Origin of the sequence: Richelia sinica FACHB-800, from assembly GCF_014698825.1 — a bacterium.
Lineage (GTDB): Bacteria > Cyanobacteriota > Cyanobacteriia > Cyanobacteriales > Nostocaceae > FACHB-800.
This window is the reverse complement of the sequence record NZ_JACJTT010000004.1, coordinates 173,015-223,042: the sequence shown is the minus strand read 5'-3', so window position 1 is coordinate 223,042 and position 50,028 is coordinate 173,015. Positions and strand designations below refer to the sequence as shown.

General features: G+C 39.6%; 42 protein-coding genes and 1 pseudogene (1 of these 43 running past the window's edge). 25 read left to right on the top strand and 18 right to left on the bottom strand.

Annotated elements, in window-relative coordinates:
• Nucleotides 1–106: 106 nt before the first annotated feature.
• Nucleotides 107–448, bottom strand: a pseudogene (locus H6G73_RS05840) (sigma-70 family RNA polymerase sigma factor); the annotation flags it as partial.
• Nucleotides 449–891: 443 nt separating this feature from the next.
• Between H6G73_RS05840 and H6G73_RS05835 the strand changes: the two are divergent.
• Together H6G73_RS05835 and prfB are read left to right on the top strand one after the other, a co-directional pair.
• Nucleotides 892–1,620, top strand: a complete 729-nt coding sequence (locus tag H6G73_RS05835) for a Bax inhibitor-1/YccA family protein (RefSeq protein WP_190602171.1) — start codon at nt 892–894, stop codon at nt 1,618–1,620.
• A gap of 302 nt (nt 1,621–1,922) precedes the next feature.
• A protein-coding gene (prfB, locus tag H6G73_RS05830; protein WP_190602168.1) for a peptide chain release factor 2 occupies nt 1,923–3,045 on the top strand; the annotation gives its coding sequence in 2 pieces (ribosomal slippage) (nt 1,923–1,994 and nt 1,996–3,045; 1,122 coding nt in all).
• On the opposite strand, the gene H6G73_RS05825 is transcribed toward prfB, so the two are convergent.
• On the bottom strand, nt 3,042–4,334 hold the full coding sequence (locus tag H6G73_RS05825; protein WP_190602166.1) for a recombinase family protein: 1,293 nt from the start codon (nt 4,332–4,334) through the stop codon (nt 3,042–3,044). The genes prfB and H6G73_RS05825 overlap by 4 nt on opposite strands.
• A gap of 286 nt (nt 4,335–4,620) precedes the next feature.
• The gene (locus H6G73_RS05820) at nt 4,621–4,815 is read right to left on the bottom strand and encodes a hypothetical protein (RefSeq protein ID WP_190602164.1); all 195 of its coding nucleotides are present in this window, start codon (nt 4,813–4,815) and stop codon (nt 4,621–4,623) included.
• Between the two features lie 169 nt (nt 4,816–4,984).
• On the opposite strand from H6G73_RS05820, the gene H6G73_RS05815 reads away from it, so the two are divergent.
• The gene (locus H6G73_RS05815) at nt 4,985–8,485 is read left to right on the top strand and encodes a HEAT repeat domain-containing protein (RefSeq protein ID WP_190602161.1); all 3,501 of its coding nucleotides are present in this window, start codon (nt 4,985–4,987) and stop codon (nt 8,483–8,485) included.
• 35 nt (nt 8,486–8,520) lie between these two features.
• Nucleotides 8,521–9,372, top strand: a complete 852-nt coding sequence (blaOXA, locus tag H6G73_RS05810) for a class D beta-lactamase (protein WP_190602159.1) — start codon at nt 8,521–8,523, stop codon at nt 9,370–9,372.
• Here the strand turns inward: blaOXA and H6G73_RS05805 are convergent.
• On the bottom strand, nt 9,355–9,903 hold the full coding sequence (locus H6G73_RS05805) for a PadR family transcriptional regulator (protein ID WP_190602157.1): 549 nt from the start codon (nt 9,901–9,903) through the stop codon (nt 9,355–9,357). The two genes, blaOXA and H6G73_RS05805, sit on opposite strands and share 18 nt — an antisense overlap.
• A 126-nt stretch (nt 9,904–10,029) precedes the next feature.
• On the opposite strand from H6G73_RS05805, the gene H6G73_RS05800 reads away from it, so the two are divergent.
• The 5 genes from H6G73_RS05800 (at nt 10,030) to H6G73_RS05780 (ending at nt 14,275) form a co-directional block, all read left to right on the top strand.
• Nucleotides 10,030–11,229, top strand: coding sequence for an ABC exporter membrane fusion protein (locus H6G73_RS05800; RefSeq protein ID WP_190602155.1), 1,200 nt, complete (start codon nt 10,030–10,032; stop codon nt 11,227–11,229).
• 24 nt (nt 11,230–11,253) lie between these two features.
• Nucleotides 11,254–12,414 (top strand): ABC transporter permease DevC, encoded by a 1,161-nt coding sequence (gene devC / locus H6G73_RS05795; RefSeq protein WP_190602153.1) that lies wholly within the window; start codon nt 11,254–11,256, stop codon nt 12,412–12,414.
• 3 nt (nt 12,415–12,417) lie between these two features.
• Nucleotides 12,418–13,101: a DevA family ABC transporter ATP-binding protein gene (locus H6G73_RS05790; RefSeq protein WP_190602151.1), complete on the top strand. Its 684-nt coding sequence runs from the start codon at nt 12,418–12,420 to the stop codon at nt 13,099–13,101.
• Between the two features lie 157 nt (nt 13,102–13,258).
• A complete protein-coding gene (locus H6G73_RS05785; protein WP_190602148.1) occupies nt 13,259–13,582 on the top strand; it encodes a phasin family protein in 324 nt (107 codons plus the stop codon).
• 168 nt (nt 13,583–13,750) lie between these two features.
• On the top strand, nt 13,751–14,275 hold the full coding sequence (locus H6G73_RS05780) for an FKBP-type peptidyl-prolyl cis-trans isomerase (RefSeq protein WP_190602147.1): 525 nt from the start codon (nt 13,751–13,753) through the stop codon (nt 14,273–14,275).
• 59 nt (nt 14,276–14,334) lie between these two features.
• On the opposite strand, the gene H6G73_RS05775 is transcribed toward H6G73_RS05780, so the two are convergent.
• The 4 genes from H6G73_RS05775 to gloB all read right to left on the bottom strand — a co-directional run bounded on the left by H6G73_RS05775 (nt 14,335) and on the right by gloB (nt 19,376).
• Nucleotides 14,335–14,724 carry an HNH endonuclease gene (locus tag H6G73_RS05775; protein WP_190602145.1) on the bottom strand — a complete coding sequence of 130 codons (390 nt, stop codon included), beginning with the start codon at nt 14,722–14,724 and terminating at the stop codon, nt 14,335–14,337.
• 269 nt (nt 14,725–14,993) lie between these two features.
• The gene (dnaB, locus tag H6G73_RS05770; protein ID WP_190602143.1) at nt 14,994–17,831 is read right to left on the bottom strand and encodes a replicative DNA helicase; all 2,838 of its coding nucleotides are present in this window, start codon (nt 17,829–17,831) and stop codon (nt 14,994–14,996) included.
• Between the two features lie 127 nt (nt 17,832–17,958).
• Nucleotides 17,959–18,417, bottom strand: coding sequence for a 50S ribosomal protein L9 (rplI, locus tag H6G73_RS05765; protein WP_190602141.1), 459 nt, complete (start codon nt 18,415–18,417; stop codon nt 17,959–17,961).
• Nucleotides 18,418–18,602: 185 nt separating this feature from the next.
• A complete protein-coding gene (gene gloB / locus H6G73_RS05760; RefSeq protein ID WP_190602139.1) occupies nt 18,603–19,376 on the bottom strand; it encodes a hydroxyacylglutathione hydrolase in 774 nt (257 codons plus the stop codon).
• A gap of 313 nt (nt 19,377–19,689) precedes the next feature.
• Between gloB and H6G73_RS05755 the strand changes: the two genes are divergently transcribed.
• The 8 genes from H6G73_RS05755 to H6G73_RS05720 all read left to right on the top strand — a co-directional run bounded on the left by H6G73_RS05755 (nt 19,690) and on the right by H6G73_RS05720 (nt 30,317).
• On the top strand, nt 19,690–20,889 hold the full coding sequence (locus tag H6G73_RS05755) for a glycosyltransferase family 4 protein (protein WP_190602137.1): 1,200 nt from the start codon (nt 19,690–19,692) through the stop codon (nt 20,887–20,889).
• Nucleotides 20,890–20,987: 98 nt separating this feature from the next.
• Nucleotides 20,988–23,228, top strand: coding sequence for an ATP-binding cassette domain-containing protein (locus tag H6G73_RS05750; RefSeq protein WP_190602135.1), 2,241 nt, complete (start codon nt 20,988–20,990; stop codon nt 23,226–23,228).
• 29 nt (nt 23,229–23,257) lie between these two features.
• Entirely contained in the window at nt 23,258–24,475 is a 1,218-nt protein-coding gene (locus H6G73_RS05745) for a glycosyltransferase family 4 protein (protein WP_190602133.1), read from the top strand.
• Between the two features lie 41 nt (nt 24,476–24,516).
• Nucleotides 24,517–25,479 carry a glycosyltransferase family 10 domain-containing protein gene (locus H6G73_RS05740; protein WP_242034123.1) on the top strand — a complete coding sequence of 321 codons (963 nt, stop codon included), beginning with the start codon at nt 24,517–24,519 and terminating at the stop codon, nt 25,477–25,479.
• A 55-nt stretch (nt 25,480–25,534) separates the two neighbouring features.
• Nucleotides 25,535–26,539, top strand: coding sequence for an Npun_R2821/Npun_R2822 family protein (locus tag H6G73_RS05735; protein ID WP_190602131.1), 1,005 nt, complete (start codon nt 25,535–25,537; stop codon nt 26,537–26,539).
• Nucleotides 26,540–26,551: 12 nt separating this feature from the next.
• Nucleotides 26,552–27,484 (top strand): Npun_R2821/Npun_R2822 family protein, encoded by a 933-nt coding sequence (locus H6G73_RS05730; RefSeq protein ID WP_190602129.1) that lies wholly within the window; start codon nt 26,552–26,554, stop codon nt 27,482–27,484.
• Between the two features lie 665 nt (nt 27,485–28,149).
• Complete coding sequence (locus H6G73_RS05725; protein WP_199317618.1) at nt 28,150–29,919, top strand: ABC1 kinase family protein; 1,770 nt, start codon at nt 28,150–28,152, stop codon at nt 29,917–29,919.
• A 23-nt stretch (nt 29,920–29,942) separates the two neighbouring features.
• Nucleotides 29,943–30,317: a hypothetical protein gene (locus H6G73_RS05720; RefSeq protein WP_190602127.1), complete on the top strand. Its 375-nt coding sequence runs from the start codon at nt 29,943–29,945 to the stop codon at nt 30,315–30,317.
• Nucleotides 30,318–30,429: 112 nt separating this feature from the next.
• Here the strand turns inward: H6G73_RS05720 and H6G73_RS05715 are convergent, their stop codons facing one another.
• The 4 genes from H6G73_RS05715 to fabI form a co-directional block, all read right to left on the bottom strand.
• Nucleotides 30,430–31,878: a polysaccharide biosynthesis/export family protein gene (locus H6G73_RS05715; RefSeq protein WP_190602125.1), complete on the bottom strand. Its 1,449-nt coding sequence runs from the start codon at nt 31,876–31,878 to the stop codon at nt 30,430–30,432.
• A gap of 188 nt (nt 31,879–32,066) precedes the next feature.
• On the bottom strand, nt 32,067–33,050 hold the full coding sequence (locus H6G73_RS05710) for an ABC transporter ATP-binding protein (protein ID WP_190602123.1): 984 nt from the start codon (nt 33,048–33,050) through the stop codon (nt 32,067–32,069).
• Between the two features lie 178 nt (nt 33,051–33,228).
• Nucleotides 33,229–33,855 (bottom strand): imidazoleglycerol-phosphate dehydratase HisB, encoded by a 627-nt coding sequence (gene hisB / locus H6G73_RS05705; protein ID WP_190602188.1) that lies wholly within the window; start codon nt 33,853–33,855, stop codon nt 33,229–33,231.
• A gap of 124 nt (nt 33,856–33,979) precedes the next feature.
• Nucleotides 33,980–34,756 (bottom strand): enoyl-ACP reductase FabI, encoded by a 777-nt coding sequence (fabI, locus tag H6G73_RS05700; protein WP_190602186.1) that lies wholly within the window; start codon nt 34,754–34,756, stop codon nt 33,980–33,982.
• 377 nt (nt 34,757–35,133) lie between these two features.
• On the opposite strand from fabI, the gene ntcA reads away from it, so the two are divergent.
• The 4 genes from ntcA to H6G73_RS05680 are packed head-to-tail and all read left to right on the top strand — an operon-like array spanning nt 35,134 to nt 37,935.
• Nucleotides 35,134–35,805, top strand: a complete 672-nt coding sequence (ntcA, locus tag H6G73_RS05695; RefSeq protein WP_015214649.1) for a global nitrogen regulator NtcA — start codon at nt 35,134–35,136, stop codon at nt 35,803–35,805.
• A gap of 19 nt (nt 35,806–35,824) precedes the next feature.
• Nucleotides 35,825–35,989, top strand: coding sequence for a hypothetical protein (locus H6G73_RS05690; RefSeq protein ID WP_190602121.1), 165 nt, complete (start codon nt 35,825–35,827; stop codon nt 35,987–35,989).
• Nucleotides 35,990–35,995: 6 nt separating this feature from the next.
• Nucleotides 35,996–37,486, top strand: coding sequence for a DUF3084 domain-containing protein (locus tag H6G73_RS05685; RefSeq protein WP_190602119.1), 1,491 nt, complete (start codon nt 35,996–35,998; stop codon nt 37,484–37,486).
• Nucleotides 37,483–37,935 carry a pre-16S rRNA-processing nuclease YqgF gene (locus tag H6G73_RS05680; RefSeq protein WP_190602117.1) on the top strand — a complete coding sequence of 151 codons (453 nt, stop codon included), beginning with the start codon at nt 37,483–37,485 and terminating at the stop codon, nt 37,933–37,935. The genes H6G73_RS05685 and H6G73_RS05680 overlap by 4 nt, the downstream gene beginning before the upstream one ends.
• Nucleotides 37,936–37,990: 55 nt before the next feature.
• On the opposite strand, the gene H6G73_RS05675 is transcribed toward H6G73_RS05680, so the two are convergent.
• Complete coding sequence (locus H6G73_RS05675) at nt 37,991–38,254, bottom strand: DUF3146 family protein (RefSeq protein WP_190602115.1); 264 nt, start codon at nt 38,252–38,254, stop codon at nt 37,991–37,993.
• Between the two features lie 218 nt (nt 38,255–38,472).
• Between H6G73_RS05675 and H6G73_RS05670 the strand changes: the two genes are divergently transcribed.
• The 4 genes from H6G73_RS05670 (at nt 38,473) to lysS (ending at nt 42,713) form a co-directional block, all read left to right on the top strand.
• Entirely contained in the window at nt 38,473–39,444 is a 972-nt protein-coding gene (locus H6G73_RS05670; protein WP_190602113.1) for an alpha/beta hydrolase, read from the top strand.
• Nucleotides 39,445–39,483: 39 nt separating this feature from the next.
• Nucleotides 39,484–40,080, top strand: a complete 597-nt coding sequence (locus H6G73_RS05665; RefSeq protein ID WP_190602111.1) for an L-threonylcarbamoyladenylate synthase — start codon at nt 39,484–39,486, stop codon at nt 40,078–40,080.
• Between the two features lie 17 nt (nt 40,081–40,097).
• Nucleotides 40,098–40,967 (top strand): sensor histidine kinase, encoded by an 870-nt coding sequence (locus H6G73_RS05660; protein WP_190602109.1) that lies wholly within the window; start codon nt 40,098–40,100, stop codon nt 40,965–40,967.
• Nucleotides 40,968–41,123: 156 nt separating this feature from the next.
• Nucleotides 41,124–42,713 (top strand): lysine--tRNA ligase, encoded by a 1,590-nt coding sequence (lysS, locus tag H6G73_RS05655; protein WP_190602107.1) that lies wholly within the window; start codon nt 41,124–41,126, stop codon nt 42,711–42,713.
• A 213-nt stretch (nt 42,714–42,926) separates the two neighbouring features.
• Here lysS and H6G73_RS05650 read toward each other — a convergent pair whose 3' ends face one another.
• The 5 genes from H6G73_RS05650 to H6G73_RS05630 all read right to left on the bottom strand — a co-directional run.
• Nucleotides 42,927–44,492: an HlyD family efflux transporter periplasmic adaptor subunit gene (locus H6G73_RS05650; protein ID WP_190602105.1), complete on the bottom strand. Its 1,566-nt coding sequence runs from the start codon at nt 44,490–44,492 to the stop codon at nt 42,927–42,929.
• Between the two features lie 106 nt (nt 44,493–44,598).
• Nucleotides 44,599–47,628 (bottom strand): peptidase domain-containing ABC transporter, encoded by a 3,030-nt coding sequence (locus H6G73_RS05645; protein ID WP_190602103.1) that lies wholly within the window; start codon nt 47,626–47,628, stop codon nt 44,599–44,601.
• 38 nt (nt 47,629–47,666) lie between these two features.
• Nucleotides 47,667–48,416 carry a peptidylprolyl isomerase gene (locus H6G73_RS05640; RefSeq protein WP_190602184.1) on the bottom strand — a complete coding sequence of 250 codons (750 nt, stop codon included), beginning with the start codon at nt 48,414–48,416 and terminating at the stop codon, nt 47,667–47,669.
• 624 nt (nt 48,417–49,040) lie between these two features.
• A complete protein-coding gene (hpnK, locus tag H6G73_RS05635) occupies nt 49,041–49,892 on the bottom strand; it encodes a hopanoid biosynthesis-associated protein HpnK (RefSeq protein WP_190602101.1) in 852 nt (283 codons plus the stop codon).
• Nucleotides 49,893–49,900: 8 nt separating this feature from the next.
• Nucleotides 49,901–50,028 carry the 3' portion of a transglycosylase domain-containing protein gene (locus H6G73_RS05630; RefSeq protein ID WP_190602099.1) on the bottom strand. Its footprint extends 2,143 nt past the window's final position, so 128 of the gene's 2,271 nt are visible here — the last part of the coding sequence; its start codon lies off the right edge, out of view — the gene reads right to left on this strand; its stop codon occupies nt 49,901–49,903.

The following is a 50,028-nucleotide window of genomic DNA, read 5'->3' as shown; positions in this document are numbered from 1 at the left end:
TGATACTTATTTTCATTAACTCTCTTAGGACTTAAATAAGCTTTAGTTCTTGTGTACTATTTTGGTGGCTTTTTTTGATGTGTGACAGTTAGGGTGCGGAAGGTGGGTTGTATAGTTCCTGCCAGCGACGGGGTATTTTAACTAAAGTAGAGCGATCGCGCAAAAAATGCAGCATCTCTCCACGAATATAAGGAACAGCAAAGGAACTGAAAGCGTATCCCTGATTAGGGTCAAAACGCTCAATTGCCCTAATTAAACCCAAATAGCCAATTTGTACCAAATCTTCGTAAGGTTCGCTACATTGATGGCTAAATTTATGGGCCATCTTTCTGACTAAACCCTTATGTAATTCTACAAGTTGGTTACGCAGTTTGATAGTAGGGTTTTGATGGTATAAGTTTAATAGCTCTAATCCATTGACTCTCCCTGAGGACTCACTTCCATTCATATAATTTCCCTTTGTTTTAACCTTTTTTCGCGCAGCAGCAAGTTGCGTATATATTCTTTCAGACTGTCATTATTCTCCTCAGTCCAGCCTGAATAAGCTATAGTTGTTTTACTGAACTTAGCAACTAAGTAAGCACGGAATGTCGTATTTTTACTGAAGATTTTCGATTCTCTGATGTTGCAGATAATGTTGCCAAATTAGATATCAAATATGTGGGAAATACCAATTATTTTCCTTGTTACTAAAACTTGGCCCAATTAAGTAAAATTGCTGTTTACATGCGGAAATACGGCTAATTCTCTGATTGAGCATCAGCACAGAGACTGGTAGCATCAAAAAATCAAGCAAAACCCAATCTCTAGATTTTCTCCCTAGTTAACCAGTACAGCCATAGGTAAAAATGGTAGTGAGTAGGAAATTGTCTCAAAAATGAGTTTTTAAAGATGAGCAATACCAGCAATTTTCGTGCAGCTTTCCGTGAGGCTCAAAATCAAACCCTCGTTGGCCCTAACGTGATTGCCAACGCCCTACCCTATGTTGGTGGAGGACTTGTACTCACAGCATTGGGAACCTATGGTGGGTTGGGAATTATTCGGAATAACCCTGAACTATTCTTCCCCACCTTCATTGGTGCGGTGATTCTGGAATTAATACTTTTCTTTGTTGCTCAAAATGTAGCTGAAAAAGGCAAAAAGAGTATAGCTCTACCATTATTAGGAATTTACAGCCTCTTATCTGGATATACTCTTAGTGGCTTAGTATTCGTTGCCTTGAGAACCCCCAATGTCGGCATTCAAGGTATTGGTATTGCCGCTTTAGGTTGCGGTATTACTTTTATATTTGCCCGTCAAATTGGTTCTAATCTTTCTGAAGCCGATGGTATGGCTTTAAGTAAAACTATCTATCTAGGGGTAATTGCCTTAGTGGTGGTTTGCCTGATCCAATTTGTCTTTGCTTTATTTGGTGTTTACACACCCACTTGGTTAGAAATTGGTATTTCTGGGTTAGGAGTATTTCTGTTTGCTGGGGCTGCGGTGGTTGATTTTTATATTCTGCCCCGCACATACCGCAATGACCAGTATCTACCTGCGGCTTTGTCGATGTACTTGACCTACATCAATCTTTTCGTTTTCATCTTACGTCTACTCATTGCGCTGAATGGTAGAGATTAAGGTCTGACATAACAAAATATCAATGATTGATTGAGATGTAGGGTGTGTTGTCGCTATGATAATGCACCCTACTTGTTGAGAATAATCAAACATCTAGAGACGTTTCGGTGGAAACTCTCTACAAGGTTTCTAAAATACACAAATGAGAAATTCGGGCTTTTTCTGTAATATGACGGTGGTCAAATCAGATTTTTGAGTTTATTGCTAGTAATTATCTGTTATTACCAGCTAAAATCAGAAAAGTAAATAAAATAGATAGTCATATCTGCAAATCCACAAGGCTCTAAATTTGAGCAACTCCTATGGAAGTCTTAGAACTGAAACGCGAAATCGAATTGTTGTCTGGTCGCCTGGGTAAAACCCAGGACTATCTTTGACGTACCTGCATTACAAGCCAAAATTCACGACCTGGAACAAATATCAGCCCAGCCAGAATTTTGGGATGACCAAAACCAGGCCCAAAAAACCTTACAAGAACTTAATGACCTCAAAGCTCATTTAGAGCAGTATGATCAGTGGCAAAGTCATCTGGAAGACACCAAAGCTGTAGTTGAGCTATTGGAGTTAGAAACAGACGAAAGTTTGTTGCAAGAAGCAGAAGCTACTATTAATAAACTCAATCGAGAACTTGACCAATGGGAGCTAGAGCAGTTACTTTCCGGCCCCTATGATGTGGAAGGTGCAGTGTTAACCATTAATGCTGGTGCAGGTGGGACTGATGCTCAAGACTGGGCGTTTATGCTCCTACGTATGTATACCCGATGGGCAGAAGCTCATGGCTATAAAGTGGCTTTGGCGGAAGAGTCAGAGGGTGATGAAGCGGGGATTAAATCAGCTACGTTGGAAATTACCGGACGCTATGCCTATGGTTATTTGCGCTCGGAAACCGGTACCCATCGCTTAGTACGCATTTCTCCCTTTAATGCCAATGGTAAACGGCAAACCAGCTTTGCAGGGGTGGAGGTAATGCCACAAATTGATAACTCTGTACAGTTGGATATTCCCGAAAAAGATTTGGAAATTACTACTTCCAGGTCAGGTGGTAAGGGAGGACAAAACGTCAACAAGGTGGAAACTGCGGTAAGAATTGTCCACCTACCTACAGGTTTGGCGGTTCGCTGTACAGAAGAACGTTCTCAACTGCAAAATAAGGAAAAAGCTCTAGCTCGTTTAAAAGCCAAGCTATTAATTATTGCCCAAGAACAACGCGCTCAAGAAATTGCGGAAATTCGCGGCGATATGGTAGAGGCTTCTTGGGGAAATCAAATTCGTAACTATGTGTTCCACCCTTACCAAATGGTGAAAGATTTGCGTACTAATGTGGAAACAACTAGTATTAACGATGTGATGAATGGCGACCTAGATTTGTTTATTCAAGCTTATTTGCGGCAAGAGAATCAATTAGTAGATAGCGATGCCAATTAAAAAATGAAGATGATTTCTAGGTTCCATTCTTGACCTTGTCTGTGAATTTGAATTTGGCTGATGAATTCTCGCAGGTAAAATCTGCGTTCTACTTCTGATAAGTCTCGCCAAAATTGGGGGATGGAGACAGCTTGAGCAACGGAAATGAGGTTGACAGGGGGGAGGGTTGCTAACTTTCCTTGGAGTGCAGAAATCTCTGTACGGAGTTTGTAAGCTCTTAACTTAGCGGTTTCTGCATCCAAAATCCCTGTTTCTACTAAGTCTGGTAACTGCTGGAGAATTTGTTGCTGACGAGCGATCGCATCCCCTACACTATTTTTAATGCCATCTAATTGAGGAAAGTTCAGCCCAGCAATGGCTGAGGGTAAGTCACGACAAACGATTTCGATGGTTTGATCTAAAACTGCTTGGTAAGGGATAGCCCGGCATTTTGGTTGATAACGGCATTTAATAGGACGTAAATATAAATATTCTTTATCTTGGTAACGTTGGGTAACGCGAGTCACCGTCATGGGGGACTGACATTCACCACAAACCACCAACCCAGCTAAAGACCGAGGTGCGCTAGCAGTGCGAGATGGTAAACGACTGTTGCGTCGTAAAAGCCTGTCAACTTGGGCGGCTTCTTCTCTGGAAATTATGCCAGGATGGGTATCAGCGACAATCTCTCCATTTTGATAGGCGGTATCACCACGATAAACGGGATTGGTCAGCCAACGCTTACCTGTGGTGACAGAAATTTTCTTCCCGTATTTCTTCCCTAGATAGCGCACAGAACCCCGTAGGGAACCGTAGAGTAGAAAGTGTTCAAAGAAGTCTTTGACCACGGGTGAAGTGGCTCTGTCAATGGTATATTTGCCTTTACCGCGACGATAACCATAGGGTGCTTTCCCTGGTGGTGGAGCAAGTTCTAAACGACTCCGCGCGTGTCCTTGACGAATACGACGGCTACGTTGCTGACGTTGGATTTCTTGTAATAATTTTAATAATTCGATGCGGAGATGGGCAGTATGGGAGGTGTATGGTTGCTCTGTGGCAATAACTATCACTCCCCAAGCTTCTAATTGATTGAGGCGATCGCTTACTTCTTCTAGTTTATCCCCTAATTCCTCCAAACGGCGAATCAGTAGATAATTAATAGACTCTGCTGCACAGTCCGACAGTAGTTTTTGTAATTCTGTTCTTTTTCCCAAATCTTGATAAACCCTATCCACCTCCCAACCCCATATAGATTGATCAGGGGGTGATTCTAAAAGTGGATCTGTGTATATATAAGCAATTATTTTCATTAGTTTTCAGTATTGTTTTTATCTTATAGAGATTTTTATTTTATGAGGTTAATATAGATGTGCATTTGCAGATAAAGCTGTATGAAATTAATAATTGAGCACAGATAAACACAGATAATCATGACAATTAATAGATATTTAGTGGTCATTAAATTTGTATGCTTTGAAATCCTTGTAGAGACGTTCCACTGGAACGTCCCTACATTCTTTTTCATCAAATATCTAAGGTGTTCTTGTAGTTCATTGACCTGACGCAAAGATTTTTTCAGCCAAGTTTATTTATCTCCTATTTCACCTTTTTTTCGTCATCCTCCAAAGTTTTCACCCGTTGCAGCACAGGGAAATATTGGTTTATTAACCAAATCATCACCTCAATCGTTGAGTCTCCTTGCTGAATGCGGTTTTTAGCTTGGACACCTAACAGTAGAGTTTGCAGAACTAGCAGCAAAGCGATAATTTTACGGGTTAAGGTAGAGTACATTGCTTTCACCTTGTTTAGTGGTTACAAGGTGAATTGTTTTTTTGGGTATTTCCCCAGACACGTTCCCCAAGCATAATCTATAATGCTTGTATCACCAAGGTTTGCCGCTTGGGGAGGCTTGTTTCCTTGGGCAAAACAAATTTCTTAAGATAGTTTTCATATTTAACCAATGCCAAGGAATATTCGCTGGGATAAATCGCTTCTAGACAATGTGCTAAATTTGGTGGAAGCTTTGCTGCAACTATCAGAACAGCAATCGGACATATTACAACCAAAGCCCCGGCTTTATGTTCAGTGGGATAGTGATAAACTCAGAGTTACAGGCTACGAAACCAAACAGACAAGAGCGCAAATCAGCCGCACAATTGAAGTAGGCACAAAAAAAGAACATTTACTACAGTTAGTTAAAAAAAATTTAAACCTCCCTCAACGTCAAAACGTTTATGTTCCCTTGGGGTTAGTGGAACGTAAACAACAGCAACGCCGACAGTTAGATGAATGTCGAGATAGGGAGCAAGTTTATGAGTTAACCCAAGAAGTCATAGTTAAAACCTATGAACATGACTTATTTTTGCAGGAAGTAATTGCACAAAAGCCAAGGGGAAATAATAAACATATTGCCATCATCGGTGAACCAGGAGCAGGTAAGACCACTTTATTAAGTACCATTGCTTCTTTTATCCAAGACAAAACTCAAGACTTACCTATTTGTATTTCTCTTGCTAATTTACAGAGGAAAAACATTGAGGAATATTTAATTAAGCAATGGCTGACTGAAGCAATGAAATTAGTTAAATCGGATGTTGCCGTCACGCCAGAAATTGAAAGTCAATTACTTGAGTGTTTTGGTAAAAAGAGAGTTTGGCTACTATTAGATGGTGTGGATGAAATGGGTGAAAATTCACCTGTAGAAGCTTTAGCCAAAATTAACCAAGAACTAACAGCATTTTTGAGACAGGCACGAGTGGTGTTAACTTGTCGTTTAAATGTTTGGGATGCAAAAGTTAATAATACACTTACAGGATTTGATACTTATAAAACGCAAGAATTTAAATCAGTACAAATTAATGACTTTATTCAAAAGTGGTTTAAGTTTGCTGGCCAGTCATCGAAAGGGGAAATTCTACAAGCAAGATTAAAACAACCTAAACACGAAAATATTCGTAAATTGGTGACAAATCCTCTGCGGTTATCGCTGTTGTGTCAGACATTTTATTTGGATAAGCAGGGAGAACTACCAGAAACAAAAGCCGCACTTTATCAGAGATTTACTCGTTATTTTTATGAATGGAAATTAGAGTTATTTCCTGAGTTGTGTAACTCTGAGGATGTAAAGGATGAATTGCACCAAACTTTAAGCAAATTAGCTTTTGCAGGGGTTAACAGTAATGCGCGATTTCGCTTGCGGCGGAGTTTAGCACGTCAAGTAATGGGTGAGAGATTATTTAAATTAGCTTGTGATGTCGGCTGGTTGAATTTAGTAGATAGATTAGCTGAAACAGATGAAGAAGTTTATGCTTTCTTGCATCCGAATTTTCAAGAATATTTTGCAGCTTTAAAGGTGAATGATTGGCATGAATTTCTTGATCATGTTCCTGATAATCCAACACAAGGAACTTACCGCATATTTGAGTCGCAGTGGAGAGAGGTAATTTTGCTGTGGTTAGGAAGGAGAGAAGAAACCTTAAAACAGCAGCAGCAAGAGTTTATTCAGGCTTTGGTCAATTTTCAAGATGGCTGTGGTGAGTGGAACAGAAAAGATGTAGACAAAGGTTTTTATGAGTATCAAGCTTACTTTTTAGCGGCTGTGGGAATTGTCGAGTTTAAAGATTGTTCTCAAGCAGATGCAATAGTAAAGCAAATTGTTAAATGGGGTTTTGGTTATTCATCAGAAAAACAAAAGTGGATACAATTTCCGAGCACAATTAGAGATGAAGCTAGATCAACACTGGAACGGACAGAACAAACAAAAGCAATTGCTGCATTGGTACAACTGCTGCAATCACCTGATGTGGATTACTCCACCCGTATCGAGGCAGCAGAAAGTTTAGGGAAAATCGGTACAGGCAATCCAGATGCGATCACGGCTTTAGTGCAACTGCTGCAATCATTTGATGTGGATAACTACACCCGTTGGCAGGCAGCAGAAAGTTTAGAGAAAATCCACTCAGGAAATCTAGATGCGATTACAGCTTTGGTACGACTGCTGCAATCATCTGATGTGGATTACTTGGCAGCAGAAAGTTTAGGGAAAATCGGTACAGGCAATCCAGATACGATCACAGCTTTAGTGCAACTGCTGCAATCATCTGATGTAGATAACTACACCCGTTGGCAGGCAGCAGCAAGTTTAGAGAAAATCGGCACAGGCAATCCAGATGCGATCACGGCTTTAGTGCAACTGCTGCAATCATCTGATGTAGATAACTACACCCGTTGGCTGGCAGCAGTAAGCTTAGAGAAAATCGACCCAGGCAATCCAGATGCGATCACGGCTTTAGTGCAACTGCTGCCATCAAAGGAGGTGTATGACTCCACCCGTATCCAGGCAGCAGTAAGCTTAAAAAAAATCGACCCAGGCAATCCAGATGCGATCACGGCTTTAGTGCAACTGCTGCCATCAAAGGAGGTGTATGACTCCATCCGTATCCAGGCAGCAGTAAGCTTAGAAAAAATCGACCCAGGCAATCCAGATGCGATCACGGCTTTAGTACAACTGCTGCAATCATCTACTGTGGATTACTCCACCCGTATCCAGGCAGCAGAAAGCTTAGGGGAAATCGGCATAGGCAATCCAGATGCGATCACGGCTTTAGTGCAACTGCTGCAATCATCTGCTGTGGATAAGGACACCCGCAGAAAGGCAGCAGAAAGCTTAGAGGAAATCGGCATAGGCAATCCAGATGCGATCACGGCTTTAGTGCAACTGCTGCAATCATCTGCTGTGGATAAGGACACCCGCAGAAAGGCAGCAGAAAGCTTAGGGAAAATCGGCACAGGCAATTCAGATGCGATCACTGCATTGGTGCAACTGCTGCAATCATCTACTGTGGATTACTCCACCCGTATCCAGGCAGCAGAAAGCTTAGGGAAAATTAACCCAGGAAATCCAAATGCGATCACTGCATTGGTGCAACTGCTGCAATCATCTACTGTGGATTACTCCACCCGTATCCAGGCAGCAGAAAGCTTAGGGAAAATTAACCCAGGAAATCCAAATGCGATCACTGCATTGGTGCAACTGCTGCAATCATCTACTGTGGATTACTCCACCCGTATCCAGGCAGCAGAAAGCTTAGGGAAAATTAACCCAGGAAATCCAAATGCGATCACTGCATTGGTGCAACTGTTGCAATCATCTGATGTGGATAAGGACACCCGCAGACAGGCAGCAAAAAGCTTAGGGAAAATTAACCCAGGAAATCCAAATGCGATCACTGCATTGGTGCAACTGCTGCAATCATCTGCTGTGGATAAGGACACCCGCAGACAGGTAGCAGAAAGATTAGATAAAAATTCACAAAATAATAATCATCAGCATTTAGGTTTAACAGGTTTAAAAGATTATTTTCAATTTCGTAATGACTACAATCACATCTGGGAATACTCTCAAAATATGCCTTACCCCGATTTCTATCTAGCTTGGCATCTAGACAACGCTAAAAGCTAATATCACTTAATATCTGTATTGTGGGGAAAAGATTTATGGCTCAAAATCGGCGAATGGCATTAGTAGTGACACTTGCCCTTGGTACAATTGTATTTTTAACTACCACTATTTTCCGTACCATACCTGCCAATGCCCAGGAAGTTGAAAAACCAACTGTAAGTGAGAAAGTTGACTTTGACCGTATCTTTAATCAATTGGGTATCGATGGTTCTATTTTAATTTGCGATCGCAACCACAAAAAATGCTACGAACATAACCCCACTCGCAACTCACAATCATTTTTACCTGCTTCTACTTTTAAAATTTTCAACTCCCTGGTTGCCTTGGAAACTGGTGTCATTGCCAATGATGTGGCGGTTTTAACTTGGGATGGTATTCAGCGTCAATTTCCTTCCTGGAACCAGGATACCAACATTCGCCAAGCTTTCAAAAATTCAACGGTCTGGTTCTATCAGGTGCTAGCACGCAAGATAGGTCACGAACGGATGGCAAAATTCATCCAACAAGCTGGCTATGGTAATCGTCAAATCAGTACACCTGAGCAAATTGACAAATTTTGGTTAGAAGGGCCAATAAAAATTACACCCAGACAACAAATTGAGTTTTTACAACGTCTTGAACGCAGAGATTTACCCTTCTCGCCACGCACTTTGGATTTAGTGCAAGATATCATGGTTTATGAGCGCACCCCCGACTATGTGCTGCGAGGGAAAACAGGTTGGGCTACCAGTGTTACCCCTAATATTGGTTGGTTTGTGGGATATTTGGAACAAAAAAATAATGTCTATTTCTTTGCTACCAATATTGATGTCCGCAAGAATGAAGATTTAGCTGCTCGCATTGAAGTTACTCGTCGCAGTTTACAAGCTTTAGGATTGTTCTTCTGATTCCTTTAAGGTGGCTAAGGCTTCATCACACCAAGCTATCCACTCAGATTCATAACGAATCCCCGCATGTAAAACTAAGCGTCTTAATTTCTCTGTACTGCTGAGTCTGTCTGCATAGGGACATTTTTCTTGTTCAATTTCTCGATATTTAGCTAATTTCTCTACATGGATTCTGCGGTGACGTTCCACATCATCTACTAACACATCCACCGGCACTAATCCACCAGCAAATATCTTCACTAATAAATCTTCTCTGACTATATCCGGTTCACTGGGTTGGAGCATCCAGCCGATTAAATGCTGTTTCCCAGCATCGGTGATGGAGTAAATTTTTTTATCTAGACGACCTTCACGGGGAATAATTTCTGCCTCAATCAAACCCCGTGACTCTAATTTACCAAGCTCTCTATAGATTTGCTGTTGGGAAGCGTTCCAAAAATAGCCAACGGATTCGCTAAAGATTTTGGACAGGTCATAACCACTATGGGGAGCATCAATTAAACAGGTAAGAATCGCTTGCGCTAAAGCCATAAACAGCACTTGACAGATATTTATTTAAGAGTACACTATATATTGTATTCAACAAGTTGAGTAAAAATAGTTTAATTAACTAGTTGTCTACAGCAAATTTAGCTGCAAAAATCAGGTGGTGAGTCCATGCAAAATCTTCACCCAAACCAGTCAAGAGTTTTCAAACTGCCTAATAGAGTCGTAATTTTCAGTACCTTGGCTTTAGGACTAACCAGTATTGCAGGTTCTTTTTACTTCCTGGGGACTGAACCAACGCAAAAAGCAACCTCTCTACCAGTTGATAGTCGTCCTGCAATTACAGCGGTGACAGCTTTAGGAAGAATTGAACCCCAAGGAGAAGTGATTCAACTATCGGTGTCACAGAATGGGGGAAGTAACCGAGTAGCACAACTTTTCGTTAAACAAGGCGATCGCCTCAAACAAGGTCAAGTGATTGGGATTTTGGATAGTTATCAACCTCGGTTAGCTGCACTCAACCGCGCTAAACAACAGGTGAAAGTAGCAGAATCTCAATTAGCACAGGTGCTAGCTGGTGCGAAACAAGGGGAAATAGAGGCACAAAAGGCGACTATTGGGGAAATAAAAGCCGCATTACGACAAGAAACAGCTGCTAGAGTCGCTACAGTCAAGCGTTTAGAAGCAGAAGTGAAAAATGCGGAACTAGAATACCAACGTTATCAATCTCTGCAAGCTGATGGTGCGGTATCTACATCTACTCGCGATAGCAAAAAGTTGATTTTGGAAACAGCACAAGCAAGTTTACGAGAAGCGATCGCTAATCGTTCCCAAACATCAGAAACCCTACAAGAAAAACTCCGACAAGCCCAAGCTACCTTAACCAGAATTGCAGAGGTACGTCCCACCGATGTGCAAGCAGCAGCAGCAGCGGTAGAAAGTGCCAAAGCCGCAGTTCAGGAAGCACAAGCACAACTAGACCTAGCAATGGTGAAGTCTCCCAAAGTTGGACAAATACTCAAAATTCATACTTGGCCTGGGGAAATTATTAGTGATAAAGGCATAGTGGAAATTGGTCAGACTCAGCAAATGTACGTAGTTGCTGAAGTGTATGAAACGGATATCAATCTTGTTAAGCCAGGACAAACTGCCACTGTTACTCAACTCAATTTACCAGGAGAACTCACTGGTAAAGTTGAACAAATTGGCTTACTCATCGCCAAAAAAGACGTACTGAATACCGATCCAGCCGCAGATATTGATGCGCGAGTGGTAGAAGTGAGAATTCGCTTGAATCCTGAATCAAGTCAACGTGTAGCGGGATTGACTAACTCAAAAGTCAAAATAGCGATCGCCTTGCAGCAAAACTAAGTTTGTAATTTTTCATACTTGCATATGTGGAAACGCAAAATACCCGTCGCTTGGTTACAGTTGTCCAGAGAAAAAGCCAGAATGCTAGTAGCGATCGCTGGTATCGCTTTTGCAGACGTACTCATGTTCATGCAGTTAGGAATTAGAGACGCTTTATTTGATAGTGCTATTCAATTTCACAACAGTTTAGAAGGAGAAATTGTTCTCGTTAGTAATCGCTACAAATCCTTATTTTCTCAACAACGTTTCTCCCAAAGAAGACTCTATCAAGCACAAGGTTTTACAGGGGTACAATCTGTCAGTTCTATTTATGTAGATCCCCTCCCCTGGAAAAACCCTGAAAATAACGAAACCTGGAATATTTATGCCATTGCATTTAACCCAGAAGAAAAAGTAGTTAACTTATCGGGAGTACAAGAAAATCTAAGTAAGCTAAGAGAACCGGATACAGTTTTATTCGATTTAGGTTCTCGACAAGAATTCGGTAATATTGTCAATCAATTTAAAACCAATAATATTATCACCACCGAAATAAATAACCGTAAAATTAATGTTGTCGGGCTATTTAAACTCGGCACATCCTTTGGCATTAACGGTAATATTATTACCAGTGACGTTAACTTTCTGCGTTTATTTGGAGAAAGACGAAAAGAAGGATTAATTGATATCGGCTTGATTAAATTACAGCCAGGAACTAATGTCAACGCAGTTATTAATAATTTAAAAGCCAAATTACCTGATGATGTGAAAGTTATCTCCAAACAAGAATTTGCAGAAACCGAGAAAAGTTATTGGAATAAAAGTACGCCTGTAGGATTTGTTTTTACATTAGGTGCCATCATCGGTTTTGTAGTTGGTGCAGTGATAGTTTATCAAATTCTCTATAGCGATGTTTCTGACCATTTATCAGAATATGCCACACTAAAAGCCATTGGCTTTAAAAACAGCTATTTACTAATGATTGTCTTTCAAGAAGCATTGATTCTCGCAGCTATAGGTTTTGTGCCTAGTTTTGCTATTGCTCAAGGTTTATATTTAATTACCAATCAAGCCACACTCCTCCCCATTATGATGCACACACAAAGAGCAGTTATAGTATTTATCTTAACTGCCTTAATGTGTTCTATTTCTGCCACTATTGCTATGCAGAAATTACAATCTGCTGACCCTGCGGAAATCTTTTAAAATATGAATACACTACCTGCTATTGCTATTTCCCAGCTAAACTACTATTACGGTGAAGGTACATTAAAAAAGCAGATTTTATTTGATATAAATCTGGAAATTCAACCAGGTGAAATAGTCATCATGACTGGCCCTTCTGGTTCCGGTAAAACAACTCTCCTCACCTTAATTGGCAGTTTACGTTCCGTGCAAACAGGCAGCTTAAAAATTTTAGGGCAAGAATTATCTGGTGCTAGTAAAAGTGAAATGGTCAAAGTCCGTCGTCATATCGGCTATATTTTTCAAGCACACAACTTATTGAGTTTTCTAACTGCTCAACAAAATGTGCAAATGCCCTTTGAAAACGATGATACCATTTCCTTTACTGAGGCACAGGCTAAAGCCGCAGCCATGTTAACAACAGTTGGTTTAGGGACAAGACTCAATTACTACCCCGATAACTTATCAGGGGGACAAAAACAAAGAGTAGCCATAGCACGTGCTTTAGTCCACCATCCTAAATTAGTTTTAGCAGACGAACCCACAGCTGCATTAGATAGTAAATCAGGACGAGACGTAGTGAATTTAATGCAGCAACTGGCGAAAGAGCAAGGCTGTACTATTTTATTAGTAACTCATGATCATCGGATTTTAGATATTGCCGACCGGATTGTTACCATGGAAGATGGCAACTTGGTTGTCTCCTGATGGTATAGGCTGGCATCAGCCATACTTCTTAATTCTGTTGTATTTTCCTAAATTTGCCAAAATAGAACTGTAGGCTAGAATAACTACGCTTCCAGCATGGCCTGGGTAGGTAAATTCAGAAAGGCTGGCTGGTTATATTAAATCACAGGAAGGGAGTATGGACAGCAACAACTGGTTGCAGCAGCTAATGATGCTGGGTATTGGCACAACTTCTTTGGTAGCAGACAAACTAAAACAAGTCAGTGATGAACTAGTGAAGGATGGGAAGCTAAATCCTGAGCAAGCTAAAGCTGTTATGGACGATATTGTACAGCAGTTAAAGTCTGAACAGGGAACCTGGGAAACGCAAATGCAGCGACAGATGCGGAATATGATGCAAGATTTAGGAGTTGCACGTCAGTCAGAGGTGGACGAACTACGGGGTAGAATTGACCGTTTAGAGCGTCAAGTGCGTGATTTAGAAAACAAGCTTTGGCGTTAGAATGTAATTTCTGATTTAAACTGTTTTGTGTCTTGTCGCTAATTCTGACGGGTCACACTGCTAGTGCTGGAAGAAATCACCCTCTGGGTTTATAAGACATAGAAACTGATTTTTAATAGTTAGTTGATTTTCTCTGGCTAGATGTAACTTAAGTAGGGAGGGTTTATTTTGAAAGGAATTTTACTCAGTGTAGGTTTAATGCTGGTATGTGTTGTAGTTTTAGTATTGGCGCAAATGGGCGGCAATAATGAAACTGCTTTAGCTGCTAAAGCCTCTCAACCATCACCAGTAACTACTACTGTAACTCAAGAAAAAAATACTGTAATAGCGAGCAACACTATGTCTGATGCAAATACCATTACCACTCCCTCTGGCTTGAAATATGTTGAAGTTCAAGAGGGAACTGGTGACACTCCTAAACCAGGACAAACAGTTGTGGTTCACTACACTGGTACATTAGAAGATGGTACTAAGTTTGATAGCTCACGCGATCGCAAACAGCCTTTCAGTTTTAAAATTGGCATTGGCCAAGTGATCAAAGGCTGGGATGAAGGACTTAGCACTATGAAAGTAGGGGGTCGTCGGACATTAATTATCCCCTCAGAGTTAGGTTATGGTGCAAGAGGCGCAGGAAATGTCATTCCTCCCTATTCCACCTTAATTTTTGATGTAGAATTGTTGGAAGTAAAATAATTTACCTATGTTTCAATCTCCCCATATAGTCTAAAAATGGCTGGTTGGGAGATTGAAGACTATAGATGAGGAATACGATTATAATTTGATTCTGTTTTTCCTAACACTTCTAGAATCATTTGCCATCTTTGTGGCGAGTAGAAAGATTGTGATTTATACCAAATTTTCGGGTCTAAATTTCTTTTTTTAGTATTGCAACTATCACAGGCGGGAATGAAGTTAACTAAGCAATCTGGCCCACCTTTAGAAACAGGAATAAAATGGTCTAAGCCTACAGATTCCTTAGAACCACAATAAGCGCAACCATAAGAAAATTTGCTTTTTAATCTCTCTATTGGCTGCAATGAATAATAAGCAGAATCATTGATTACAGATTGAGCATTAGTAGTAGCTGATTTGGCTCGTTTAATAACTTTTTTCCCTTGAAGAAACCGATGAATTTTAACCATATCCTTACCTGAGTTAGACTTTTCATTTATTTCATGCACGACCATATAAAACTTTACATCTCTCACAATAAATCTTGTGAAAAATTGTTAAGCCAATATACTGTGTTATTTGGGACTTAGTTTCAGTAACTTGGAAGTATCATATCATTTCTGCTACAGATTTTAGAGACTGTAAAAGCGAAAAAGGGTACTTTTACGAACTTTTTACATATATAAATTTAATAATAAATTTGTAAGAAAAAATCTATATTTCTATGTATCTACTGAGACTAGTAATTGCCAGAACGTGCTAAGTTCTTAAATTTTGTAAATTGTGGATCAAATAACAGCTTGACAGTACCTGTAGGCCCATTACGATGTTTGGCAATAATTACCTCTGCTATGCCCCGGTCTGGACTATCTGGGTTATAGTAGTCGTCCCGGTAAAGCATGATGACTAAATCCGCATCTTGTTCAATTGAATTGTGAACTACAATATTATTCGCTACAAAATTATGGAAATGAGGAACTGTTAAGTCAAATACTTCTTGCTCTCCATCAGATATAATTTCAACAATTTCATCCCAATACACATCACTGTTGGCAAGCGTAATTAACTCACTTGATTTCACTAATAATCCAACCGCAGCATAAGACATAGTTTTTTTACCAGAACCAGGTAGATATCTTGGTAAGCAAATATGTTGTTTAATGCTTAATTCATCAAGTCTTTTCCAACCATTAATTGTTAAAAATTTGTGATTACCTGTGGCGCTAATTGTACGCCCTAAGCGAGTTTTCAGCGAAAATACTGGTTTCACACCTGTAGAAAAAGCATTGCTGACAATTGCTCTTTCTAACTTCCTTGTGCTTTCATTCAATCCCCAAACTGCAAAACCAGATTTACCTACTAAATCTTTAATGGGTACTGCTAATCCTGTATCTGCCAATGTAACTAGACTATTACCAGTTAAACAACCAGACTCACGTAAATCTGATAACATGGGGCGTTTGTTCGTGCGTGATTCCACACCACGACTTAACTGGGATAAAGCAATTACAGGTACAGATAATTCACGGGCTAAACTTTTCAGAGAACGGGTGATTCTAGACAATTCTTGAACGCGATTATCACCGGCTCCTTCCATGAGTTGCAAATAATCAATTAAAATTAATCCTAATTCTGTATTTTGTTCTGCCTGTAATCTTCGCGCCTGACTACGCATTTCTGTAATTGTAATATTGGGCGTGTCATCAATGAAAATTGGCATGTCGGACAGAATATCAATGGCATGGGTTAGTTGTTCCCATTGATTTTGACTAATACGTCCACTACGTAAATAACTACTTTCTATTTGTGCTTCGCTAGCTAATAAACGCTGTGCTAATTGTTCTCTAGACATTTCCAAACTGAATATAGCTGTGGGTAGTCTTAAACTACTAGCTATGTAGTGCGCTATATTCATGGAAAAGCTTGTGTTATGAACACAGATATCATTGGCGATAAAATTATGAGTAATGGGAATAGTTAAGTCGTAAACTTGTTTATTCCCCATTGGCTCAATTGATATGATTTCATCCCAATAGATATGATTTATTGCTTTTCTAGTAATGTGATTTCCTGATTTCTGATGACTATACTCATATATAGATGAATTACCGTGATTTCTATTCCCAGCCAAAGCTAAAGCATTTTCTTGAAGGTAATCTGCTTTTTGCAGCAAATTTTGAACAGTAATAAATTCAGCATTACTTTTTGTTACTAGTGCTGATTCAAGATTAGTAAATGTTTCTGGCTGACTAAATTTACCAATTTCCTTCACGAAGTTTATTAGGGAATCGGTGTGATTAATATATAAATGCCAATTGGATTTTTGATTATCTTTAATTTCAAGAGATTTTTCTTGTAACGTAGCCAGAATTCCCAAGCGCAGCAGTAAATGTTGCACTTGTCTAGCTATTTTTTCATTTAAGTTACTATAACCTAACTGGAATTGACTATTTTTTAATACTTTTGCCCAGCCATGACTGGTAAATAAATAAGCTAGAAATTGCCCTATCTGCGAACGAGTTAATTTAAAAATAATTCCAGAAATAGCGTCAGTCTTATCTATAACATCAGCTAATAATTTCAGTTGGAATTTGGGAATATTTTCTTGACCAAAGATATTTAGTTGATTCGGTACAGCAATTTTATCTCCTACTTTCAATTCAGATAGTGGACACCAACCGTTAACTGTTAAATAGGGGTGGGTGATGGTAGTTTCTACGGTTCTTCCTAAGCGGGTAGTGACTCGAAATACTGGTTTGATACCATCATCTATATATGCTGATGGTTGAGTGATACTAAGCTGGTAATCTGGTGTGAGGGTGAGTAACTTTGTTGATTGATGATGATATATTTCTGCGATGGTGGCAATTGAACCATCGGCTTGGAGTATTTCCGTGTCAAAGGCAACACATTTACCCATAGCGGGACGACCAGCGATGATAATCAGGTCAGAACGCTGAAAGCCACCGTTAACCATGCCATCGAGGTCATAAAAGCCAGAGGAAATACCTGGTAGGGCAATACCTTGATTTCGTTCTTCAATGTCTTGGAAGTTGTTAACTAGCGCGTCACCAATGTGAACTAATCCTGATTGGGGTTTTTCTTGAGTGACACTAAAAACTTTCTGTTCTGCTTTGTCAAGGACTAAGGGTAATTCTGTTTCGGTTTCATAACCTAGTTGGACAACTTCGTTTCCAGCTTTGATTAATTTCCGTCGCAGGTGTTTTTCTACGACTAAGGCTGCTAACGCATCAATATTGACTGCGGAAACGGTGCGGTCTACAAGGGTAGCCAGTTTATTTCTACCACCAATTTTGTTGAGTAAGTCGTGGTCAGCTAACCAACTGGTGACTGCAAGTAGGTCTGTGGGTTTTCCTTGTTGGTGCAGCCGGAGTGCAGCTTGATAGATTTCTTTATGGGCGCTGATGTAAAATGCTTCTGGTTTGAGGCGATCGCTCACTCGGCCAATTGCTTCTGGATCTAGTAAAATACCCCCCAAAACCGCTTCTTCTGCTTCAATATTTTGGGGCGGTAGGCGATCGCTACCATCGCCTTGGAAACTTAATGCTTCAGCCATAAGTGTTTAAGATTTGCGATTTTGGAGTGGGGATGTATATACCTTATATCCAAAATCGACGATAGCCTGATTGACAAATCATCAAAACCACAGATAACTCATCTGTGGTCAATAACCAATTCAGTAGTTAGCTAGCAACTACTTGGATATCAATTTGCGCGGTCACTTCAGAGTGCAGTTTAACTTCGGCTTTGTAAGTACCTAGTTTACCAATATCGGGAATGGTGATACCACGACGATCTACTTCCAGGCTAGCTGCTGCTTGAATTGCATCTGCTACATCTTGGCTGGTGACTGTACCGAAAATGGCATCATTTTCACCAACTTGCTTGGCAATGCTCAAGCTACCAACTTTTTCTAAAGCCGCTTTTTGTTCTAAAGCTTGTTGCTTGAGTTCTAATTGGCGTTGACGTTCTAGTTCTCGACGGCGTTCTACTTGCTTCAAAATACCAGGAGTAGCATGGGTAGCTAAACTCTGAGGAATCAGATAATTACGAGCATAGCCGGGAGCTACTTCTACTAAGTCGCCGGATTTTCCCAGCTTGCTAACATCCTTGGTTAACACTAACTGCACACGTTTCGCCATTTTTTCTCGCTGTTCCTGTAAAATTTCATGATTTTGGGTGTCAGCAGGATAGCTTACAGGAGTGTAGCTATATTCCCAGCGACTTTGTATTTACCCCAAAGCCTACAGATCGTAGCGGAATATAGGGGGCGATCGCAACTCTTAATTGCCAAAATCTTCGCTGACGAATGTCAGTTAACCAATAATTAAAATTTATCTTTCATGCCGCGAATCTTAGCAAAGGTTTCTACTCCATCTTGACTGTGAGAGGCAGCTTGTAATGCAGGCTGATCCCAACGTAAAAAGGGATTAGTAAGTTTCTCTACACCCAGGAGTGAGGGGACGGTGGGTTCTGAGCGATCGCGAAACGCCTTCACTTCCTGATAACGTTGTTGTAAATCGAGGTTATCTCCATCTACGGTCAACGCAAACCGCAAATTGCCTAAAGTGTATTCATGGGCGCACCAAACACGGGTATGATCAGGTAAATTGCGAAGTTTACTTAAAGAATTTACCATTTGGGCTGGTGTACCTTCAAATAAGCGACCGCAACCACCGGCAAATAAAGTGTCACCGCAGAATAACTCTCCTGGTTCCTCTGGTGAGGTAGGAGGAAAATAGTAAGCAATGTGAGCGCGGGTATGTCCAGGTACAAAGAACACTTCCCCGGTACGGTCAGCAAAAGTAACGCGATCGCCTTCTATTAAAAATACCTGCTGTCCTGGTATTCTTCCTTTATCTTCAGCCCCACCATACACAATTAATCCAGGGTATTCCTGTTGCAATCTCTGATTAGCACCCACATGATCATTGTGATGGTGCGTATTAAAAATAGCAACTAATTCAGCATTTAGTTCTTTCAGTTGCTGTAATACAGGTTGTGCTTCTGCCGGATCTACTACCGCAGCCCTATTGTGTGTAGAATCATACAATAGGAAAATATAGTTGTCTGAAAGTGCAGCCAGACGAATTACCTGCATAATCCCTCATCTCCTGATAACCCTATGTTTGGTATTATTTACCAATTCTCTCTTGGTAAAGTATACATATCTTCACATATAAATTTCCTGAATTAATTGAAACTATAAATTCCACTTTATACAAGTATGTTAGGATAACAACTAATGAAATCCTGGTAATATTTATACCACTTAGCATCTATATATGGACAACAGACTTTTTTCTAAAATTCGGAAACCTTGTAATAGTTTTATCGATTTTACATAAACTTCCCACATTTTGTGAGTAATTATTGACCAATTGCAGATTGACCAACTAAAATTCTTTTCAATTGTGAATTTACTAACTCAGAAATCTCAGTTAAAAATTTCCATACTCGTTAGTGATTTATCAACATCTGGTGCAGGTAGATGGGGAGGGGAATCTGTACGTTCTTTTTTACTTGCTCAAGCACTAATTAGATTAGGACACAAAGTAGAAATTGTAGGGTTTGTCTTTGGTCAAGAAAGTAATATAACCTCAAAAGCAGATATTGTAGTTACTCAAGTTACGGGCTATAACTATCCTAAGTTTTTCAAATCTGCAACTCAAGTTTTGCGAAACCTGGATAGCGATATTATTTATGCTATGCGACCAAAATCTACGACATTTGGTCTAGCCATTCTCAAACGACTTAGAACTAAGATACCAATAATTTTAGATATAGATGATTGGGAGCTAAGTTGGTATGGCGGAGAAACATGGCAATATCGCCCCTCCTTAAAACAACTGTATCGAGATATTTTTAAACCAGATGGTGCCCTCAGATATCCCGATCATCCATTTTATATAAATATCCTCGAAAGCATAACTAATAAAGCAAATGCCATTACGATTCATACTAAATTTTTGCAAGAAAAATTTGGAGGAATTTATGTACCCAATGGTAAAGACACCGAATTATTTAACCCTGATAAATATGATCCAGCAGCCTGTAGAAACTATTTTGGGTGGTCTGATTACCGCATATTAATGTTTCCAGGAGCGCCAAGACCATATAAAGGCGTTGAAGATGTATTAACAGCTTTAGATATATTAAATCAGCCAGATTTAAAACTAGTAATTGTTGGTGGTAGCCCCTATGATGACTATGATGCCCAACTCATGGAAAAATGGGGACGCTGGATTATTAAACTACCCAAGTCTCCAGCTACAGAAATGCCAAAAATAGTTGCAGCTGCACATGTTGTTGTAGTTCCCCAAAGAAATACACCCGCAGCTTTAGCTCAGTTTCCCCTCAAGTTAACCGACGGTATGGCCATGGCTAAACCCATATTGGCAACTAAAGTAGGAGACATTCCAGAAATTGTTGGTGAAACAGCTTATCTTGTTGATTCTGGTGATTCAGAAGCAATAGCCACAAATATTCAACTCATATTTGATGATCTTAGTTTAGCTAATGAAAAAGGATTACAGGCTAGACAAAGATGCATAGAGAAATACAGCATATCTGCTATGTCTTCAACTTTAGATTCCATCATTAAAAGCTTATGAAAATTGTTAACAAAGTAGATAGATTAGTGTAGTAACCCAATGTATGATTCAATAAATGTGCATAGAGTAGTTGAGTAATTTTTATAATTAAAACATCAATGATTAACAGAACTCTGCTTAGATTTGCCAAGCCCTATCCACTATTGATCATCTTTACTATATTATTAGGTTTTTCCGGAGCCTTATTTAACGGTGTTAGTACAGCATTAATAGTTCCAGTTATTTTAAAAATAGTAGGTCAAGATATTAACTTAAAAGGTGCTCCCCCAATTTTAACCATCATGTTATCTCCCTTCGACCAAGTAGCAGAGGTCTATCGAATTGGAGTGATGTCAGCGGCAATAATTTTTACAATAGCTTTAAAAAATTTAGCATCATATGCTAGTTCTTTGACTTCTAGTTATTTAACTAAGAGTTTGACAGCTGATATGCGCGAAGCTGGAGTCAAATTATTATTGAATGTTGATATAGAATATTATTCCAGAGCGAAAATAGGCGATTTAATCAATCGGTTAGGAGTGGAAATTGGTAGAGCTTCTAGTTATATAAGCAGTATTATTAAAATAATTATTTTAGTGATTACTAGTCTAGTTTTAATAGGAGTATTAATATCAATATCTTGGCAACTAACAATAGCTTCTACACTATTATTAGGAGTAGTAACATTAGTTAATCAGGCAGCTATTAACCGTTCAAGAAAATTCGGTAGACAGTTGAGTAAAATGTCTACTGCCTATTCAGTTAATGTTTTAGAAACTTTGAATGGCATTAGACTGGTTAAATCTACGGGTAATGAAGATAGAGAGTATAAAAAGATTTCTGGTTTGATCCGCGCTCGTGAAAAAGCAGACTTTCAAGCTCAGATTAACTCAGAAGCTATTAATCCTATTGGCGAAGTAATGGGTATTACAGCTTTATTAGTTATTGTTTTTTTAAGCAAAACCTTTTTTGTAGAGCAAATTTCTTCTCTTTCAACGGTCTTATTAACATATTTGTTAGTATTGCTACGTGTATTGCCAATTATATCTCAATTAAATTCTATCCGTAGCAGCCTTGCATCTAGTGCTACTAGTGTAGATATGGCGACAGAATTTTTGAATTTAGAAAACAAGCCATTTATGGGAAATGGTAAATTAAATTATAGTGATTTACAGCAAGGAGTACATTTTCAATCTGTATCTTTTGGCTATCCCCATCAACATAAATTGGTACTCAAAGACGTAGATTTATACATACCTAAAAGTACAACTCTAGCTTTAGTTGGTGGTTCAGGTGCTGGTAAATCAACCTTAGCGGATTTGTTGGCAAGATTCTATGATCCTACCGGTGGGCATATTACATTTGATGGTAAGGATTTAAAAGAATTTGATTTAAAAACTGTCAGAAAACGGATGGGAATAGTCAGTCAAGATACTTTTCTCTTCAACGATTCTGTGAGGAATAATATTGCCTATGGTAAACCTGAAGCCACAGATGAAGAAATTATTACAGCTGCCAAACGTGCCAATGCTTACGAATTTATTAGCAAATTACCACAACAATTTGATACAATGATAGGTGATCGTGGGGTCATGTTATCTGGTGGGCAAAGACAAAGATTAGCGATCGCTCGTGCAATACTACAAAATCCTGATATACTCATCCTTGATGAAGCTACTAGCGCCTTAGATACAGTATCTGAGCGTTTAGTACAAGAAGCTCTAGAAGAATTAAGTCGCGATCGTACCACCTTAGTAATTGCTCATCGTCTTTCCACAGTCCAAAAAGCTGATCAAATAGCTGTTCTAGATAAAGGACAAGTAGTGGAAGTAGGTACCCACAATGAACTTTTACAAAAAAATGGCCCCTACTTCCAACTTTACTCAATGCAATTTACTGACCAGCCGCGAGTAACCCCTCAACCCAACAGTAGCTTAAAACGCATTTCTCACGAATTGCGAAACCGCCTCAACGCTATGATTGGTTTTCTGAAACTTCTAATTGATGATTTAGTAGATGATCATCAAGAAAAACAAAAGTCAATTACAGAAGCTTACAAATTATCATTATTTCTGTTAAATAGCATTGATATATTAGATGATATTGTTGCCTTAAAACAAAAAGTTCAATTATTACCAAATAAGCAGCCAACTAATGGCGACAATCAAGACCAGAATGAATTAACCAATGTTTGTGAAGAATTTCGTATGAGTATCTATCCCTTAAGCAGTTCTCTTAAGCTACTAGCTGATAATTGCGAATCTAACTCCCAAGTAGAACATAAACTTTTGACAGAGGCTTATCAAGCAGCAGTAGAAATTATGAAAACCTTAGAAAATTTTGAAAACAAGTTTGCTTAATATTTATTAATCTTAAGTAAAAAAACATCATGATAGACAAAATATCGCAGCATCACTATATATTTTTTAGTTCTCAATTATCCTTTCAGGCTGACACTGCTCATGAAATTCATGATGTATTATGTGCAAGTGCAGCAGCAAATTTAGGATATTCTTCAGTTTTGGTTTACCCAGATAGACAAAATAAAACAGTTAACCCCCTAGCACTTTTTTACCCTTACAAAATACAACAACCTGATGCGAAATTTATGGAATTTTATGATGCAGATGCTAAATTAAAAGTAGCTGCATTACGATTACCTTGGCCAATTGATAGAGTTGGCGGAAAATTTACTGACTCTAACACAGTAATTACTAAATATTATTTCCCCTTTCACATACTACCCCAGACTAAAATTGTCCACACTCGTAACTGGAACTTTGTTAAAGCCGCAGTCAAAAATAAAACTCCCACTATATACGAGCGTCATTACTTTGCAGATAAAGATTTTGAGAAAGAAATAGTTTCTAGTCCCTATTTTGAAATCGCTATTACTCAATCTGAACCTATTCGTCAAAGCTTAATCGAGAAAGGAATACCACCAGAAAAAGTTGTGTGGTTACACAATGGCTTCAATCAGTCATTTTTAAATAGACAACCTCAAGCAGCAGACAAATGGCGGCAAGAATTACTGACTAATGGACGTAAACATTTAGTTGTTTATTCTGGTGCTTTATATCCTTTTAAAGGAATTGATGTTTTAATTGATGCTGCTAAAGAATTACCAGAAATACAGTTCGCAATTACTGGTGGTACAGACTCACAAGTACAAAATTATCAACAGCAAGCCAGAGATAAACATGTCGAGAATGTTAAATTTTTGGGGTGGATATTGCCACGTGACAGATTAGTTAGTTTATTTCAAGCTTCCGATATTTTGGCACATCCTCACTGTTCTGGAAAATCAGCAGATTTCACAAATCCAGTCAAATTCTTCCAATATATGGCATCAGGAACTCCCATTGTCGCTACAGAAATTCTGCCATTAATGGAGTTTAAAAAATCACCTTTGATTGCTAGTTGGTGTGAACCTGATAATTCTCACAAACTTGCTGAAACTATTCGCCATACTTTAGAAAAGTATCCCAGAAAAATAGAAGGATATGTAAAAACAATAGATTTTGCTCAACAATTTTCTTGGGAAAATAGAATTACAAAAATTTTAAGTTATGTCAGGGAAGATATGCGTCCAACCATTAATAATTAACTTTCCAATTAATGTCCAGCAAAAGTGAATACACAAACATAATGATTAAACAGAAAATTATTGGCATGATTAGTGGTTATTCCAATCTAGCAAACAGAGGAGATTGGTTATGGCAACAAACCCCGCATCACTTTGGTATTTGGGAAAATATCCAAATTTTACCATTAGCTGAAAAGCCAGATTTTTTATTACTATATCAATTTGATTTTCCTCAACCTGCACCTGAAAAATTTTGGCTGGATCGTTTATGTGGTAAACAAAAAACATCAGAATTTAATTTTGAATCATTGTCACGGGGTGTTCCAAAAACAAGAATTATTTACTTACTCCGTGAACCACCTTTAAATGAAGTCGTTGAAATTAATAAACAAAACTACCAAAAAGCACAAAATTATTGTGGATACATTTCTGGACCAGATGATTTTGCTCCTCATCCTGACTACATGCCAGCTATTTGGTATCATACCAATTCTTTTAGAGAATTAAATGAAATGCCTCCACCAGAAAAACTATCACCCTGTAGTTGGATTACTTCAGGAATCAGCCGTACGGCGAACCATCGTCAGCGATTAGAATTTATGCGATCGCTACAAAATAGTGATATTAAAATAGATTTATATGGACGTGGTTTACCTGAATGGTCAAGAAATTTAGGTTTACTAGGTAATAAATGGTACGGTATGGCACCGTATTATTACAACCTCGCTATTGAAAACTACGCGGATAATGATTGGTATGTGAGTGAAAAGCTATGGGATAGCTTACTAGCTTGGTGTTTACCTATATATTATGGTGGCCCAGCAGCAGATAAACTTTTACCGCCTGGCAGTTTTTTACGTTTACCTAGCCTAGATGAGAAAGGAATTGCTTACATCCAAGAAGTTACTGCTACCCCTGATCTATGGTATGCTGCCAAAGATGCGATCGCTGAAGCAAGGCAAATTATTTTACATAAACTCAATCTACTCAACTGGCTATCAGAATTTGTTAATCAATATTCTTAGATTTACTTTGTCAACACCATAATCATTTAATCTTTGAATTTTTTAGTACATATTTATGGATGGTATTTGTACACTTGCCAATGATAAGGTTTACCACCAACTAATTGCTTTACTAAATAGTATAGATGCTATTTATGGAAAAGAAATGCCTGTATGTGTATACCCTTATGACGACAACACAGAGAAAATTGCTAAGGAAATTTCTCTTCGTCCCCATGTACAACTCTATAATCAAGAAGATTCGATCAGACAGTGGGATGAATTTGTTCGTCATATTTGGGATATTCATCCCACTGCCCAGGTAAATTGGAAAAAAGTAGGTTTAGATAAATATCATCGCATTGGTACACATAGGCGTTACTGTGCTTTTGACGGGCCCTTTGATCGTTTCGTCTATATGGATGCCGATACATTATTAATGAGTCCTTTAGACCATGTTTTCTCAAAATTAGATGAATATGATTGGGTAGTTTATGACTTCCAGTATAAGGATTTATCTCATGTTTACAATCAATCAGCATCTAAATTAAAAAAAATATTTACCAAACAACAATTACATAATGAAATATTTTGCTCTGGGTTTTATGGCTCTAAAAAAGGTATGTTTACTCCTCAACAGCGTGAATTGCTGTTGAAATATCTATCCCAAGGAGAGGCAGGAATTCTCTATCATATGGCTCCTGACCAAACGATTCTTAATTATATGGTGATGCGGTTAGGTATTTCTAGCTATAATTTTGCTCTCCAGATAGCAAAAGAGGATAAGACTGGTTGCTGTATTACTTCAACTCATTTTCAATCTGTTGATAACATTTTATATGACAAAAGTAAGAGGCTAACTTACATTCACTATATTGGACTTTCCTCGCAATTATTTAACCAGGTTTGCTCTGGAGAAAATATTGATTTTCCTTATCGGGATTTGTTTTTATATTATCGCTATTTACATGAACCAGATAAGTTTCCAAAATTTACAACTAAAGTGCACCCTTATGATTGTCATTCCAGTTCCAGTTTTGGAAGAAAATTATTAAGCAATTTAAGATTTCCAAAAAAATAGAGGGTTAATTTTATGAATAGAGGGATATATATTATTGCTAATGATAAGGTAACAGACCAAGCGATTGCGTTATTGAATAGTATCCGCTTATACGATAAGCATACACCAATTGTGATGATACCTTATGATGATAATTATCACTCTATTGCTGAGATTTTACATCAGCATTATGACGTAAATGTTTACGAAGATTTAGAGTTTATTAAGAGGCTTTCTCAAACACTACACGACACTTTTGGAGGAAAATTTTTTGCTCGTCCTAATCAATTTCGTAAACAAGCTTGTTGGTTTGGTCCATTTGATGAATTTTTATATATAGATACAGACATTGTTGTTTTCGAGAAAATTATTGAGAATTTAAATTATTTACAAAATAATGATTTTATTTGCTGTGATTATCAGCATTTGGGTGGAATAAAAAATGTTTTTACTCAAAAGGTATTTGAGGATAATATATTTACAGAGGAAGAAGTTAAGGATATTTTTAACGGTGGTTTTTGGGCTTCTAAGAAAAATTTAATTTCAGAACAAGAATTATATAACATCTTTACTGAATGTGCAGCACATCCAGAATATTTTGATTTTTCTGAAAAAACCTCAGACCAACCAATTATTAATTATATGTTACTGAAAAGAATTCCTCGACGCTTCAACATTGTCCGTCGCATAGGAAAAGCACCAGGAAATTGGGCGGGAACTCCTCATTTTCAGACTCAAGGGGACTTCTTATTTGATCCAACAGTAAATCAACCTCTGCAATATCTTCACTGGGCTGGTATTAAAATTCAACCAGGTTGTCCCTACTGGCAAACTTGGGAACACTATCGAAATCTTAATCCAGCTTTACCGACGGCAAATATTCCTGTACCTGTACAAAAAACAAAATTGCAGCGAACTTTGGATAATGTAAAAAATAACCTACGGCAACTTAAAACCAAATTCTAAATTTAATAAGCAGTATAGAATTTGCTGTTTCTCTACTTCGGTAAATGATTTGAGCTTATCTAGTGTATATTTTTGGTTAAACTGGTCTTCTTTGATTGAACATGAATATACCGAACACTTAAAATTTTCTTCAGGGAAAAACCCATTGCAAAAAAGCAAATTAGAGCAGCTAAAATTTCGCATAGGTTATCATTATCGACTCAATAAAGCGAAATTAAATGCACTGAAAGATTTTAAGTTTTTTTATGAATAAATTTATTTATCATAAACTATTTACGTCTCTGTAACAATGAGCTTAATAATTGATTTAACCAAAACTGTGCGATTGCTTGCAGACCAAGACACAAGAGTAGGGCTAGTCCTTTCACGGTGTTGTGTAATGGGCTGATTTGTAGCTTGGAAAAGATAAACGAAATTTGCTTTATCTTGGGTGATTGTAAAGATTTATATTCATTTATGAACAAAACTGCAAAAAATAAATATCTAACGCTGAACCGAATAGTTGTACTTTTATAAAGTATAATTAAGAAAAAGATAAACAAATCTTAGGTAGTAATATAGGCGTAGCTTATGTTACTTACTACCTATATTTGCTTTGGTCAAAGTTTTATTCTGAAGCGTAACTGCTAAAATCCTGTACTGACAAGTTATTTGTCAGATAGGAGATGGTTATCAGTGTAAATTTTCCAGTGGAAGAGGCAAATAAAGGCGTGGGTCACTATCAACCTGCTAAAGATAGGCAATATAATCCGGAAGCGATCGCTCGTTATTTTCGTTACCGTCCTTGGTTGGTATGGGGACGCATCCTCAAAATTACTTGGTCTTTTGCAGGTTTTATACTTGGTCTTAAATGGGACGAGTGGCAAAACCAGATTGAGCAGAACCAGGGTAAACGAGCTACCCAACTGCGTGAATTACTCACCAACCTGGGCCCGACATTTATTAAAGTTGGTCAAGCCCTCTCAACCAGACCAGATTTAATTCGTAAAGATTTTCTGGAAGAACTGATTAAGCTGCAAGACAAGTTACCACCATTTGATAATGACTTGGCTTATCAGATTATCGAAGCAGAGTTAGACAAACCAATTCAAGAAGTTTTTAGTGAACTTTCTCCCAGACCGATTGCAGCAGCTAGCTTAGGTCAGGTTTATCGTGGTCGTTTGCTCAGTGGTGAGGAAGTAGCAGTCAAAGTCCAAAGGCCCAACTTACGCCCCATCTTAACCCTGGATTTATACTTGATGCGTTGGGCTGCTGGGTGGCTAGCACCTTGGTTACCACTCAACCTTGGCCATGATCTAACTTTAATTGTCGATGAATTTGGCACCAAGTTATTTGAAGAAATCGACTATATCAATGAAGGCAGAAACGCGGAAAAATTCGCCAATAACTTCCGCGATGATCCCCAAGTCAAAGTTCCTAAAATTTATTGGTCTTTTAGTAGCGGTCGAATTTTGACTCTGGAATGGATTAATGGGTTTAAGCTCACAGATACCCAAAGCATTCGCGCCGCAGGTCTAGATCCAGAAGCTATTATCCAAATTGGTGTCACATCTGGATTACAACAATTGTTAGAATTCGGATTCTTTCACGCTGATCCTCATCCTGGTAATTTATTCGCTATGCCAGATGGACGCATGGCTTATATTGATTTTGGCATGATGGATCAATTGGAAGAAACCACCAAGGAAAGCTTGGTAGATGCCTTAGTCCATTTAGTCAATAAAGATTACACAGATTTAGCTGTAGACTTTGTTAACTTAGGATTTCTGACTGCAAATACCAACATTACTCCCATTGTGCCAGCCTTAGAAGCTGTGCTGGGAGAGGCTATTGGTAAGAATGTTCAGGAATTTAACTTTAAAACCATTACCGACCAGTTTTCGGAATTGATGTATGATTATCCTTTCCGAGTACCGGCAAAATTTGCTTTAATTATTCGTTCTCTGGTCACCCAGGAAGGAATTGCATTGAGTCTCAATCCCAATTTCAAAATTGTGGAAGTGGGATACCCCTATGTGGCAAGAAGGCTTTTGACTGGAGAATCTCCAGCTTTAAGAAGACGGTTATTAAATGTTTTATTTAAAGATGGTAAGTTCCAGTGGCAGCGATTGGAAAACTTGATTGCGATCGCTCGCACGGATGGCGAATTTGATGTCTTACCTACTGCCAAGATGGGGTTACAATATTTACTGTCTGAGGAGGGTAAATTTCTCCGTCGTCAGTTAGTATTAGCTTTGACTGAAGATGACCGCCTACATACAGAAGAAGTACAACGCCTGTGGAACTTAGTCAAAGATGACTTACCACCCAATCGCTTACTTGATGTAGCAATTGGTCTGCTCACAGAATTATCGAGGGAAGGCGTGGCTACTATTTTGCCAAAAACTACATCTTTTGTTGGCTTTGTTGCCAATCCATCGACCAATCAAAATTAATTTAATAAACATCAGGAGTTTTCATGTATTATTTTCCTCTGCAACCACCATACTTTTTATTACTGGCTGGTTTTTTGGCAGCATTAACTTCTGGTGTAGCTTTATCTGGTACTTTGAAAGTAATTGTCCGCCAATGGACTAATAAACGCACAGAAAATCAAAAATATCCTTCCCCCTGGAAACAAGTAGTTGTTCCTTTCATTGGCATTACTGCGGGTATCTGTGTATTTGTTTCTTCAGGATTGGAAATATTTGGCTTTCCCACTCTCCTCGCTGTAGGAGTTGGTTTACCACTGAGTTTATTAACTTGTTTATTAGTGTGGTTTCAGTTAGGTAGTATGTTGGATTTTGCCGAACAGCGTGGTATGAAATCCTTAGATTTAGATTCTTTGTCTTAAAAAGTTAGCAAAAACAATTTTTTAACACGATAAAATCGCTAGGTACTATTCAAGATATGCTGACTGTGTACTGAATGACCTAGCGATATTTGTATTTTTGGTAGTGGCTAACCTAGAGTCCGAAAAATCTGAGAATATTAAATATCACACCCAGAGGGCCGGATACAGTATTGATTGAATCTCCAGTTCTAGTTAAACCGTTACGGTCTACAACGACAACATCGTTATTGCGAAGAATGGGGTTAGTTTCTTCGTTAATTTCTTTGGAAAAATCTACTTTAACTACACGCTTGGTGACTGTGCCATTGGGATTAAGGCGAATTAAATCCACCGCTCCTCTACTTGCTCTACCGTCGTTAAAACCACCAGCTGCTAATAGAGCCTGATTTAAGGAACTATTGGGTTGCAAGTCTACAGTACCAGGTTTTTTCACTTCACCAACTACACCCACCTGAATTTTACTCGGTGATAAAGTGGTGGTAGCTAATTGAGTAGCTTCGGCTGGACTGAGAGCAGTGGCTGTGGGTACAACAATGGTATCTCCATCTTGAACTACTATGTCTTGATTAATATCACCACTTTTGAGGAGTTCCCAGAGGTTGAGGTCAATAGTTTGTTCTGAGCCGGTTCTGGTGGGACGACGTAACCTAATATTACGTACATCTGCTTGAGAGGTAATTCCCCCAGCTAATTGGAGCGATCGCATCACCGTTGGTAAACCACTTCCTTGGGGAGCACCATCTTTACCATCGCTGGTACCTTGAGTAACTAAATAGGAACCAGGACGGTAAACCTCACCAATGACTACAACTGTCCTGGGTGCAGTTTGATTAGCAGCAAAGTTAGCTGAAAATAAATTCCGTGCTTCCGCAACGTTGAGGGTAGTTGCCGTGGGGACATAAATGGTGTCTCCATCCCGCAAGGTAATATCCTGGGAAATTCTCCCGGTTTGGGTGAGTTCTTTGAGATTGAGAGGAACTGTTTGCTCTCCAGTTCTACCGGTTTTGCGACGTAATTCAACTTTAGTCACATCTGCCGCTAGTGTTACACCTTGAGCAGAGGTTAATGCAGCTAGAACAGTAGGATATTGCACACCAGGATTGTTACCAGCACCACCTTGTAAGCTGAGAGTGTAAGCACCTGGTCTAGTTACTTCCCCAGCTACAAAAATATTAATAGGACGAGGCGATAATAGGTTGACAGAAATCAGAGGACGCTTGAGAAAGCGGGCATATCTTCTAGCTATTTCATCTGCGGCTTGTTCAGTTGTTAATCCCAATACAGGAATACTACCAATCAAAGGTAAGTTAATGGAACCACCAGGGGGAACTTGATATTCACCTGTATATTCAGGGACTTCAAATACATTCACCCGAATCAGGTCGCCACCACCTAATAAATAATCTGTCGCTATATTGGTACTTGTAGTTGTAGGTGCTGTAGTTGCTACTGGTTTTTTCTGAGCAACACTCACAGATGGTAAAGCTAAATTTACAACTGTTAATAAAGCCAGACCCGTTGTTGAATGGGCGAGGAATTTCCACAAATCTTTATTAAGCATATTTACCTGAGAATCTGAAACTACTATCTGGGAGGGAATGCCTAGACATTTTAACGTTGACTATACTGAAATATTGAAGTTCCTCAACATTTTTATTTTCTGTGACAGACTAGTTTTGCCCGGAGATAATTGATTACTTAAATTTGAAATTTTAGTAAAGCCTGAATCTTGAAAACCATTCCAATCTATCAGTTATGGGGATGATTTGTGTACTGAATTTGTTGAATAAAAAATTCTTCCAGGGATTGACTAGATAGGTTCATATGGGTGATTTTTCCACCCATTAAACGTAAGCTAGACAGAAAATCATAATAATCTTCTTGGAGGATACCTTGCCAAGAGCCGTGAGATTCAAATTCTAAATTATGTATCCATTTTTTGAGAATGTTGCTGTCGCCTCCTTGTCCTTTGATGTGGTAAGTATTCTCCTTACTTAATAATTCCTGGAGAGAACCTGTACAGATTAATTCACCTTGATTGAGAATGGCAATGCGATCGCATATTTGTTCTACTTCACTGAGAATGTGACTGTTGAAAAAGATGGTCTTGCCAGCCGCTTTCAGCGAGAGAATGATTTCTCGCATTTGGTAGCGTCCCATAGGGTCTAGTCCAGACATTGGTTCATCCAGGAATACCACATCTGGGTCATTTATCAAAGCTTGGGCCATCCCCACACGCTGGAGCATTCCCTTGGAATAACGCCGCATCGGCTTTTTTCGGGCATCAGCTAAGGATAAACCCACTAATTCCAGCAATTGTGGGATGCGTTGACGCTGAACTTGGCCAGGGATTTGGAATAAACCTGCGGCTAACTGCAAAAATTCCCAACCAGTCAGATAGTCATACAAGTAGGGATTTTCTGGCAAATAACCGAGACGCTGCTTAACGGAGCGATCGCCTAATGGTTTCCCTAATAATAAACCCTTACCTCCGCTGGGGCGAATAATCCCCAAGAGCAGCTTTAATAAAGTAGTTTTTCCTGCACCATTGGGGCCGAGTAAGCCAAAGGTTTCTCCTTGATAAACTTGCAAAGAACAGCTTTTCAAAGGTACGACTTTTTGATTCAGCCAAAACCCAGTACGATAGACTTTTCGTAGTTCGGAAGTGAGAACTACTGTAGCAGTATTTGGAGAATTTGATGGAGCATCAGGCACGCCTGCAACAGACTTCATCTCTGTCACCTGAAAAATAAACAAAAACAGATAATTGGTAGTAAATCAAAAGAGCAAACTCTGACCTGGAGTAGCTTATATAGCCGTAGACAAGACAGTTAGGACATTAACTACAACTAAAACTTAGACACTCAAAGGCTTTTAGCACTGTCACCTGTCACCTGTCACCTGTCCCCTGCTATAAAACACCCTTAGAACTGGGAATTGTGCCAGCACGACGGGGGTCAATTTCCACAGCCATACGCATGGCTCTGGCAAAGGCTTTAAAAGTAGCTTCAATAATGTGGTGGGAGTTAATTCCATCTAGTTGACGAATGTGCAGCGTCATTTGGCTGTGATTCACCAAGGCGACAAAAAACTCTCTGACTAATTGAGTATCATAGGTTCCTACTCGCTCGGTGGGAATTGCCAAGCCATAGCTGAGGTGAGGTCTACCAGAAAAGTCTAAGGCGACTTGTACCAACGCTTCGTCTAAGGGTGCGAGAAAGTTACCAAACCGGACAATACCTTTCTTGTGACCTAAGGCTTGAAATAAAGCTTGACCCAAGGTAATACCCACATCCTCATTGGTGTGGTGGTCATCAATTTCCCAGTCACCCTTGGCTTGGACTTCCAGGTCAATCAAACCGTGGGAAGCGATTTGATGCAGCATGTGATCTAAAAAAGGAATGCCTGTAGAGGCTTGGCAAATCCCCGTACCATCTAAGTTAATCGTCACTTGCACATCAGTTTCACCAGTGGTGCGGTGAACAGTAGCTGTGCGTGGAGTTGGGGTGATAGAGGTAGGACGTTCGCTGATTTGCATAGGTTGGGGTAATGGGTCAGGGGTAAAAGGTGAAGGTGAAATTGCCCCCAGGGGTTTCACAATGGTTGTAGCAGGGAGACCCCAAGATAGAACTAATTCACCAATTACCAATTACCAAATCTTATTACATCCCCATGATTTCGTATCCTGCATCTACATACAGGATTTGTCCAGTGATGCCACTGGATAGGTCGCTGCACAGAAATGCGGCAGTGCTGCCCACTTCTAATTGGGTGACGGTGCGACGTAGGGGGGCTATTTCTTCAACATGGTGGATCATATCTAAAATCCCACCTACAGCTGAAGATGCTAAAGTGCGAATCGGCCCGGCGGAAATGCCATTGACACGAATATTTTGGGGGCCAAGTTCTGCTGCGAGGTAACGCACACTAGCTTCTAAACCAGCTTTAGCTACGCCCATGACATTGTAGTTAGGAACTGCCCTTGCTGCTCCTAAATAACTAAGAGTAACTATACTGCCCCCTTCTGTCATGAGTGGTTTGGCTGCCCCACTTAACTGTACTAATGAATAGGTACTAACTTCTAGAGCTTTACTAAATCCAGAACGAGAAGTTTGACTAAAGTCTCCACTTAAATCATCTTTATTAGCGAAGGCAAGACAGTGGACAAGAATATCTAATTTTCCCCATTTCTCCCGGATGGTTGCAAAGGTAGATTGAATTTGCTCGTCATTTTCGACATTGCAAGGAAGAAATAAACTAGGGTTGAGTGGTTCTACCAATTCTGCCACTTTTTTTTCCATCTTGCCCTTGTCATCAGGCAAGTAGGTAATACCTAAATTAGCGCCTGCTTTGTGCAGTTGTTGGGCAATACCCCAAGCAATAGAGCGGTTATTGGCAATACCTGTAACTAGGGCGTTTTTTCCAGCAAGATTCAGCATACAAATTATTAAGGTCATCGCTCATTAGGAGCATACTAGAATTTGCGCCTAGTTTGACTTTTTTGGGTCAGGTATTTTCTCAAATGCTGATTTTTTAGGGTGTGGCAGTGACAAAATAGATGCTGATTTTTGATCAAGGGATCAATATGTGGGAAATGTTTATAGGAAAAAGCTTTTCACTTCAGTTCGTGAAACTACTTATTAACAAATAGTAGTTGCCATGAACAATAATTATGTATCATTATAAACTAATAAATAGGAAGAAATCAATTTGAGTATAGGAAAAAACAGAAAGGTTGACGGTGATTTATTGATTTTTCAGGTGTATTCTTAGGTAATCAGTTTTTGTTTTTCCGGCATTGGGTAGGGGAAGGGAGATGATCGTGACACAAGATAAAGCCCTAGCAAATGTGTTTCGTCAGATGGCAACCGGAGCTTTTCCGCCAGTTGTCGAAACTTTTGAACGCAATAAAACGATCTTTTTCCCCGGCGATCCTGCCGAACGAGTTTATTTTCTTCTCAAGGGTGCTGTGAAACTTTCCAGGGTATATGAGGCAGGAGAAGAAATAACGGTAGCGCTGCTGCGGGAAAATAGTGTTTTTGGTGTTTTGTCATTGCTAACGGGCAACAAATCGGACCGTTTTTACCATGCAGTTGCATTTACTGCTGTAGAATTACTCTCAGCGCCAATTGAACAAGTGGAACAAGCACTCAAGGAAAATCCAGAATTATCAATGTTGATGCTGCGGGGTTTGTCTTCGCGGATTCTACAAACAGAGATGATGATCGAAACCCTTGCTCATCGAGATATGGGTTCACGGTTGGTGAGCTTTTTGTTGATTCTCTGTCGAGATTTTGGCGTACCTTGTGCTGATGGCATTACCATTGATCTGAAGTTATCCCACCAAGCGATCGCGGAAGCAATTGGCTCCACTCGTGTAACTGTGACTCGCTTACTTGGTGACTTAAGAGAGAAAAAGATGATATCGATTCACAAAAAGAAGATTACTGTGCATAAACCTGTAACCTTAAGTAGACAATTCACATAACTTCAACAGGGGGATGGAGATGGTACAGGTTTGGTGGCGAGAAATTACACCCACAATCGGAGGTAAACTGATCAATTGGGTAATTTCTGCCCTAGCCAACATTCATATCCCCCACAGACAAGGCTGGAAAGTAGTAGGCTGTATCTGGAAGCATTATGCCTACAGCACACTACGTGAACGGTAGCTGAAGATGACCACCGGGTACATCCTGATTGCAGCAATTTTAATTTTGGGAGGCGTGATAGCCACCGTAGGCGATCGCATTGGCACGAAAGTCGGCAAGGCACGTCTCTCTCTTTTTAACCTCAGACCGAAAAACACGGCTGTCATCGTCACTATTTTTACTGGTGGCCTGATTTCCGCTTCGACTTTGGCCATTTTATTTGCCGCCGATGAAGGGTTACGCAAGGGGGTATTTGAGTTAGAAGATATTCAACGGGATCTGCGCCACAAGCGGGAACAGCTAAAAACAGCAGAAGCCCAGAAAAGTCAAGTAGAAGGTCAACTCGACCAAGCCAAAAAAGAACAAACCCAGGCTCAACAAGATTTACAAAGAATTAATCAGTCTTTACAGGCGGCCAATGCTAAACAGCAAGCCACCCAAGCACAATTGAATCGCACCATTAGCCGTCAAGCTAAAACTCAAGCCCAACTGCAAAATACCCAAAGCCAATTGGGTGAAGTGGTGATTCAGTATGAACGGGCTTTAGCTCAATTGCAAAGTGTGAATAATCAACGCCAAGCTTTACAGGCAGCAGTCGAACAATTGCGGGCAGAACGTCAGCGTCTGTATGCAGAGGCGAAAAAAGCGATTGATGAAGCCAAAGCCGCTATTGAAAAACGCGATCGCGAATTGGCTAATCGGCAAGAAGTGATTGAACAAAGAGACGAAAAAATCGCCCAACTAGATAAACTGATTCAAAGTCGGAATCAAGCGATTAAAGAACGAGAACAAGTGATTGCTAGAAGGGAATCGCGGCTGAAAGAATTAGAAAAACAACAAGCATATTTAGAACGAGAAGTTGCCAGATTAGAAAAATATTATCAGTCCTATCGCGACCTCAGAATGGGCAAATTAGCTTTAGTTCGGGGTCAAGTGTTAGCAGCTGGGGTAGTTAGGGTAACTCAACCCCAGGCAGCCCGCAACGCCATTATCCAAATTTTGCAGGCAGCTAACCGCAACGCCAATATAGAATTAACTGAACCTGGTGCTACAACTAATCGCGCGGATATCTTGCGTGTCACCCAAGAAAAAATTGAGCAGTTAGTTAAACAAATTGCAGATGGTCGAGAATATGTAGTGCGGGTGTTTTCTGCGGGCAATTATGTGCGGGGAGAAAAGCAAATCGAGTTTTTTGCTGATGCAGCTAGAAATCAACTGGTATTTTCTGCTGGTCAAATCCTTGCCACTAGCACGGCAGATATGAAAAATATGACAGTTTATGAACTGCGACAACGTTTAGATTTGCTGATTTCTGCTTCCCAATTTCGGGCCCGCAATGCCGGAATTGTGGAAAGTGTAGAAATAGATGGTACTTTCTTAAGGTTTATGACCCAGTTACAGCAATCTAATCAACCACTAGAAATTAAAGCCATTGCTGCGGAAGATACATATACAGCCGGCCCATTGCGAGTTAAGTTAGTGGCTATTTTCAATGGACAAATTTTATTTAGTACATGATGAGTAATCAGCAACTACCAACACAACCAGTAATTTTAGGTTTTGACCCAGGACGAGATAAATGCGGTATTGCCGTGATGGGTGTGGATCGGCAATTGTATTATCATCAGGTGGTATCAGCCAAGGAAGCGATCGCCCAAATTCAAACTTTAACCCAACAATTTCCTGTTTCTTTCATGGTGATGGGCGACCAAACCACAGCGAAAAAGTGGAAACAGCAACTTAATCAAGAATTAACTTCATCAGTAAATATTATTTTTGTCGATGAACGTTACACCACTTTAGAGGCACGCGATCGCTATTGGCAAATGTATCCTCCCCAAGGACTCACCAAACTCTTACCTAAGGGAATGCGTCAACCCCCTCGACCCATTGATGACATTGTGGCCATCCTGTTAATTGAACGTTACCTCAATCGGTTGACTAGTGGTAATTTGCCTGAGAAATAGGGTGTGTTGGAATTTGAGGTGTTAGATTAGCGATCGCTCTCATCACCCTCAATCATTACAGTTCTGCCCGAATCGTAAACGCATAATCTCCTCCAGGTTCCAATTGATAATCCTGTTTTTCTAAAAAGCGACCCAGAGGTTCCTTAATTAAAGCCCTACCTTGAGAAGGCTTCACAGAAAGTTCTCCTCGGCGAAAATGCCACTGGAAATGCCATTCAAAATCACCTGCACTCACTTCTCCTTCAATAAAGCCGAGTTGCCAAGATTGGCGAGTAATTTTGACATGGGCGGTAGTTTCTGGCAGACGTTTTGCACTCACTATGCTGGATGTCACATGAGGGATAAAAGCTAACTTTTAAAGTTGCTTAATTTTTATGTACCAAAAATAGCTGAAATTGACAAATTGGCAAAGTAGGGAAAAAAATAAACTACGAAGCAGCCGCATGTTCCCAGCCTGATTGAAGAAGAGAAACAAGGCCAGGGAAATATTTTGTATAGTTGATTAAAACTCCAAATAATCATATTTATTCCAAAAATATGCCTATATATGGGCCAGATCAGATAAATTTTGATGGTGTTGACGGTCATCGTTACTGGTTTTATCACCCTTTTTCTTACACGGGAATGGCGGAAATTGATGACAAATTAAGTGGCTTTCCTGTAGCTATTTTTCTCCCCAGTCATCGACCTGCATCAGGTATACCCCTTGTCATTGGCTTACAAGGTATGTGTGCCCCCTATGGCTGGAATGCTTTCATTATTTCGACTTTGACACAAATGGGCATAGCAGTTGCCTTATTTGATACTCCCTTTGCTGGTGAAAGAAGTTTAGTCCGCACGTTTACAGCGTTAGTTCAACAGGAAATTAAACCCCTAGTAGAACAAGGCATTGCCTTTGATACAGAACTATTATTTACCTTGTTTAGTCGAATTGCTATTGATATCAATACTGTCCATCAATTTTGTGCAGAAAAATATGGCATTAGTCTTCATCACTTGGCATTATTTGGAGTCAGCATGGGAGTTTTGGAAAGTGCCTATGCTTTTACAGCCAACAGTCTAGGGGAAAGATTACTAGGGGTGATAGGTCATGCTGACATCAAATCTTTTGCGAAAAGTTGGGGTCATTTATTATTACCAGATTTAGCGGCTTCACCTCTGGGCAGAATTGCCGAAAGTACAGTTTTGCGACTACAGCCAGAATTAAATGCCCTCTTCCAAATCCTCAAATTAACTAAACATTTGAAGTCTTTGGATGAGTATGCTAATCTTTGTAACCCTATGACTTACATTGACAGGGTAAAATTGCCCCGTCGGGCCAGGTTTTTAGTCGGCGCTAATGACCCTCTGGTCAACACTCAGGATGCCCGCATTTGCGCTGAAAATTTTCCCGATGGTGATTGTTATGTAGTGCCTGGTTTAGGACATGGTACAAGGCAATGGGGGCCTGATTTTGTCCAACATGTGCGTTATTTCTTACAAACTCAGTTAGGAGACTGGCAATCTTAAACTCAAAATCTACTCGTTAAAAATTTTTCCTCATAACTTATGAATGTTGCCCTCGAAACTTTAATTGCTGGTGCCAAAGCAGGAAAACTCGTCAGCTTTCCTACAGATACCGTGCCCGCATTAGCCACGATCCCTGAACAAGCAGAGTTAATTTATACAGCTAAACAGCGGAGTTTGGATAAACCGTTAATTCTCATGGCTGCTAGTGCAGAAGATTTATGGTCCTATGTTCAAGGTAGTGAGATAGAGTATGAAATTTGGCGCAATGTAGTCAGTAAATATTGGCCTGGTGCTTTAACTTTAGTCCTGCCAGCCAGTAGCCTGTTGCCAAAGGAAATTAATCCATCCGACCCCACCACCATCGGGATCAGAGTTCCTAATCATCCAATTGCTCGAACTATTTTGGCGCAAACTGGGCCTCTCGCTACTACTAGCGCCAATTTATCCGGTCAACCACCGTTACAGACCATGACAGAAATTGCAGCCCAGTTTCCACAGGCTTTAACTCTGGATATTGCGGCACAACAAAAGGAAATATCTGGAATAGGCGTACCTTCCACTGTTGCTAAATGGATGGGTAGCAATTGGCAAATTTTGCGCCAAGGAGCGATCGCCTTGGATAATTCAGTAAATTAGGGAGAACATCTACTGTTATGGATTTTAGTAACTGGTTATATCTAGGCTTAGGGACATTCTTGGGTGTTGGTATTAGTCGGGTAACAGTACGCTCATCCACCCACCAGTCGAGTCCACCAGCAGACAATACGCCCAGATTACAACAACAGCTACAACAAACCCAGCTAGCCTATCATATGGCAAGGGAAATGAGCCAGTTTAAATCTGGTTTTTTAGCCAGGACTAGCCACGAGTTGCGATCGCCTCTCAATGGTTTAATTGGGTTACATCAATTAATTTTGGCCGATTTATGTGAAAATCCAGAAGAAGAACGGGAATTTATCGCTCAAGCTCACGATAGAGCATTAAAACTAGTAAATATCATTGATGAAATTATCAATGTTGCCAGAACCGAACACGGCAAAAATCAATTAAATCTTCAACCTATACAATTAGTTGAATATATAGAACAAGTTTATAAATTGACTCATTTACTAGCGGCTAATCGTAATTTTCCCGTAAATTTCTCCTACCCTGAACCTGATATTTACGTTTTAGCAGATGGTTCTTGGCTCAAACAAATATTATTAAATTTAGTTGAAACTATCATCGCCCAAATGGAAGAGGGTAGTATTTATCTTGCTAGTAATATTGCACCACAAAATAAATTAGTAAACATCTGGATAGATGCTCCTACACATGCCCTCACATTGAGTGAGCCAATAGACTTTATGCAATCTGATTTACCAAAAGAAAAAGTTACTTTATCTGTCGGCATGAAACTATTTCTCAATCAAATTTTAGTGGAGTTAATGGGAGGAAAACTAGAAATACTCACCTCTCCCATTGTTGATACCACACAGGAATTTCAAAGAATACAAATTTCTTTGCCTTTAGTAGTTAACTAATTAACAAAATATATTTGCGTCTAAATTTACAGCAATAAGTGAGCAATTATCAACTCGGTCAGCAATTTTAGAGTATATTCCTTAATTCCCTGAACATCGCCGCCAAAATACCAACATAGAGTTAAAATAGAGGGATTGTGAAAAGATATATGGCAAATGTTTTGGGCTGATAAAATTGCTGCTGATGCACAAGGCTACCAGGTAGTTAATGATTCTAAGACTCCATCAGGAAGGGTACACGTCGGGTCATTGCGGGGTGTGGTTATCCATGATGTTATTTACCGTGCCTTGAAACACGCAGGTAAGCCCGTGAAGTTCTTGTACGGTGTGGATGACTATGACGCATTGGATACAGTCCCTAAATATTTAGATCAGGAAAAATTTGCTCCTTATTTAGGTTTTCCTTTGTGTAATGTACCTTCTCCTGGTGAAGGTGCTAGTGATTACGCTAAGTATTTCATCGGCGAATTTTTTGAAGTTTTCGACTATTTAGGAATTAAACCAGAAACCTATTTTTTACGAAATTTATATCGTTCTGGTAAACTCAATACCCACATCGATACTTTCTTGAAAAATGCTCACCTGGTAAGAGAAGCATATAAAGAAGTAAGTAAGGCAGACCGACCCAGTAACTGGTATCCTTTTCAAGTTATTTGTGAAAATTGCGGCAAAATCGCCACAACAGAAGTTACAGATTACAACGGTTCTGAAGTATTTTACACCTGCAAACCTGATGCCACCAATTATGTCAAAGGTTGTGGTCATTCTGGTTGGGTTTCTCCATTTAACGGTAATGGTAAATTACCTTGGAAGGTGGAATGGGTCGCTAAGTGGGAAGTAGTGGGTGTAACTATCGAAATGGCAGGAAAAGACCACTCTCAAAAAGGTGGTTCCAGAGATGTCGCTAATGCTATTTGTCGCAAAGTTTTACAAAAGCAACCACCTTTCCATTCTCCCTATGAATTTATTCTCGTCAATGGTACGAAAATGAGTTCATCTAAGGGTGTGGGTTCTAGTGCCAAGGAAATTGCTGATTTATTACCACCTGAGTTATTACGCTTTTTAATGTTGCGGACTCAGCCAAGAACTGTAATTAATTTTGCACCCAATTACGAAACTATTACTCGCTTGTTTAGAGATTACGATACTTTAATTAATAAGTATCAAGCTAATGGCACAGGGGAATTAACGGAAGAATTAATGCCTTTATTTTATGCCCAGTTAGGGGATGAAGTGAAAGCATTCCAACCCTTTGATTACAGTACATTGATTTCTTTGTTGCAAATTCCCCGTTTGAATATTCAAGAAGAAGTTGTGCAGCGTAGTCCACAGCCTTTAAATGAGTATGACCAACACATTATCAATCAACGAATTGCTTCTGCTCAAAAATGGTTACAAGACTATGCAGATGAAGAAGAGAAATTAGTTTTGTATCTGGAACAAGTGCCGGAAAAAGCTAATGAATTGACTGAAGAACAAGTTACTTATCTGCAAAAATTAAGTGAGAATTTGCAGAATATCGGTAATTGGGAAGCAGAAGCATTACAAACTTTGATTTTCTCCACTACTAAAGAGTTGCAAGTTCAACAAGCCAATGCTTTTAAAGCTATTTACCTGTCTTTCCTCAATAAAGAAAGAGGTCCAAAAGCTGGTGGTTTGTTCTCTTATTTGGAGAAAGAATTCGTCATTTCTCGCTTGCAAGATGTTGTGAATTTGAACTTAGAAAAAGCAAAAGCACAAGTCTAGTTTTGACTCTTAGGGCTTAAGCTGATCCCAGGTTGTTAGGTATTGTAATGAAAAATTTCATACCAACAGCCTGGGATATTTTTTATATAGCCGTAAACAAGGCGGTTAGGACATTAACTACAGCTAAAACTAAGATGCCCAAAGGCTTTTAGCACAGTCACTTGCTATAGTATCGGATTCTTAGGGATGAGGCAATTGACATAATCTGCAAATTTATCGCACTTCCTTTAAACTTTCAACTTGCTTGGTAAATAATTCGGTGAATAAACTAATTACAGTGCGTTCTTCCCTCACTTTAATATTGGCACTAATAGACATACCTGATTGCAAATTGATTTTTCTTCCCTTGACTTCTAAGTTTTGGCTATCTAAACTAATGCGGGCAGGAAAGCGATAATACTGATGAGTTTCATCGGGTGGTAAAGCATCAGAAGCTATGCTAATTACCTTACCTTTGATATCACCAAATTCACTAAAGGGAAAAGAATCAATTCGTACATCTACTTTCATATCTGGACGTACAAAACCAATATCTTTATTGGTAATGAAAACATCAGCTACATATTTATCAGTAGGGACGATTTGTAGTAACTTATTCGTAGCACTAGCTACGAAACCTGGATTTTTAGCTTGTAAATCAAAGATGGTGCCGGATACAGGGGCGCGTAATTCCTGATATTTAACATTTAATTGAGTTTGAGCAATTTTGCTATTTACATCTGCCAATCTCTGCTCATTTTCTAAAATAATTTTCATGAATTGGCTATCAATTTCTGCAATCCGCTTTTTATTGTCACTGATCTTTTCTAAAATAGTTTTATCAGTAACTGCGACTGTATTCGTTAATTGTTGTTTGCCTTTTTCTATTTCTAACCGGAGACGTTTATCTTCTTCCTGTGCTTGGGCAATATCAGCTTTAATTTTTTCGACGTTCTGTTGTTGATTTAAATATTGAATTTGGGAAATACCACCTTCTTCAGCGAGGATTTTGATTTTATTTAAAACCCCTTGTTGAATTTGTAAGCTACTTTGACTATTTTCCAGTCTGACGCGATTTTGAGCTAGTTCTTTTTTAGTTTTTTCAATATCTATTTGTGCTGCCATGGCACGGGAATCTAACTCTCTTTTGGAAACAGATAAACGTTGTTGTTCATCACTACCAACATCTGCGGATTCTGCATTCCGTAATTGCGACCGGAGTAATTCATTATCTGATACTAAAGCTGCACGACTTTTGAGGAGAAAAGCTGATTCAGCCGGTAATCTTCCCCGTAGAAAAACTAATTCAGATTCTATACCTGTACTGGCTCCCATTAATCGACGATAAATATTATTTTCGTTAATTAAAGCGGTGCGAATTTTGTTGAGGGAGTTTAATTCAGCGAGGGTAGCTACAGATTCAAAGGTTAAAAGTAAATCCCCTTCTTTAACTTTGTCTCCATCTTTAACATAAACAGATTTAACTACTCCATTCACAGGAGATTGTACTTCTTTAACTGCGCCTTCTGGCTTTAATTGACCTGTGGCAGGTACTACTTGCTCAATTTTGGCAAAACAAGCCCAAACAACACCAAAGGTAGCTAAACTAATCAAAGTTAGCATGATGGTGCGTGACCAAATCGGTGATTGTTTGAGGACTACAGATTGCTCAAATTCTTCTTGATATGAATTAATCAAATTATCTGTTTTGTATTTTTTGGTAGATGTTAAAACTCTGGAGTCTGAGTTGACTCCATTACTATTACTGCTATTACGGTGTTTACCATTAATTTGTGTCATATTTTTTTGTGATTTGAGAATAGTAATTGAGATTAAATATGGTGATGATTTATCAGTTATTAATGATTGATGGATGACATTAATCATTAATAACTGAAGGAATTAATCACAAGTTAACTTCTTGCTGTTGATAGAGGTAGTAGTAATGACCTTTTGCTGCCATGAGTTCTTGATGAGTGCCTTGTTCAATGACTCTGGCACTATCCATAACAATGATGTTATCGGCATGGCTAACGGTGTTGAGGCGGTGGGTAATAAAGAAAACAGTGCTACCTTTAAAGGCGCTAGCTAGATTGAGACAGATTTGGCGTTCGGTGGGATAGTCGAGGGCGCTGGTAGCTTCGTCTAATACTAGAAGTTTGGGTTTTTGGAGAACAGAACGAGCGATCGCAATTCTCTGTCTTTGTCCACCGGAAAGTGCGGAACCTCTTTCACCTACTCTGGTATTATAACCGTTAGGTAGCCCCATAATAAAGTCGTGGGCCGCAGCTACTTTGGCAGCCTCGATAATTTCTTCTGTGGTGGCATCGGGGTTGGTGAGGGAGATGTTTTCTTGAACTGTGCCATCAAACAGTAATGTATCTTGGGGAACTACACCAATTTGTCGCCGTAGGGAATAAAGTTCTACTTTGCTGATGTCGTAACCATCTACTAAAATTCTGCCTGATTCTGTGTCATATAGTCTCAGCAGCAATTTCATCATCGTACTTTTCCCGGAACCGCTTTGACCGACGATGCCGACAAATTGACCTGCGGGAATATCTACGTTGACGTTGTTTAGCTGCAAGGGGCCACTAGCGGCAAAGCGGAAGGAAACGTTTTCGTATTTGACTGCACCAACAATGGCAGGTAAGGGAATGTTATCTCTATCTGTTTCTGCTTCTTGGGGTGTGTCTACAATGTCGCTTAATCGTTCTAGAGATAATGCAGTTTCTTGGAAGTTCTGCCAAATTTGTGCCAAACGGAGAACTGGACTGGTAACGTAACCAGAGATAATGCGGAAAGCGATTAATTCCCCTAAGGTTAATTCTTGTTTGAGAACGAGATAGGAACCTACCCACAATACGAGTAAACTGCTGAGTTTGTTGAGGAAGTTACTGGTAGAGTTAGCGAGGGTAGAGGTAATGACAGTTTTAAAGCCAGAGGCTACATAACGAGCATAACGTTCTTGCCAGGAAAAGCGCGATCGCAATTCAATATTTTGAGCCTTGACTGTTTGAATCCCAGACATCACCTCCACCAAATAGGATTGGGTATTGGCGTTGCGTTCGGCTTTGGTGCGTAATTGACGGCTAACTGTGGGTGAAGCGATTAAAGTAATCACCACAAACACAGGAATTGTGGATAAACCAACGATGGTTAACTGCCAACTGTAGAACAGCATGACGATGATATACACCACCGAAAATACCGCATCTAAACCAACCGTTAAAGCTGTACCGGTGAGAAATTGACGAATATTTTCTAGTTCATTGATTCTTGTGGACAACTCACCCACGGGTCGCTTTTCAAAATAGCGCAGTGGTAGTCGCAGTAAATGGTCAATAATTTGTGAACCCAACCCCATATCTATGCGGTTGGTGGTATCCACAAATAAATAAGTCCGTAAAGTAGTCAGAACTGCTTCAAATACCCCGACTGCTAATAGTAATACACCTAAAATATTCAAGGTGCTAATACTATTTTGGACAATGACTTTATCAATAATTAACTGAATTACCAGGGGGTTAGCTAAGGCTGCTAACTGAACAAAGAAGGAGGCAATAAAAACCTCAATCAGTACCCGACGATAGCGAGATACATAGGGAAGAAACCAACGTAACCCAAAGCGTTCTTGGGGTGTATCCTTGGTTGTATTGACTAGAAGAACTCTTAACTGTGGTTGTAAGTTATCTTCTTGGGGTTCTATTTGTTCTAGTAATTGGCCAATGGTACAGGTGACAATGCCTTGGGATGGTACACCTATTACTGCTTCATTATTATCGACAGTGTAGAGAACCGCAAAACTATCTTGGTAGCGAATTAATGCCGGGGTGGGAATGCGAGGAATAGCCACCGTGGGCACATCTATTAATTGAGATTTCAGCCCAATTAACTCACTAATATATGCACACAGGGGAAAGGAAATTGACCCTTGGCGTTTGAGTTGTTCTGTGAGGATGCGTCGTAAAACTTCCCGTCGAAAGGGGATTTCTAATTGCTTAGACACCATCTGAAAACAGGCGATGGTGGAGTTTAATTCTCCTTGACCACTAAAGAATGGGTATTTTTTGGACTTGGGATTAACTTTGGGGGCGACTTTACCAGATAGGAGAATTTCGTCTGATGGTGCGTAGGGAATATCTAATGGTGTTTTGCTACCACTATCTACCACTTCGGGAATAATGGCTGCTGGTGCTTCCGGTTGACTATTGAGAAATAATAAATCTGAAGTGTTAATACCGATTAACCGGGCTGGAGTTTTGCTGGTAACTTCGACAAAATTTTGGAAATTATTGGCTTCAATGCAGGAACCCAAGGGAAGATTGGCGACTGTCCCACCACCGCTGACAAACCAAATGCGCCGGTCACTTTCTAATTCTTGTAAGGATGTTCTGCCTGGTGGTAAATAATAAATTTGCGAGTCGGATAGGACTTGTTGACTGATATCCTTGAGGTTGAAATTAGCCTGGGCCTGCCGTTCTAATTGAATGCTGAGAACATCAAAAATTTCGATGATGTGGCTGGACTGCTGACGTGCTTGGGCAAAGGCTGGATAGTTGTTGAGGAGTTGGAGGTATTCTTCTGCACTTAAAGTTAAACATACCACCTCTGTGGAAGCGATCGCTGTTTCGCAGGGAATGTCCCTTAACAAACTAATTTCCCCAATCATTTCTCCTGGTTGGAGGATTTTCAAGGTAATGGGCATTTGGGTTTGGGGATGATATCCCAACAATCGCACATTCCCTTCATAGATGATGGCCACTCGTTCCGGTATTTTTTCCTTACCAATGATTTTCTGACCAATGCGAAAGCGCCAAGCTTGTATTTGTTGGGAAGAAGGTGAGGTGATGGTATTAACTACTTCCAGTGGTAATTTATTATATCCTGCTACTGAGGAGAGAAAATCTGCAAATGAGTTCTTCGTATAAGTCATAATCTATCTGCATTAAATTGTCGTCAAATGGTCTTGACTCAGGCACTGATTTCGGCTTCGACTGTCAAGGGCACGGCTACTGAGGGTTGGTCTAAGGCTTTAATTTGCCATTTTTGGGCAGTTACTTGTGTTTGCAGCCAAGTGTTAAACCTTTCGTTAATTAACCTTTGCCGCATCGGTTGGTCTAACTGGGCAGGAATGGTTTTTTCTAACCTGACAATTACTACCCAGTTACCTATTTGGGTGGGTGGTAAGAGTTGCTGGGGTTGGCTAGCAGAGAGGACTTTAGCTAAAGCCGGATTGAGGGATTGAAGTTCCACTGGCCCCACTAAACCATCGGTGTGTACTTCTGGGCCTTGGGCATATTCCCTTGCTAATTCACTAAAGGTTTGTTCACCCTCTTGAATGCGAAAGTAGATTTCTTGGGCAATACCCACATCATTGGTGCTAATCAGGGAATAGATGACCCGATCTAATTGGGGCTTGCGTTGAAAGAAATAAGAGTCTAACTCCTTTGCCCAAGTGATTTCTTTGAACTTTTCCAGTTTGCATTGCCGTATCGCCATTGGTTGCAACTGCTGCAATTGTTGAGGACTCATCCCCTGGGCCTGTTGGGCTAATTGAGCACAGGCTTGTTTTTCTTCCTCTGGGGTCAACTCAATCTGTGCAATTGCTTGGTCAATTACCACCTCTTTTACTAAGAGCGGTATCAATTGGTATTGCTCTAGTAATGGTAAAATTTCTGCTGCTGTCAGTGTGCGATCGCCTAATTGCAGAACTGGGTTCATATCACTTGTAATCAGATGTACCACTTTTTATGAATTATTGTTAAATCACGATAGTAAAAACAGGATTTTAGACAGATTATTTTCCAGTTAACTTTACATAGCTTTATACAACTTAGGAGTCTGTGTTTAATCTTGCATATTTTGTATGCGTAAAGATATCTTTACAAAAACCCCAAACTGGCTGGCGGTACTGATTTAGTCAATACTTTGGGGGTTAAAGTATCAAACCAACCATACCATGAAATAGTAATATTGCAAACATCTAGGCAACCAGTAATACCCAGGAACAATTAAAAGTTAAAAATGCAAAATTAAGAAACCTAGCTGATACAAGGGTTTCTCAGTTGGGCTATGTTGTGGAAGTTGGGATTCTTGGTATAAACCATAGGCAAATTGGCAAAATTTAGCGTATTCGCCACATATCCTATTTGATCAATTTATATTTCGAGAATAGAGAAAATACATAACTTAGTAGCAGGATTTTACACGCTACCAATACATAAGATAAGTGAAAAATTAAATATAAAAAATTGCCAAAGTGAAAGCATGAATTCATACTCAAGCCACTGCAAAAGTAGTACATTTTTCTCAGCCTAATTACCTTACTTTCCCTACTTATTGCAACTACAAACAATTCCAGTTAACTAACTGAAATTGATGGGTAGCTAAAGTATCACGAACTTTTTCACTCAACAAAGCTGCTAATTCTACTTCCCCTACACCCTCTGGGCCATTTAAAGGTTCACCAGGGTGGAAAATGGCGGGATGGGCATAAATTTCGATTAAATCAGCAGAAATTTGGGGTATCAACTCTAATAAATATTGCTCGTTCACTGACCCAGTTTGTAATAAACCATAAACGCAATCAGCGAATTGAATATGATGGGCAGTTAATAAAGATGTACCATAACGATGTAACTGTCCAAAGACTATTGACCAAAGAATTTTATTAAATAAATTACTCCGGTCAATTTGCAAATTAATCCTCAGTTCTTCCTTCGGTAAGCGAATAAATTTAATGCCAAATTCTGGTGCTAACTCTGTCAAAATTTGCAAAACCACAGGATGAACATGAAGATGTAAATGTCCATCCACATGGGATAGAGGTAAATTGGTCTCACGGAACTTCTCTAACTGGGCCCGGATTTCTTGACGCAATTCTTCACGGACCAGGGCATTAAATTGATAACGCAACCCTGCTAGAGTCGGGTCATCAGGAAAGTTACCTTGGGAGTCAACCAAATGGGGAATTTTCTCTGGGGGAAGAACAGACTTACCGCAGACTAACACCAGATGTAACCCGACTGCTAGAGAGGGGTAATTTTTGGCCAAGGCGATCGCTTCTGTAGCCGCATCACCACTTACCATTAAACTTGTACTAGTTAAAATGCCTTCCTCATGGGCTTTGATAATCGCTGCATTGACACCATGAGAAAAGCCAAAATCATCAGCATTGATAATTGCAAAACGGGGCATTAGTAATTCTACTTTGTGATTCTACCCATATAATTACCCCACAACTGAGCCGCTTGAGCACTACTACCAGAGGTGGGAGAGTTATCATCGTTACCGAGCCAAATCCCAGTTACCAGTCTGCGGCTAGGAATAAAGC

What these genes read in the sequence shown, in the direction of transcription:
- H6G73_RS05835 (WP_190602171.1), top strand. Translation starts at nt 892, where the DNA reads ATGAGCAATACCAGCAATTTTCGTGCAGCTTTCCGTGAGGCTCAAAAT.
- H6G73_RS05825 (WP_190602166.1), bottom strand. Translation starts at nt 4,334, where the DNA reads ATGAAAATAATTGCTTATATATACACAGATCCACTTTTAGAATCACCC.
- H6G73_RS05820 (WP_190602164.1), bottom strand. Translation starts at nt 4,815, where the DNA reads ATGTACTCTACCTTAACCCGTAAAATTATCGCTTTGCTGCTAGTTCTG.
- H6G73_RS05815 (WP_190602161.1), top strand. Translation starts at nt 4,985, where the DNA reads ATGCCAAGGAATATTCGCTGGGATAAATCGCTTCTAGACAATGTGCTA.
- blaOXA (WP_190602159.1), top strand. Translation starts at nt 8,521, where the DNA reads ATGGCTCAAAATCGGCGAATGGCATTAGTAGTGACACTTGCCCTTGGT.
- H6G73_RS05805 (WP_190602157.1), bottom strand. Translation starts at nt 9,903, where the DNA reads ATGGCTTTAGCGCAAGCGATTCTTACCTGTTTAATTGATGCTCCCCAT.
- H6G73_RS05800 (WP_190602155.1), top strand. Translation starts at nt 10,030, where the DNA reads ATGCAAAATCTTCACCCAAACCAGTCAAGAGTTTTCAAACTGCCTAAT.
- devC (WP_190602153.1), top strand. Translation starts at nt 11,254, where the DNA reads ATGTGGAAACGCAAAATACCCGTCGCTTGGTTACAGTTGTCCAGAGAA.
- H6G73_RS05790 (WP_190602151.1), top strand. Translation starts at nt 12,418, where the DNA reads ATGAATACACTACCTGCTATTGCTATTTCCCAGCTAAACTACTATTAC.
- H6G73_RS05785 (WP_190602148.1), top strand. Translation starts at nt 13,259, where the DNA reads ATGGACAGCAACAACTGGTTGCAGCAGCTAATGATGCTGGGTATTGGC.
- H6G73_RS05775 (WP_190602145.1), bottom strand. Translation starts at nt 14,724, where the DNA reads ATGGTTAAAATTCATCGGTTTCTTCAAGGGAAAAAAGTTATTAAACGA.
- dnaB (WP_190602143.1), bottom strand. Translation starts at nt 17,831, where the DNA reads ATGGCTGAAGCATTAAGTTTCCAAGGCGATGGTAGCGATCGCCTACCG.
- rplI (WP_190602141.1), bottom strand. Translation starts at nt 18,417, where the DNA reads ATGGCGAAACGTGTGCAGTTAGTGTTAACCAAGGATGTTAGCAAGCTG.
- gloB (WP_190602139.1), bottom strand. Translation starts at nt 19,376, where the DNA reads ATGCAGGTAATTCGTCTGGCTGCACTTTCAGACAACTATATTTTCCTA.
- H6G73_RS05750 (WP_190602135.1), top strand. Translation starts at nt 20,988, where the DNA reads ATGATTAACAGAACTCTGCTTAGATTTGCCAAGCCCTATCCACTATTG.
- H6G73_RS05745 (WP_190602133.1), top strand. Translation starts at nt 23,258, where the DNA reads ATGATAGACAAAATATCGCAGCATCACTATATATTTTTTAGTTCTCAA.
- H6G73_RS05740 (WP_242034123.1), top strand. Translation starts at nt 24,517, where the DNA reads ATGATTAAACAGAAAATTATTGGCATGATTAGTGGTTATTCCAATCTA.
- H6G73_RS05735 (WP_190602131.1), top strand. Translation starts at nt 25,535, where the DNA reads ATGGATGGTATTTGTACACTTGCCAATGATAAGGTTTACCACCAACTA.
- H6G73_RS05730 (WP_190602129.1), top strand. Translation starts at nt 26,552, where the DNA reads ATGAATAGAGGGATATATATTATTGCTAATGATAAGGTAACAGACCAA.
- H6G73_RS05725 (WP_199317618.1), top strand. Translation starts at nt 28,150, where the DNA reads ATGGTTATCAGTGTAAATTTTCCAGTGGAAGAGGCAAATAAAGGCGTG.
- H6G73_RS05720 (WP_190602127.1), top strand. Translation starts at nt 29,943, where the DNA reads ATGTATTATTTTCCTCTGCAACCACCATACTTTTTATTACTGGCTGGT.
- H6G73_RS05715 (WP_190602125.1), bottom strand. Translation starts at nt 31,878, where the DNA reads ATGCTTAATAAAGATTTGTGGAAATTCCTCGCCCATTCAACAACGGGT.
- H6G73_RS05710 (WP_190602123.1), bottom strand. Translation starts at nt 33,050, where the DNA reads ATGAAGTCTGTTGCAGGCGTGCCTGATGCTCCATCAAATTCTCCAAAT.
- hisB (WP_190602188.1), bottom strand. Translation starts at nt 33,855, where the DNA reads ATGCAAATCAGCGAACGTCCTACCTCTATCACCCCAACTCCACGCACA.
- fabI (WP_190602186.1), bottom strand. Translation starts at nt 34,756, where the DNA reads ATGCTGAATCTTGCTGGAAAAAACGCCCTAGTTACAGGTATTGCCAAT.
- ntcA (WP_015214649.1), top strand. Translation starts at nt 35,134, where the DNA reads ATGATCGTGACACAAGATAAAGCCCTAGCAAATGTGTTTCGTCAGATG.
- H6G73_RS05690 (WP_190602121.1), top strand. Translation starts at nt 35,825, where the DNA reads ATGGTACAGGTTTGGTGGCGAGAAATTACACCCACAATCGGAGGTAAA.
- H6G73_RS05685 (WP_190602119.1), top strand. Translation starts at nt 35,996, where the DNA reads ATGACCACCGGGTACATCCTGATTGCAGCAATTTTAATTTTGGGAGGC.
- H6G73_RS05680 (WP_190602117.1), top strand. Translation starts at nt 37,483, where the DNA reads ATGATGAGTAATCAGCAACTACCAACACAACCAGTAATTTTAGGTTTT.
- H6G73_RS05670 (WP_190602113.1), top strand. Translation starts at nt 38,473, where the DNA reads ATGCCTATATATGGGCCAGATCAGATAAATTTTGATGGTGTTGACGGT.
- H6G73_RS05665 (WP_190602111.1), top strand. Translation starts at nt 39,484, where the DNA reads ATGAATGTTGCCCTCGAAACTTTAATTGCTGGTGCCAAAGCAGGAAAA.
- H6G73_RS05660 (WP_190602109.1), top strand. Translation starts at nt 40,098, where the DNA reads ATGGATTTTAGTAACTGGTTATATCTAGGCTTAGGGACATTCTTGGGT.
- lysS (WP_190602107.1), top strand. Translation starts at nt 41,124, where the DNA reads ATGTTTTGGGCTGATAAAATTGCTGCTGATGCACAAGGCTACCAGGTA.
- H6G73_RS05650 (WP_190602105.1), bottom strand. Translation starts at nt 44,492, where the DNA reads ATGACACAAATTAATGGTAAACACCGTAATAGCAGTAATAGTAATGGA.
- H6G73_RS05645 (WP_190602103.1), bottom strand. Translation starts at nt 47,628, where the DNA reads ATGACTTATACGAAGAACTCATTTGCAGATTTTCTCTCCTCAGTAGCA.
- H6G73_RS05640 (WP_190602184.1), bottom strand. Translation starts at nt 48,416, where the DNA reads ATGAACCCAGTTCTGCAATTAGGCGATCGCACACTGACAGCAGCAGAA.
- hpnK (WP_190602101.1), bottom strand. Translation starts at nt 49,892, where the DNA reads ATGCCCCGTTTTGCAATTATCAATGCTGATGATTTTGGCTTTTCTCAT.